Below are 56,745 nucleotides of genomic sequence, written 5' to 3' on the forward strand. Positions count from 1 at the left end.
GCGCGGCATCAACATCGAGTCGATCATGCAGAAAGAGGTCGAGGAACACGACGGCCTGGTGCCGATGATCCTGCTGACCCACCGGGTGGTGGAGCAGCGCATCAACGATGCGATCACCGCGCTGGAAGCCCTGCAGGGCGTGGTCGGCCCCGTCATGCGGATCCGCGTCGAGCACCTGAACTAATCCTTCGTCGCGGGAGCCCCGGCGGCTCCTGCCTGAGAACCCTTTTAAGGAGCCAGTCATGCGTTACATCAGCACCCGCGGCCAGGCACCGGCCCTGAATTTCGAAGACGTCCTGCTGGCCGGCCTGGCCAGCGACGGCGGCCTGTATGTGCCGGAAAACCTGCCGCGTTTCACCCAGGAAGAAATCGCTTCCTGGGCCGGCCTGCCGTACCACGAGCTGGCCTTCCGGGTCATGCGCCCGTTCGTCGCCGGCAGCATTCCGGACGCCGATTTCAAAAAGATCCTCGAAGAAACCTACGGCGTGTTCTCGCACAACGCCGTGGCGCCGCTGCGCCAGTTGAACGGCAATGAATGGGTGATGGAGCTGTTCCACGGCCCGACCCTGGCGTTCAAGGACTTCGCCCTGCAACTGCTCGGCCGCCTGCTCGACTATGTGCTGGAAAAGCGCGGCGAGCGCGTGGTGATCGTCGGTGCCACCTCCGGCGATACCGGCTCGGCGGCCATCGAAGGCTGCAAGCGTTGCGACAACGTCGACATCTTCATCCTGCACCCGCACAACCGGGTGTCCGAAGTGCAGCGCCGGCAGATGACCACCATCCTCGGCGAGAACATCCACAACATCGCCATCGAAGGCAACTTCGACGACTGCCAGGAAATGGTCAAGGCCAGCTTCGCCGACCAGGGTTTCCTCAAGGGCACGCGCCTGGTGGCGGTGAACTCGATCAACTGGGCGCGGATCATGGCCCAGATCGTCTACTACTTCCACGCGGCGCTGCAGCTGGGCGGCCCGGCGCGCTCGGTGGCGTTCTCGGTGCCGACCGGCAACTTCGGCGACATTTTCGCCGGTTACCTGGCGCGCAACATGGGCCTGCCGATCAACCAGCTGATCGTCGCCACCAACCGCAACGACATCCTGCACCGCTTCATGAGCGGCAACCAGTACGTCAAGGAAACCCTGCACGCGACCCTGTCGCCGTCGATGGACATCATGGTCTCGTCGAACTTCGAGCGCCTGCTGTTCGACCTGCACGGCCGCAATGGCGCCGCGCTGGCCGAGCTGATGGACACCTTCAAGCAAGGTGGCGGTTTCAGCGTCGAGCAGGAGCGCTGGACCGAGGCCCGCAAGCTGTTCGACTCCCTGGCCGTGGACGACGCGCAGACCTGCGAGACCATCGCCGAAGTCTTCGCCCAGACCGGCGAAGTGCTCGATCCGCACACCGCGATCGGCGTCAAGGCCGCCCGTGAGTGCCGTCGCAGCCTGGACATCCCGATGGTGGTGCTGGGCACCGCGCACCCGGTGAAGTTCCCGGATGCGGTGGAGCAGGCCGGAGTCGGCAAGGCCCTGGCGTTGCCGGCGCACCTGGCCGACCTGTTCGAGCGCGAAGAGCGTTGCACCGTCCTGGCCAACGACCTGAAGGCGGTCCAGGCCTTCGTCAGCCAGCATGGCAATCGCGGCAAGCCGCTCTGATCGACTGACCCCCGATCGACCCCAAGGCCCGTCTCCGACGGGCCTTGTCTTTTCAGGCACAGGCTGTTTTCGCGGCGCGTAGCAAGGACAGGGCGCTGCCGCCATGGAGATCACTCACAGGATGGTTATGTCGTTGCGCCCGGTTTTTCGTTCACTGCTGCCGCTGGTCTTGCTGTTCCTGGTTCCAGGCCTGGAGGCGGCGCAGAACCTGCCTTTCAAACTGGTGCCGGCGTTCGTCGAGTTGTCGCCGCTGGCCCTGGAGACGGCCGAACGCCAGTGGCTGGAGGGCCGTGGCCAGTTGAGAGTGGGTATCTCGATCGACGACTATCAGCCGATCGATATCACCCGCGATCGCAACCGCTATCAGGGCATCAGCGCCGATTACCTGAGCCTGGTCGGCGAGCGCCTGGGCGTGTCGCTGGAGGTCCTGGGGTTCTCCGAGCGGGAGCAGGCGGTGGAGGCCCTGCGCAGTGGCGCGATCGATATCCTGACCAGCGCCAACGGCTATGAACGCGGGGTCCCGGGGCTGCATTTTTCCAGCGACTACATGCCCGACCGGGCCGTCGTGGTGGTGCGCAGGGACGCAGGCGAAGTCGCCGAGGACCTGGCCGGCAAGAAGGTGGTGCTGCTGGAGGGCTACGCGGACGCGAAGATCGCCCACGAGGCCTATCCCCATGCCCAGATCATGTTGTCGCCCAATCTCTACAGCGGCCTGGAAGCCTTGAGCCAGGGAGATGCCGATGCCTTTATCGGCAATGAGCTGATCGTGCGGGCCTACAAGGCCTTGCGGCCCTACCTGGGCCTGCAGGTGCGCACGGAAAGCCGGCTGCCGCCCGTGGGCTTCGCCTTCGCCACGCGACAGACCGACCCGTTGCTGGGCCGCATGCTCGAACGGGCGTTGCGCAGCATCGACGACTCCACCCATCGGGAGATCCTGGCGCGCTGGACCACCGGCCTGGGGGCCAGCACCAGTACCGAACGGATCGAGCTGAGCGAGGAAGAGCGCGCCTGGCTGCTCGAGCATCAGCATGTGGCGGTGGCGTCGCAACAGTTCCCGCCCTACATGTTCAAGGACAAGGACGGCCAGTGGGTCGGGTTGAACATCGATCTGCTCAATCGGATTTCGAGCATGACCGGCCTGCAGTTCGTCCAGGAGGAAACGTTTTCCACGGCGCATACCCTGGACCTCTTGCTCAAGGGCCAGGCGCAGATGAGCACCACGCTATCGGCCAATGACGAGCGCTGTGGTTTCCTCGACTTCACCCATGCCTTCGGCGGTTCGGCCTGGGTGTTCGTGGTGCGCCCCGAGGACTTCCAGATCGGCAGTTTCCGGCAACTGACAGGCAAGGTGCTGGCGCTGCCGGCCAAGCATGCGCTGGAGGGCTACGTTCAACGCAATTACCCCAAGGTGCACCTGCGGTCGGTGGCCAGCTACGCCGAGGCGCGGGCCCTGGTGGCCAGCGGCGAGGCCGACGCGACCATCCAGAACGAAATCGATGTGCAGGGCTACACGGGGGACGGACTGCGCATCGGCCGCAGCGTCGAGGGCCAGTGGGCGGCCGACGAATTGTCGGTGCGCCGCGACCAGCCCCACCTGCTGAGCATCCTCAACAAGGCCCTGGAAGCCTTTCCGGTGGCCGAGCTGGGCGCCATCCGCCTGAAGTGGCTGGGGGTGACGCCGGTGCCGGTGCCGATGTGGCAGCGGATACCGGTGTGGATCTACTGGGCGACCTTCACCGCCATTCTGTTCGGCCTGCTGTCCCTGGCCTGGAGCACCCGGCTCAAGGCGCAGATCCGCCAGCGCCTGCAAGCCGAGCGTCGGCTCAACGACCAGCTGGCGTTCAAGCGGGCCCTGCTCGACGGTATTCCCAACCCGATTTTCGTCCGCGACCTGGCCGGACGCCTGATCACCTGCAACAAGAGCTACGAGCTGCACACGGGGATGCGCCTGGAGCAGGTCAAGGGGCGCAGCCTGATCGAGCTGGACGTCTTGCCGGCGGCCACGGCCCGGCAACTGCACCGCGAATTCCTGGAGCAACTGGCGTCGCAGGAGTCGGTGTTCGTCGACCGCCAGATCGAGTCCAGGAAAGGGCCGGTCTACGTCTATCAATGGACGGTGCCGTTCTACAGCGCCGAGGGCGACTTGCAGGGGCTGCTCGGGGGCTGGATCGACATCACCGAGCGCAAGCGCCTGGAGGGGGAGTTGCTGGAGGCGCGGCGCGCGGCGGACCAGGCGAACTACGCGAAAAGCGCCTTTCTCTCGACCATGAGCCACGAGATCCGCACGCCAATGAACGCCATCATCGGTTTGCTGGAACTGGAAAAGGAGCAGGCGCACCTGCGCGGCCTGCCGTTTTCCGATGCCCTGCGCGTGGCCTATCAGTCGGCGCAGGAACTGGTCGGCCTGGTCGGCGACAACCTCGACCTGGCCAAGATCGAGGCCGGGCATATGCAGCTGGTGCCGCAGACGGTTGCGCTGCGTGAGTTCTTCGACGACATCCAGCAATTGTTCGATGTCACCGCGCGCAGCAAGGGGCTGCACCTGACGCTGGCCTTCGACAGGGCGGCGCAGGGGTTCTACTGGCTCGATCCGCTGCGCCTGCGCCAGGTGCTGCACAACCTCTTGAGCAATGCCCTGAAGTTCACCCAGGCCGGCGAAGTGCGGGTGTCCGTCGAGCGCCAGGCCGATGAGCAGGGCGTCGATCGCCTGTGCATCAGCGTGGCCGATACCGGGCCGGGCATCAGCCTGGAACAGCAGGCGCACCTGTTCGATCCCTTTATCCAGGCCCAGGTACAGACGGCGACGGAGCAGGGCGGGACCGGCCTGGGGCTGAGCATCTGCAAGCAGCTGGTGGAGCTGATGGGCGGCCGCATCCTGCTGCACAGCGAACCCGGCATGGGCACCACCGTGACCCTCGAGCTGTACCCCGAGCAGGTGAGCGAGACGTTCAATCCGACGCCGCACCCGGCCGAGCGCCCGCAGAGCCGGCGCATGTCGGTGCTGGTGGTCGATGACCTGCGCGCCAACCGCATGGTGCTCAGCCAGCAACTGATGTTCCTCGGGCACAAGGTGGTGGCGCTCGACAGCGCCGAGGCGGCGTTGGCGCGCTGGCAGGGCGAGGCGTTCGACCTGGTGCTGACCGATTGCCAGATGCCGGGCATGAGCGGCTACCAGCTCAGCGAGGCGATACGCCGGATCGAAGCCCGGGAGGGACGCGCGGCCTGCCCGCTGATCGGTTGCACGGCCAACGCCTTCGAGGATGAACGGCAACGCTGCACCGAGGCCGGCATGGATGAGCTGCTGGTCAAGCCGGTCACCCTGGACCGGCTGGCGCAGGTACTGGCGCGCTTCCTGCCGCCGCCGTCCTTCGATATCCAGACCCTGCGCGCCATGACCCAGGCCGACGCGCCGATCCTGCAACGCATGCTGCGCGAGTTGTGGAACAACCTGGACCAGGAACGCACGGCCCTGGCGTCGGCGGTGCAGGCACAGGACTGGGGCCGCATCGGCACCTCCACCCACCGCCTCAAAGGGGTGTGCTGCCTGATCGACGCGCTGCCGCTGGCCCAGGTCTGCCTGGACCTGGAGGCCGTGGTGCGGTCCCAGGCGACGGCGGCGCTGGCGCCGCAATGGCTGCGCCTCCAGGACGCCATCGAGTGCTTGCGCGGCGATATCGAGCCGTACCTGGGGGATTAGGACTTGTCTGATGGGGCGCTTCGCCCCGCGCGATTAACGTACCGGCCCGCTGCGGATTCTCGCTGCGCTTGCCGTATCGGAGGTCGTTTCATGCACAGATTGAAAGTGCTCGTTCTTGAAGACAATTCGTTCCAGCTGATGGCCTTGCACCAGATGCTCAACGCCAACGGCGTGTTCAACGTGCTGAACGCCGAAAGCGTGGCCGCCGCCCGGCAATCCCTGGACAGCAAGGGGCCGGTGGATATCGCCATCTGCGATTTGTACCTGGAGCAGGCCGACGGGCTGGAACTGATCCGCTACCTGGCCGAGCAGCAGCGGGCGAAGGCGCTGATCATTCTCAGCGACGCGCAGGCGGATGTCCGCGAAGGCGCCGCGGCCATGGCCCGGCAACAGGGCCTGAAGGTGCTGGGGTGCTTGCCCAAGCCGGCCTCGGTGAACCTGGTCAATGAGCTGCTGCGCCTGTACCAGCAGTGTTTCGAGCCGGGCCCGCAGGCCTTGTCGCTGGCCCAGGTGCGCGAAACCCTGGCGCTGGATGTGTTCCAGCCGCAGCCGCCGACCGCCGAGGAAGGCCTGGCGGCGGTGCGGCGTTACGGTGTCGCGTATTTCCAGCCGGTGCTCGGCCAGGATGGCGAGGTCCTGGGCGTCGAGGCCCTGGCGCGCTGGCAGCACCCGGAGCATGGCCTGATGCTGCCCGCCGACTTCCTGCCGGTGATCGAGTCCGCCGGCCTGGAGGAGGCCTTCGCCTGGCTCATGCTGGAGCAGGCCATGCAACTGTCGGCCGGCGTGCGCCTGGTGATGGGCCGCTCGCTGGCCATCGCGGTGAACATCCCGGTGGGCCTGCTGGAGCTGGCGAACTTCCCGCGGCAGCTCGAAGCCCTGCTGCGCCGGTTCGAGGTGCCGGCCCGCCTGTTGACGCTGGAAATCGTCGAGACCACCGAATTGCCGACCGACACCGCCCACGTGGAGGCCCTGCTGCGCCTGCGCATGATCGGTTGCAAGCTGTCGATCGGCGACTTCGGTACCGGCGGCACCAGCCTGCAGCGCCTGCTGGAGTTGCCATTCACCGAGTTGAAGATTCCGCCGGCCTTCGTCTGCGGGCTGGCGGCCGACGAGCGCAAGTCGGCGGTGGTGGCGGGGGCCATGAGCATGGCCCGGCGCATGTCGCTGGGGGTGGTGCTGGCAGGTATCGAGAGCGCCGACGACTACCGGGCGGCCCAGAAGCTGGGTCAGGCGCGCCTGCAAGGCTGTTTCATCGCCGAGCCGATGAGCGCCGTCGAGGTGCGGCAGTGGATCGCCCTGCGCCTGCGCGACGCCTGCGACCCGGCGCTGGACTGAACCGTGCTCAGGCCAGCCCGTGCTCCTGCACGTAGATGTACAGCGCCGCGGCGCTGGACAGGCCGAGCTTGCGCATGGCGCTGACCTTCTGGGTGCTGACGGTCTTTTTGCTGCGGCTGAGCCGCTCGGCAATTTCCCCCACGGTCATCCCGGCCGCCAGCAGGCGGATGACTTCCAGTTCGCGGGGCGACAGTTGCTCCCCCGACAGCAGGCGATCCGGCCCGACTTCGCCCGCCAGGCTGAGCAATTGCTGGATGGCCTGGGCGATGAATACCTTGTCGCGCCGCACATGGCTGATCGCCGCGGGCAGCTCGTCGGCCAGGCTGGCCTTGCTCAGCAGGCCCATGACGCCCAGGTCGAGGATCGAGCGGAACAGCCCGGGATTGTTGAGCATGGTCACCACCACTATCGGCAACTGTGGATGGTGCCGGCGTACGTGCTCGATCAGGCGCAGCCCGTCGTTCTGCTGTTCCCCCGGCATCATGAAATCGGTGACCAGGACGTCGCAGGGGCAGCGTTGCAGCAGCTCGCCGAGTTCGGTCGGCGAGCTGGCTTCGCCGACGATCTCCAGGCTGGCGTCGCGCTCCAGGACGGCGCGCAGGCCGATGAGAAAGATCGGGTGATCGTCGGCCAGGACGATTCGCAGCTTTTGATTGGACGTCTGGTTCAAGGTTCGCTCCGGTGAGAAGGCAGCATTTCGGACAGGCCCGGCAGCCGGGCAACCGTCATCGTTGCGCCGCCGGGCTTTGCAACCGTTTGGGGAGAGGCTCCATGGCCACCTCCCCATCTGACCTGCGCAAGGCCGCGCTGCAAGAAGTTCGAGGCACGGATAGATTCACCGGCACCCTGACGTTCGTTGCTGGTTCGAGGTGATGATTCTAGTCTGATCCGGCGTGTTTTTTATCTGTCATGTTTTGCGGGCATGCTGGCTCGACTCAGGTCGGCAACCCCTGGCGGTTGCGAACTTTCTTCTCTGGGCGATGGTCACTTGGATGTCAGAACGCTACCGGCATTCGTGTATGCGAGCCTTAATTCGAGCTATTGAGTGGTGATCGAGATGGAAAGTATCAGCCTATTGTTGGGTGAAGCTTTGAGCCCGTACCAGGTAACTCTGACCCCGCGCGCGCAGGGCGACTGCCTGGTGACCCTGAAGAATGCCTTGGGCTCCATAGTGGTCGAGCGCGAGTTCAGCCAGGCCCAGTTGACTGACAAGCGCCAGTTGACCGATGTCGTCGACGGTCTGCACCGCGATGTACTGATTGCCGAAGGCCGCCTGGAACCCTGCGTTATCGCGGCCTTGCGCAACGTGGCCCGGGAGAAGGCCTTCGATACCGCGCGTTGAGCGAAATTTTTCGGGAACCTTCGCGATTGGCCACCAGTCAGACCCTTTGCAACAGGATCAAGCATTGTGCTCCGGTGCTTGTCGCTTGTTGCACGGGTCTGCTCTCAGACCCCGTTTAACCCCGAGCCAGCTCCCCACTGCTCGGGGTTTCTTTTTGGCGCGGAGTTTGTCATTGCGCTGGCGCGTCGCGGAAGAACGCCCGGGCGTCGCTGCGGTACTGCTCGCGCAGCGAGGGCTCCAGCCATTGCGCATACAGCTCCAGCAACGTGTCCGGGCGCAGTTCGAGCAGCGCCCGGTTGATGCGCTCCACAGCCTGCCGGCCCTGGACGGTATTCGAGCAGCCGACCTGGATCGACTGATACCTGGGCGTGCCCTGGATCGGATAGAACGCCAGGTCGTCCGGGTCGATCCCCTGCTGCTGCGCCTGAAAGCGAATTTCCGAGCGATAGCCGAGCAGGGCCCTGAGGCGCCCGTGGCGTTGCATCTGCAGCAGGTTGCCGATGGCGCTGTTGCCGTAGTGGGCCACCAGCGCCTGGGCGGGCGCCTGCTTGAGCAGGTTGTCGATCTGCTCGCCGTAACTGCGCTCGGCCACCACCCCGACGTTGTGCAGGGCACTGCCCAGCAGCGCGCTCAAGTCGATCTGCTCGTCGTGGATGAAGGGCGACAACAGGGGACGGTCCTGGCGCCTGACGGCCACGCCATTGCTGAGCACGCGAAAGCTGGGGGTGGAAAATGCCAGCCACTGCGCCCGTTGCGGGGTGAACACCAGCGTCGGATCGCAGACGAAAGGCAGTTCCCGCAACATTTGCATGCCCCGGGCACGGTTGACGTACACCGTCTGGTGGTCGTACTCCGGCAGGCTGGCCATCAGCACGGGCAGGGCCTGGTCGATCACTCCGCGGCCTTTTTGCGGGCCTTCGGAAATCGTCATGGGCGGCAGGTCGCGCAACACCCAGATCAACCTGTCCCTGGCCGGGCTGGCCGAGGACCACAGGCCAAGGGCCAGCAGCAGCGCCAGCAGGCGCGCGCCACGCATCACCCGCCGGCCCTCGCCAAGGCCGGCGGATGATCGATTGTTCGCAGGGGCGTGCGCGGGGAGCCGCGTCCGGGATCAGATGGCGCCGCTGTCACGCAAGGCCTCGATCTGCCGGGGGCTGTAGCCCAACGCGTCCAGTACCTGGGCATTGTGCTCGCCGAGCGTGGGCCCGACCCACTCCGCCGAACCTGGCGTCTGCGAGAGTTTCGGTACGATGCCCGGCATCTTGAACGGCTTGCCATCCGGCAGCCGGGCCTGGAGGAACATCTCCCGGGCGAGAAATTGCGGGTCGCTGAACATGTCCTCGGCGCTGAAGATCCGGCTGGCCGGGACCTCGGCCTGGTTCAACAGTTCGAGCACGCGCTCCAGCGGCAGCGAGTTGACCCAGCGGTCGATGACTCCGTACAGCTCGTCGCGGCGGCTGTCGCGGCCATCGTTGCTGGCCAGGGCCGGGTCGTTGGCCAGGTCGTCGCGCCCGATGATCTGCATGAAGCGCTTGAAGATCGCATCGCCGTTGGCGCCGATCTGTACGTGCTTGCCATCGGCGCTGGTGTGGATGGAGGAGGGCGTGATGCCGGGCATGATGTTGCCGGTGCGTTCGCGGATGAAGCCGAACACGTCGAACTCCGGGACCATGCTTTCCATCATGGCGAAGATCGCTTCGTACAACGCCACGTCCACCACCTGGCCCTGGCCGCCGTTGACCTCGCGGTGCCGCAGGGCCATCAGCGCGCCGATCACGCCCCACAGGGCGGCGATCGAATCGCCGATGGAAATGCCGGTGCGCACCGGCGGCCGGTCCTCGAACCCGGTGATGTAGCGCAGCCCGCCCATGGATTCGCCGACCGCGCCGAACCCGGGCTGGTCCTTCATCGGCCCGGTCTGGCCGAAGCCCGACAGGCGCACCATCACCAGCTTGGGGTTCAGGGCGTGCAGGGTGTCCCAACCCAGGCCGAGTTTTTCCAGGACCCCGGGGCGGAAGTTCTCGATCAGGATGTCGGCGTCGCCCAGCAGCTTCTTCAGCACCTCCAGGCCGTCCGGGTGCTTGAGGTTCAGGGTCAGGGACTTCTTGTTGCGGGCCTGGACGAACCACCACAGCGACGTGCCTTCATACAGCTTGCGCCATTTGCGCAGCGGATCGCCGCCGTCCGGCGATTCGACCTTGATCACCTCGGCACCGAATTCGGCGCAGATGCGCGAGGCGAACGGGCCGGCGATCAGGGTGCCGAGTTCGACGACTTTCAGGCCGGCAAGGGGTTTGGCGGTAAGCGGCATGGAGAATCCTTGTAGGACAAAGACGGGGCGGTAGAGCGTTTTAACATAGGCCGGCGCTCCCTCGCCAAAGGATGATGGCGGCGGATTCGTGGAATGGCCCGCGCATCGGTTAGACTTGCCGCCTTTCCACGTATCAAGAAGCCCTGTCCATGGCCCAGCCGTCTACCACCTACAAGTTTGAATTGAACCTGACTGACCTCGATCGCGGGGTCTATGAGAGCGTCAAGCAAACCATCGCCCGTCATCCGTCGGAAACCGAAGAGCGCATGACGGTGCGTCTGCTGGCCTACGCCCTCTGGTACAGCGAGCAGCTGTCGTTCGGCCGCGGCCTGTCGGAAGTGGATGAGCCGGCCCTGTGGGAAAAAAGCCTGGACGACCGGGTGCTGCACTGGATCGAAGTCGGCCAGCCGGATGCCGAGCGCCTGACCTGGTGTTCGCGCCGCACCGAGCGCACCAGCCTCCTGGCCTACGGCAGCCTGCGCGTGTGGCAGACCCGGGTGGTGGACGCGGTGAAGAACCTGAAGAACCTCAATATCGCCGGCGTGCCCCAGGATGTCCTGGAGATCCTCGCCAAGGACATGCCGCGCGTCATCAAGTGGGACGTGATGATCAGCGAAGGCACGATCTTCGTCACCGACGATCGCGGCCAGCACGAAGTCCAGCTGGAATGGCTGCTGGGCGAGCGCGGCTGATCGCCTCGCGCCCCGCGCCGTTTCACCGTATTCCCCGTATCGAAGAGAAGCTCCTGCCGCCCCATGCGTATCGAACCCCGTGAGTTGCCCGCCACCCTGCCATTCCTCGGTGACCTGCCGCCCCTGCTGACTCGCCTGTACGCCGCGCGTGGCGTGCAGTCCGAGGCCGAGCTGGACAAGAGCCTGGCGCGGCTGATCCCGTTCCAGCAGCTCAAGGGCATCGACGCCGCGGTGGACCTGCTGGTGACGGCGCTGGAGCAGGGCGAGCGCATCCTGATCGTCGGCGATTTCGATGCCGACGGCGCCACCGCCAGTACCGTGGGGGTGCTCGGCCTGCGCCTGCTGGGCGCGGCCCATGTCGACTACCTGGTGCCGAACCGTTTCGAGTACGGCTACGGCCTGACCCCGGAAATCGTCGCCGTGGCCCTGCAGCGCCAGCCCCGGCTGCTGATTACCGTGGACAACGGCATCTCCAGCGTCGAAGGCGTGGCCGCGGCCAAGGCGGCGGGGCTGAAAGTGCTGGTCACCGACCACCACTTGCCGGGCCAGGAACTGCCGGCGGCCGATGCCATCGTTAACCCGAACCAGCCCGGGTGCGAATTCCCGAGCAAGGCGCTGGCCGGGGTCGGGGTGATTTTCTATGTGCTGATGGCGCTGCGCGCCCGTCTGCGCAGCCTCGGCTGGTACGCAAGCCGGCCTCAGCCGAATATCGGCGAGCTGCTGGACCTGGTGGCGCTGGGCAGTGTCGCCGACGTGGTGCCGCTGGACGCCAACAACCGCATCCTGGTGCACCAGGGGCTGGAGCGGATTCGCGCCGGGCGTGCGCGGCCGGGTATCAGGGCGATCCTTGAAGTGGCCAAGCGCGAGGCGTCGCGCATCACCTCCACCGACCTGGGGTTCATCCTCGGCCCGCGACTGAACGCCGCCGGGCGCCTGGACGACATGAGCCTGGGCATCGAATGCCTGCTCAGCCAGGACATGGCCCTGGCCCGGGAAATGGCCAGCCAGCTGGATGAGCTGAACCAGGACCGCAAATCCATCGAGCAGGGCATGCAGCGCGAGGCCCTGGCCCAGCTCAAGGATCTGCCGGTGGAGTCGATGCCGTTCGGCCTGTGCCTGTTCGACGCCGACTGGCACCAGGGCGTGATCGGGATTCTTGCCTCGCGCCTGAAGGAGCGCTATCACCGGCCGACCATCGCCTTCGCCGACGCCGGCGAGGGCATGCTCAAGGGCTCGGCGCGTTCGGTGCCGGGCTTTCATATCCGCGATGCGCTGGATGCGGTCGCGGCCCGGCATCCGGAGCTGATCAGCAAGTTCGGCGGCCACGCCATGGCGGCCGGCCTGTCGCTGCCGGAGCAGAATTTCCCGGCCTTCGCCGAAGCCTTCGACGTCGAGGTCCGTCGCCAGCTGCGCGAGGAAGACCTGACCGGACGCCTGCTGTCGGACGGCACCCTGGCGGTGGAAGAATTCCACCTCGAACTGGCCCGGGCCCTGCGCCATGCCGGCCCCTGGGGCCAGCACTTCCCCGAGCCACTGTTCCACGGCGTGTTCCAGTTGGTGGAGCAGCGCGTGGTCGGCGAGCGCCACCTCAAGGTCGTGCTGCGCAGCGAGTGCGGCTCGGTGAAGCTCGACGGCATCGCCTTTGGCATCGACCGCGACATCTGGCCGAACCCGACCATCCGCTGGGTGGAGCTGGCCTACAAGCTCGACCTCAACGAGTTCCGCGGCCAGGAAACGGTGCAATTGATGATTGCCCATATCGAGCCCCGCTGACGGCCATGGCGCTTCTGTAGGAGCCAGGCTTGCCGGCGATACAGGCACCGCGGTGCACCAGGAACGACGCCATCGGGGAACCCTGCCTCCTCGCCCATTGTCGACTAGGCTCTAAGCACTGCTTGATTGGCCTTGTGACGTCTTGTCCTTTTCTCCCCGCGGGGGCGGGCGCTGTCCTTATCTAGTCACTCGTCGACTGGTCAAACAGAACCTGGAGCCTGACCACTGACCGAGAGGTGCCCCATGAGTCTTCTGCTTGAGCCCTATACCCTTCGTCAACTGACCTTACTCAACCGCATCGCGGTATCGCCCATGTGCCAGTACTCCAGCGTCGATGGACTGGCCAACGACTGGCACCTGGTGCACCTGGGCAGTCGTGCCGTGGGCGGTGCCGGGCTGATTTTCACCGAAGCCACGGCGGTCACCGCCGATGGGCGCATCACCGCCCAGGACCTGGGCCTGTGGAACGACGAACAGATCGCGCCCTTGCAACGCATCACCCGTTTCATCGCCGCCCAGGGCGCGGTGGCCGGTATCCAGCTGGCCCACGCCGGGCGCAAGGCCAGCACCCACCGGCCCTGGCTGGGCAAGCACGGCAGCGTCAAGCCGGCGGAGGGCGGCTGGGTGCCGGTAGGCCCTTCGCCCATCGCCTTCGACCCACAACATACGGCGCCGACCCAGCTCGACGAGGGGCAGATCGCCGAGATCGTCCAGGCCTTCGTCGACGCCGCCAAACGGGCCCTGGTCGCCGGCTTCAAGGTGGTCGAGGTGCATGCGGCCCATGGCTACCTGCTGCATCAGTTCCTCTCGCCCCTGAGCAACCAGCGTCGCGACCAGTACGGCGGCTCGTTCGAGAACCGCATCCGCCTGGTGTTGCAGGTGAGCGAGGCGGTGCGGGCGGTGTGGCCGCAGGAGTTGCCGCTGTTCGTGCGGGTCTCGGCCACCGACTGGGTGGAGGACGGCTGGAATCCGGACGAAACCGTCGAGCTGGCCCGGCGCCTGAAAACCCTGGGGGTGGACCTGATCGATGTGTCGTCCGGCGGTACCGCGGCCAATGCCGAGATCCCCACCGGCCCGGGCTACCAGACCCGTTTCGCCGAGCGGGTGCGCAAGGAATCGGGGATCGCCACCGGCACCGTGGGCATGATCACCGAGCCGGCCCAGGCCGAGCACATTCTGCGCACCTGCCAGGCGGACATCATCTTCCTCGCCCGGGAGCTGCTGCGCGATCCGTACTGGCCGCTGCATGCCGACGACGACCTGAACGGACACAAGGCCATCTGGCCGGCGCAGTACCAGCGCGCGACCCATCGCGACCAGCCGATCCACGAATCGGACCTGCGTGAGTGAGGGGAGTGGAGCAATAAAAAAACCGGCCTGGGAGGGCCGGTTTTTTGTATTCGGATTCGGGAGCTGTGTTGGCTGTGACGACGCCATCGCGGGCAAGCCTCGCTCCTACGGATTGTAGGAGCGAGCGGGCGGCGATCCGACTTGCCCGCGATGGCAATCGATCAAACGCCAACTATCCCGGTCAAGGGTACTTGCGTTTGTCCGGGGCCGGCGGGAAGTACTGGTACAGCCAGGTCTCGCTCAGGGTGCGGTCGTTGGTGCGGATGAACAGCCGCAGTTCCACCGGGTCGACGCTGTCGTTGGTCGGGTACCAGTCGAACAGCACGCGATAACCCTGGATGTCGTCCAGCTTCAGCACATGGAAATCCTTGACCTGGCCATTCGACGCGGTGACCACCGGCTCGATGCCGGTGCCCTCCGGCAGCCGCTCCAGGCCGCCACCGTTGAAGTCCACGGCGAAGCGCCGGGCCCAGACCGGCGGGTAATGCTCGCCCGGGGCCCAGCCCTCGACGAAGCCGCCCATGCCCGAACGGGTGGCGTTGACCCGCGCCAGCGGCGTGCCCACCGGCGGCAGCGCGCTCCAGTACAGCTTGTAGCCGTAGTTCAGCGAGTCTCCGGCGGCCAGCGGTTTTTTCGGCGTCCAGAAGGCCACGATGTTGTCCAGGGTCTCGCCCGTGGTCGGGATCTCCAGCAGGTCCACCGAGCCTTCGCCCCAGGCGGTGGTCGGCTCGACCCACAGGCTCGGGCGCTTGCTGTACCAGTCCACGGTGTCCTGGTAGTTGGCGAACTCGTGGTCGGTCTGCACCAGGCCGAAGCCCTTGGGGTCCTTGTCGGCGAAGGCGTTGAATTGCAGGGTCGCCGGGTTGTTCAGCGGCCGGCAGACCCATTCGCCGTTGCCGCGCCACATGGCCAGGCGGTCCGAGTCGTGGATCTGCGGGTGGATGGTGTCGCACATGCGCCGTTCATGGGTGCCGCAACTGAACATGCTGGTCATCGGCGCGATGCCCAGTTGTTCGATGGCGGTCCGGGCGTTGATATGCGCATCGACGTCCATCACCACGCGCTCGGCCTGGCAGTCGATGTCGAAGCGGTAGGCGCCGGTGGCGCTCGGCGAGTCGAGCAGGGCATAGACCACGAAGCGGGTGCTGTCCTTGTCCGGGGTCTCGAACCAGAACTGGGTGAAGTCGGGAAACTCTTCGCGCTTCTTGGCGTAGGTGTCGATAGCCAGGCCGCGGGCCGAGAGGCCGTACTGGCCGGTCTTGTCCACCGCGCGGAAATAGCTGGCGCCGAGGAAGGACACCACGTCGTGCCGGTCCAGTTCCGGGGCCTTGAACAGCTTGAAACCGGCGAAGCCCAGGTCGCCCTTGAGCTGGCGGGTGTCGACGCTGGTGTCCTGGTAGTTGAACAGCTCCGGACGGAAATGCACTTCCCGCGCCTGGCGGCTCTTGGGGTCGACGCTGTGCATGCGCACAGGCTGCTTGAAGCCCATGCCGACGTGGAAGAACTGCACGTCCAGCTGGCCGTTCAGCTCTTTCCACAGCGAGTGGTTGGCGTCGTAGCGGATCGCGTTGAAGTGCTGCGGGGTCATGGTCGCCAGGGTCGGCGGCAGTACCTGTTTGGTGTCCACGTAGGGCTTGCCGGCCAATTGCCTGGCCTGGGCCTTGAGAATCTCGAAATCGAAGGCCTGCGCTTCGCCATCGGCGGCGCCCGCCCAGGCCCGGGTGGCCAGCAGGCCGGTGGCGGACAGGCCGGTATAGGCTGCCAGCGCCATGGATGCTTTCAGAAGATGCCTGCGATGCATAAGTGAACCTTGTCAGGAGATCCCGAGCCCTTCCTGGCTGCGCACTGGATCGGAAATGGAGGTTCGGTCATGCCTTCGGCCAAACGCAACGGGGGAGTCTTTACAAATGCCCGACAGAATAAACCCTTCGTTCAACGGGCAAAAATGATTAGCTGTATCGATACGTAAACAACGCAAACCGCTGGAAATTCCCTATGTTGCATGAGCGTCTTTTACAGGAGTACGACATCCCGCACCTCAAGCGGATCGACCGCAGGGAGGTGATCCATGAGCTCTATCGCCTGCAGGACGGGCATTTGCTGTGTTATCCACAGCACGAAGTGGTGACCGGCTGGCCGCCGGGCGAAGCCGAGCAGGACGCGCGGCTCTTGCTGGCGTGCCACCGGCGTGGCGGTTGGCTGTACGGGGCCTTCGACGAAGAGCGGCTGGTGGCCGCGGCGGTGGTCGATTGCCTGGTTATCCACAACGCCGGCCTGCATCTGCGCCAGCTGAAGTTCCTGCATGTCAGCCATGACTATCGCGGCCGTGGCCTGGGCCAGCGCCTGTTCGGCCTGGCCGCCGAGCAGGCGCGGCGCCTGGGTGGCGAGGGGCTGTATGTCTCGGCCACGCCGTCGCGCCATACCGTGGATTTCTATCGCCGGCTGGGCTGCGAGCTGCTGTTGGCGCCCGATCCGGAGCTGTATCGCCTGGAGCCCGAGGACATCCATCTGTACCTCAGGCTGGCCTGATTTTCAGCCGGATTGCGGCCTGCAGGCCCGGTGCAGCCAGCGGGCCAGGCAGATCGCGACTAGCGGCAGAAGGCTGGTTTGTGCGCAGTAGAAGTAACCCCGGATGGGATTGTGAGGAAACAGGAAATAGCCGGTGAGTACGCTCAGGGCGACGATCAGCCCCAGCTTCACTTTGAGGTTCGGCACCACTGCGATCACCAGATTGACGATCACGAACAGGATTAACAGCATCTCTATCAGCAAGCCCACGGAAATCCCGCGACTGATGGGGCCATACAGGCTTCGGTAGAGCGCAATCCCGTAGCGATTGACCAGGAGAAAGGCCAGTACCGCCAGCGAGTGGGCGAGGAGGGCTGTGAGCAGGCGGATCGAGTCATCCCGAGTGAACCTAGTGGAACTCATGCGCCGCTACCCACCCATGGCATGAACCGCGGTATGGCATAGAGCACCAGCACGCAGCCCAACCACAGGCCCAGCCATCGATAGTGGGCCGGCATGCCGCAGGCGTGCCAGCCTTTGGCGGCGGCATATACCAGGGCGATCTGAATCAGCAGCAGGGACAGGATCCCTGGGGGAATCGCCACCGCCGAGACAAAGGGCGCGACGGCGGCGTGGGTCAATACCAGGCCGAGTTGCACGACGGCAAAGGGCAGCACCAGCCAGACGGCCAGGTGCAGCATCAGGCTGACGGTGCGGGATTGGCGAGGCATTGGCGCGTCCTTGCTGCCGAAGAAGTTTCAGCGCCGCGGTTGGGGAGCCGGGCGCTTTCTGGCGGCGGATGGTGCCGTAACTTGATCGGCTTGGCCAGACCCCGTTCAATCAGCGCCTTTCAAGGCAATCAAGCCAGTGAATGGCCGTTTTGGGCGCCCACAATGAGGTCCCGGAGAGCCTGCATCATCGTGGGCAAGCCTCGCTCCTACGGATTTGTGCAGTCCGTAGGCGCGAGGCTTGCCCGCGATGCGGTTCAGTGCTTGAACATCACATGACGCACGACGGTGTAGTCCTCCAGCCCGTACATGGACATGTCCTTGCCGTAGCCGGAGAGTTTCTGCCCGCCGTGGGGCATTTCGCTGACCAGCATGAAGTGGGTGTTGACCCAGGTGCAGCCGTATTGCAGGCGTGCCGAAAGGCGGTGGGCGCGGCCGACGTCGGCGGTCCAGACCGAGGAGGCCAGGCCGTAGTCCGAGTCGTTGGCCCAGTCCAGGACCTGGGCTTCGTCGCTGAAGCGGGTGACCGAGACCACGGGGCCGAACACTTCGCGCCGGACGATCTCGTCGTCCTGCTGGGCATCGGCCAGCACCGTCGGCTCGAAGAAGAAACCATTGCCCTCCACCGCCTTGCCGCCGGTGACCAGGCGGATATGGGGCTGGGCGACGGCGCGTTCGACGAACCCGGCCACGCGGTCGCGGTGCTGGGCACTGATCAGCGGCCCCAGTTCGGTGTCCGGATCGCCTTGCAGGCCGTACTTGATGCTGGCGACCGCCGCGCCGAGCTTCTCGACGAAGCGCTCGTAGATCCCGGCCTGGGCATAGATGCGGCAGGCGGCGGTGCAGTCCTGGCCGGCGTTGTAGAAGCCGAAGGTGCGGATACCCTCCACGGCGGCGTCGATGTCGGCGTCGTCGAAAATGATCACCGGGGCCTTGCCGCCCAGTTCCATGTGCATCCGTTTGACGCTGTCGGCGGTGCTGGAAATGATGTGCGAGCCGGTGGCGATGGAGCCGGTGAGCGACACCATGCGCACCTTCGGATGGCTCACCAGCGGCTGGCCGACCGTGGCGCCACGGCCGAAGACCAGGTTGAGCACCCCGGCGGGAAAGATCGCCGCCGCCAGTTCCGCCAGGCGCAGGGCGGTCAGCGGGGTCTGCTCCGACGGCTTGAGCACCACGGTATTGCCGGCGGCCAGGGCCGGGGCGATTTTCCAGGCTACCATCATCAGCGGGTAGTTCCACGGCGCGATGGAGGCGATCACGCCGACTGGATCGCGGCGGATCATCGAGGTGTGGCCCGGCAGGTATTCGCCGCCGGCCGAACCGTTGAGGCAACGGCTGGCGCCGGCGAAGAAGCGGAACACGTCGGCGATCGCCGGGATCTCGTCGTTCAGCGCTGCGCTCAGGGGCTTGCCGCAGTTGTCCGACTCCAGTCTGGCCAATTCCTCGCCATGGGCCTCGATGGCGTCGGCCAGCTTGAGCAGCAGCAGCGAGCGGTCCTTGGGCACGGTCTGCGACCAGCTTTCGAACGCGCTGTCGGCGGCGCGCACCGCGGCGTCGACCTGGGCTTCGCTGGCCTCGTTGATTTCCACCAGCACCCGGCCCAGGGCGGGGTTGAAGACCGCCTGGGCCGGGCCTTCGCCGGCGACCAGTTGGCCGTTGATCAAGAGTTTGGTCTGCATGGTCGGGTCCTCTTCGAATCTAGGGTTTTTCCATGGGAGCGAGCTGCTGTAGGAGCGAGCGGGCCCAAGCGGGTTTCATTTGCCACCGCTGCCGGCGACGCTTTCGCCGCCGCGGGTCAGGTAGTAGGCGCCGAGAATCGGCAGCATGGTCACGAGCATTACCAGCATGGCGACGACGTTGGTCACCGGCACGTCCCGCGGCCGGCTCAACTGGTTGAGCAGCCACAGGGGCAGGGTGCGTTCATGGCCGGCGGTGAAGGTGGTGACGATGATTTCGTCGAACGACAGGGCGAACGCCAGCATGCCGCCGGCCAGCAGGGCCGAGCCGAGGTTCGGCAGGACGATGTAGCGGAAGGTCTGCCAGCCGTCGGCGCCGAGGTCCATCGAGGCCTCGATCAGGCTGTGGGAGGTGCGGCGCAGGCGGGCGATCACGTTGTTGTAGACGATCACCACGCAGAAGGTGGCGTGGCCGACGACTATGGTGAACATCCCGGGCTCGATGCCCAGGGTCTTGAAGGTCGCCAGCAGGGCGATGCCGGTGATGATCCCCGGCAGGGCGATGGGCAGGATCAGCATCAGCGAAATGCCCTGCTTGCCGAAAAACTCGCGGCGGTACAGCGCGGCCGAAGCCAGGGTGCCGAGCACCAGGGCGATCAGGGTGGCGATGGCCGCTATCTGCAGCGACAGCTGGATGGCGTCCAGCACGTCGGGGCGGGCGAAGGCCACGCTGAACCACTTCAGGGTGAAGCCCTGGGGCGGAAAGCTGAAGGCCGCGTCCTCGGTGTTGAAGGCGTAGAGGAAGATGATCAGGATCGGGAAGTGCAGGAAGACCAGCCCGCCCCACGCCGCGATGCGCAGGCCCAGCGACGCTTTTTCTGCATGGCTTGCTGTATCAGAGCGCATCGAAGGCCCCCAGGCGTTTGACGATGGACAGGTAAAGGGCGATCAGCACGATCGGCACCAGGGTGAATGCGGCGGCCATCGGCATGTTGCCGATCGCGCCCTGCTGGGCGTAGACCATGCCGCCGACGAAGTAGCCGGGCGGGCCCACCAGTTGCGGCACGATGAAGTCGCCCAGGGTCAGGGAGAAGGTGAAGATCGAGCCGGCGGCGATGCCCGGCACCGACAGCGGCAGGATCACCTGCATGAAGGTCTGGCGCGGCTTGGCGCCGAGGTCCGCGGAGGCTTGCAGCAGGGACGGCGGCAGGCGCTCCAGGGAGGCCTGGATCGGCAGGATCATGAACGGCAGCCAGATGTAGACGAACACCATGAACCGCCCCAGGTGCGAGGTCGACAGGGTGCTGCCGCCGACCCCGGGAATGCCCAGCACCATTTGCAGCAGCGGCTCCAGCCCTAGGTGCTGGACGAACCACTGGGCGACGCCGCCCTTGGCCAGCAGCAGGGTCCAGGCGTAGGCCTTGACGATATAGCTGGCCCACATCGGCAGCATCACCGCGATGTAGAAAAACGCCTTGGTCTTGCCGCTGGTGTAGCGCGCCATGTAGTAGGCGATGGGGAAGGCGACCAGGGCGCTGGCGATCGACACGGCGATGGCCATGCTCAGGGTGCGCAGGATGATGTCGAAGTTCGACGGCTGGAACAGCGCGGCGAAGTTGCCCAGGGTCAGGTCCGGGGTGACCGCCATGGTGAAGTCGTCGAAGGTGTAGAAGCCTTGCCAGAGCAGGGTCAGCAGGGAACCCAGGTAAATCGCGCCGAACCAGATCAGCGGCGGCACCAGCAGCAGCGACAGGTAGAGGTTCGGCCGCCGGTACAGCAGGTTGGCAAAGCGCCGCAGCGGTGAGCCGCCGTGGCTGGTCGGAGCGATCGCCAGGCTGTTCATCTCACACCCCGCTCGCGGCGGTGTCGCTCAGCGGGATCATCGCCTCGCGAGCCCAGCGCGCGGTCAGGCGCTGGCCGGTCTGGTAGGGGACGGCGACGTCCTGCCACTGGTCGTTGGCCTGGCTGATGTTCAGGGCCTGGCCGTTGTCCAGGCGCAGCTCGTAGCGGGTGGCGCTGCCCTGGTACTGGATGTCGTGCAGCAAGCCGCTGATTTCGATCTCGTGGCCGGCCCGCGGGCCTTCGGCGAAGCGCACGTGTTCCGGGCGGATCGAGAAGGGCTGGGGGCTGCCGTTCAGCTGGGCGGCCAGCTCGCCGCGAATCACGTTGGAGGTGCCGACGAACTCGGCGACGAAAGCGGTCGCCGGCCGCATATACAGGTTGCGCGGGCTGTCGACCTGCTCGATGCGGCCCTGGTTGAACACCGCCACCCGGTCGGACATCGACAGCGCTTCGGTCTGGTCGTGAGTGACGAAGATGAAGGTGATGCCGAGCTGGCGTTGCAGCTTCTTCAACTCGCCCTGCATCTGTTCGCGCAGCTTCAGGTCCAGCGCGCCCAGCGGTTCGTCGAGCAACAGCACCCGCGGGCGATTGACCAGGGCCCGGGCCAGGGCCACGCGCTGGCGCTGGCCGCCGGACAACTGCGCCGGCTTGCGCTCGCCATAGCCTTGCAGGGCGACCATGGCCAGGGCTTCCTCGGCGCGCCCGTGGCGTTCGCGCGTGCCCACGCCCTTGACCTTCAAGCCGTAGGCGACGTTGTCGCGCACGTTCATGTGCGGGAACAGCGCGTAGTCCTGGAACACGGTGTTGACGTCGCGCTGGTAGGGCGGCAGGCCGGCGGCCTCGGCGCCGTGGATGCGGATCGAGCCGGCGCTGGGCTGCTCGAAGCCGGCGATCAGGCGCAGGCAGGTGGTCTTGCCCGAGCCGGAAGGGCCGAGCATGGAAAAGAACTCGCCGTCCTGGATATCGATGGACACCCGATCAACGGCCTTCACCTCGCCGAACTGCCGGGAAACGTTGGTGAACTGGACTGCAAGCGTCATGGTGCGGGGCTCCGGAAAAGCCAGGGCCGTCGCAGCGGCCCAGCCTGAACTTCAGATAATCAGTCATGCGCAAACCAGCTTGGCCTTTGGCAAAACCCTGGCTGGGAAAGTCGTTCGGGGCGCGTCGCGAGCGGCGATCAGCCGGGGCCGGCCAGCGCGCGGCAGCCGCAGCGTACGTCGGTACGCGAGGATGCGAGCACTGCCCGGGCGCGGTTGATCGACGCATAGCCGCTACCGGAATGACTTTTATCTACCGCCCATGATCGCGATGTAGTCCTGGGTCCAGCGGCTGTAGGGCACGAACTTGCCCCCCTCGGCCTGCGGGGTTTTCCAGAAGGCGATCTTGTCGAACTGGTCGAAGCCGTTGGTCTTGCAGCCTTCGGCGCCCAGCAGCTCGCTTGCCTTGCAGGCCGCCGGCACCGCCGGCAGCGAACCGAACCAGGCGGCGACGTCGCCCTGGACCTTGGGCTTGAGCGACCAGTCCATCCACTTGTAGGCGCAGTTGGGGTGCTTGGCCTCGCTGTGCAGCATGGTGGTGTCGGCCCAGCCCGTGGCGCCTTCCTTGGGGATGGTCGAGGCGATCGGCTGTTTCTCGTTGACCAGGCCATTGACCTGATACGGCCAGGAACTGGCGGCCACCACGCCTTCGTTCTTGAAGTCGCTCATCTGCACCGTGGTGTCGTGCCAGTAGCGGTGGATCAGCGGCTGCTGGGCGCGCAGCAGGTCGAGCACCGCCTTGTACTGGGCCTCGGTCAGCTCGTAGGGGTTCTGGATCCCCAGCTCCGGCTTGGCGCTCTTGAGGTAGAGCGCGGCGTCGGCGATGTAGATCGGCCCGTCATAGGCCTGCACGCGGCCCTTGTTGGGCTTGCCGTCCGGCAGGTCCTGGGCGTCGAACAGCACGCCCCAGCTGGTCGGCGCCTGCTTGAAGACGCTGGTGTTGTACATCAGCACGTTCGGGCCCCACTGGTAGGGGGTGCCATAGACCTGCCGGTCGACCACGTACCAGGGCGCGTCCTTGAGGCGCGGGTCGAGGCCGCTCCAGTTGGGGATCAGCGCGGTATTGATAGGCTGCACGCGCTTGCCGGCGATCAGCCGCAGGGAGGCGTCGCCGGACGCGGTGACCAGGTCGTAGCCGCCCTTGGCCATCAGGCTGACCATCTCGTCGGAGGTGGCCGCGGTCTTGACGTTGACCTTGCAGCCGGTCTCCTTCTCGAAACCGCTCACCCAGTCGTAGTTCTTGTCGCTTTCGCCACGTTCGATGTAGCCGGGCCAGGCCACGATATCCAGCTGTCCCTCGCCGGCGCCGACAGCCTTGAGCGGTTCGGCGGCCTGGATACTGGCGTTGGCCAGCAGGGCGGTGGTGATTGCACTGAGCAGTGCGGTCTTGTGCACGGACATGGGGAAACCCTCTTCTTCAAATTATGGTCGGGGCAGTCGAACGTGGTGGAGCGCGCCTTGGGGGCTTGTTATCAGCTTAGTGCCGTTATTTATTCGAGGTCATTGCCGTGGCGCGCCATGATGTGCCGCACCACGCTGTAGTCCTGCAGCGAATCGCTGGACAGGTCCTTACCGTAGCCGGAACGCTTCAGGCCGCCGTGGGGCATTTCGCTGGCCAGCATGAAATGGCTGTTAATCCAGGTGCAGCCGTATTGCAGGCGGGCCGCCACCTGCATGGCCTTGTCCAGGTTGCGGGTCCAGACCGACGAGGCCAGGCCGTATTCCGAGTCGTTGGCCCAATCCACCGCCTGGGGCAGGTCGTCGAAACGGGTGATGGTGACCACCGGTCCGAACACTTCGCGCTGGACGATTTCATCCTGTTGCCGGCAGCCGGCCAGCAGGGTCGGCTGGTAATAGAAGCCGGGGCCCGAATGCACCGCGGCGCCGGTCACCCGTTCGATATGTGGCTGGCCCAGGGCGCGTTCGACGAAGCTGGCCACGCGGTCGCGCTGGCGGGTACTGATCAGTGGGCCGATCTCGTTGTCGGCGTCGCGCTTGCCGGCAAAGCGCAGGCTGGCGACAGCGCTGCCGAGTTCGGCGACCAGCCGGTCGTGGATCCCGGCCTGGGCATAGATCCGGCAAGCGGCGGTGCAATCCTGCCCGGCGTTGTAATAGCCGTAGGTGCGCACGCCTTCGACCACGGCTTGCAGGTCGGCATCGTCGCAGACGATCACCGGCGCCTTGCCGCCTAGCTCCAGGTGCGTGCGCTTCAGGGTTTTCGAGGCGGCCTGGAGGATCTTCTGCCCGGTGACGATATCCCCGGTCAACGACACCATGCGCACCCTCGGGTGGCTCACCAGATGGCTGCCCACGCCTTCGCCACCGCCGCAGACGATGTTCAGCACGCCGCGCGGCAGCAGCTCGGCCAGGGTCGGCGCCAGGGCCAGGATCGACAGCGGGGTGTGCTCGGAAGGCTTGAATACCAGGGTGTTGCCGGCGGCGAGGGCCGGGGCGATCTTCCAGGCGGCCATCATGATCGGGTAGTTCCACGGCGCAATCGAGGCCACCACGCCGATCGGGTCGCGCCGCACCATGCTGGTGTAGCCCGGCAGGTACTCGCCGGCGAGCTGGCCGGTCTGGCAGCGCACGGCGCCGGCAAAGAAACGGAAGACGTCGACGGTGGCGCCGAGATCGTCCTGGCGCGCCAGGTGCAGCGGCTTGCCGCAGTTCAGTGATTCCAGGCGGGCCAGATGGTCGGCTTGCCGTTCCACGGCGTCGGCGATGCCCAGCAGCAGGGTGGCGCGCTGCTGCGGCGTGGTCCGCGACCAGCTGGCAAAGGCGCGATGGGCCGCGAGGATCGCGCTTTCCACCTGTTCGGTGCTGGCTTCGGCAATGTGCCCCAGCACGTCGCCGGTGGCGGGGTTGAGGATGGGCTCGACCCGTCCCTGGCCGGCAACGAGTTCGCCGTCGATCAACAACGCGGTGGGCATCGGGGGCTGCGCGCCAGTCATGTTCCGGGCTCTCTTTTCTTGTCGGGCCATGGGCTCTCCTGTGACGCAAGCCCGGCCTTCTGCATGGAGTGGCATGAGACTAGTCGCGGGGCTTGCACTGGACAAATACCAAATACTGAAAGCGGCGTTCGATTAAATAGATGGCTTGCGTCCGCCATGGGGCTGCTCGCGCGCCACGGTCAGGAACGGGTCGACCAGCGCCGGCCGGGCCGTGCCGCGGCGCCAGGCCAGGCCGACGTCGAGGGTCTGGCTCAGGTCGGCGATGGGCCGGGCCTCGATGATGTCGCCCTCCAGCGACCAGGGGCGGTAGGTCATGTCCGGCTGGATCGACACCCCGAGCCCGGCGGCCACCAGGCTGCGCACCGCTTCGGTGGAGGCGGTGCGCAGGGTGACGCGCGGCTGCAGGCCGGCGCCGGACCACAGGCGCTGGGCGTTGCGGTCCATTTCATCGACATTGAGCTGGATCAGCGGCTCGCGGGCGACATCCGCCAGGTTGATGCTGTCGTGTTCCAGCAGCGGATGCTGGGCCGGCAGCCACAGGCGGTGCGGGGAGTGGGTCAGGACTTCGGTCTGCAGGGCATGGCGGTCCTCGAGATTGGAGAGGATCAGCACCCCGACGTCGATTTCGCCGCTCACCAGCAGGTGTTCGATGTAGGGGCGCTCGTCCTCCATCACGCGGATCTCCACGTTCGGATAGGCGCGCTGGAAACGCGTGAGCAGATCCGCCAGGTAATAACCGGCCACCAGGCTGGTCACGCCGACGGTCAACTGGCCGGCGACCTGGTCGGTGCTCTGTTGCAGGCTGCGCTTGGCGTTGTCGACGGTAGCCAGGATCAGGTGCGCCTGGCGCAGGAACTGGTGGCCCTGGTGGGTCAGGGTCATGCCCTTGGCGTGGCGGTTGAACAGGCCGACGCCGATTTCCTGCTCCAGTTGCTGGATCGCCAGGGTCAGGGTCGACTGGGAGATGAACACCGCCTGGGCGGCGGCCGAGATCGAGCCGGTCTCGGCCACGGCGATGAAATGACGGATCTGGCGCAGGGTCATCATGGGTAATCACCAGGCTGGCGCTTTTATCGATGTTTTCGAGTATATATCGCTTTAATCGAATGGCTGTCCACGACCTCGATGGCCCGAGGCGAAGCAACATCTGGAAGCACACTCGGACCCAGGCGCCGGGCACTTCGATCTAGGCTGGTGGCCTTATCTGTTCCCTCGACTCACCTGTCTGGAGGTTTGTATGAATACCCGTGGATTACTCGACCAATTGCTCAAGTCCGGCCAGGAGCTGTTGCAGAACAAGGCCGGCGCGCAGCCGAACAAGGCCTCCGACGCCGACAAAGGCGCGTTGGGCGGCTTGCTCGGCGGCAATTCCGGCGGGCTGGGCAGCCTGTTGTCCGGGGCCGGTGGCGGCGCGCTGGCCGCCGGGGCCATGGGCTTGCTGCTGGGCAACAAGAAAGCCCGCAAGTTCGGTGGCAAGGCCCTGACCTACGGCGGCCTGGCGGCACTGGGGGTGATCGCCTACAAGGCCTACGGCAACTGGCAGGCGCAGCAGGCCGGTGCACCCCGGACCGAGCCGCAGACTCTCGACCGCCTGCCTGCGCAACAGGTCGAGCAGCACAGCCAGGCGATCCTCAAGGCGCTGGTGGCGGCGGCCAAGGCCGATGGCCATATCGATGAGCGCGAGCGGGCCTTGATCGAGGGCGAATTCACCCGCCTGGACAATGATCAGGAGCTGCAGCGCTGGTTGCACGCCGAGCTCAACAAGCCCCTGGACCCGGTGGATGTGGCACGGGCCGCCGGCACGCCGGAAATGGCCGCGGAAATGTACGTCGCCAGCGTGATGCTGGTGGACGAGGAAAACTTCATGGAGAAGGCTTACCTGAATGAGCTGGCGCGTCAGCTCAAGCTGGAACCGGGGTTGAAGCTCGAACTGGAAAAGCAGGTTCGCCAGGCCAGTGCCTGATGGCTGTCGGGCGCGTCGGGACGAATGCCGGGTGCGCCCTCTGCGATGGCTGAAATGGCTCCCGATTTTGCCGAAACGCCACTGGCGGCGTCAGACTCATCTGACGGAAAGTAGCCGTCCGGAGTGAACCCTGCCTTTCGCTCTGAGTGAGACGTGGTGCGCAACACGCTGATTAAGGATGGCACGCCCTCGGCTATACTCCCCACCATTTGAATGGCCCCGAGGACTGACTGTGAAGAACTGGACGTTGCGCCAACGCATTTTGGCGAGCTTTGCGGTGATTATCACCATCATGTTGCTGATGGTCATAACCTCGTACTCCCGCCTGCTGAAGATCGAAGCGGGTGAAGAGCGCATGCGTTCCGATGCCATTCCCGGGAGCTATTTCAGTTCCATGATCCGCGGCGCATGGGTCGACAGTTACCTGCACACCCAGGAACTCATCGGCATGAAGGAAGGCCAGGGGATCACCGCCGAGGACGAGGCGAACTTCAAGAGCTTCGAGCTGCGCCTGAGGCAATACCTGGCCAGCTACAAGAGCACCATCACCACCCGGCAGGACCAGAACGAATTCGATGAGTTCGAGAAGTTGCACGAGCACTTCCTCCAGGTCCAGGCCGCCGTGCTCGACCTGCATGTGCGCAACAAGGAAGACGACGCGGTGAAGCTGTTCAACGAGCAGTTGACCCCCGCCTGGGTCACCGGCCGGATGAAGCTCAACGACATCATCGACGAGAACAAGGCGGTGGCCGATTCGGCGGCGGCGCAGATCGACGACGCCGTGGCCGCGGCCAAGATCAGCATGGGCGTTTCCCTGCTGGTGGCCGTGCTGGTGGCCGGCCTGTGCGGCCTGTTGCTGATGCGCGCGATCATGTCGCCGATGAACCGTATCGTGCAGATCCTCGAGGTGATGCGCACGGGCGACCTGACCCGCCGCCTGAACCTGGAGCGCAAGGACGAGTTCGGCGCCGTGGAAACCGGCTTCAACGACATGATGAGCGAACTCAATTCCCTGGTGTCCCAGGCGCAGCGTTCCTCGGTCCAGGTCACCACTTCGGTCACCGAGATTGCCGCCACCTCCAAGCAGCAGCAGGCGACCGCCACCGAGACCGCGGCGACCACCACCGAAATCGGCGCCACCTCACGGGAGATCGCGGCCACCTCCCGCGACCTGGTGCGCACCATGACCGAAGTTTCCAGCGCCGCCGACCAGGCTTCGGTGCTCGCCGGTTCCGGCCAGCAGGGCCTGGCGCGGATGGAAGACACCATGCACTCGGTGATGGGCGCGGCCGACCTGGTCAACGCCAAGCTGGCGATCCTCAACGAGAAGGCCGGCAACATCAACCAGGTGGTGGTGACCATCGTCAAGGTCGCCGACCAGACCAACCTGCTGTCGCTCAACGCCGCGATCGAAGCCGAGAAGGCCGGTGAATACGGCCGCGGCTTCGCTGTGGTGGCCACCGAAGTGCGGCGCCTGGCGGACCAGACCGCGGTCGCCACCTACGACATCGAGCAGATGGTGCGCGAGATCCAGTCCGCGGTGTCGGCCGGGGTCATGGGCATGGACAAGTTCTCCGAAGAAGTGCGTCGCGGCATGGCCGAGGTGCAGCAGGTCGGCGAGCAGCTGTCGCAGATCATCCATCAGGTCCAGGCGCTGGCGCCGCGGGTGCTGATGGTCAACGAAGGCATGCAGGCCCAGGCCACCGGTGCCGAACAGATCAACCACGCCCTGGTGCAGCTGGGCGATGCCAGCAGCCAGACTGTCGAGTCGTTGCGCCAGGCCAGTTTCGCCATCGATGAGCTGAGCCAGGTGGCGGTGGGGCTGCGCAGCGGCGTCTCGCGTTTCAAAGTCTGATGAACGAGCTCGCAGCGAAACGCGGCGCGGGGGCAGGGCGCAAGAACGCGCTGTTCCTGGTGTTCCGCATCGGTTCCGAACGTTATGCCTTGCAAGCCGTCGAGGTAGCGGAAGTATTGCCGCGGCTGCAACTCAAGCCGATTCCCCGGGCCCCGGCCTGGGTGGCGGGGGTGTTCGCCCATCGCGGCGCCGTGGTGCCTGTGATCGATCTCTGCGCCCTGACGTTTGGCGAGCCGGCCCAGCAACGCACCAGCACCCGGCTGGTGCTGGTGCATTACCGTGCGCAGGCCGGGCAGCCCGAGCGGTTGCTGGGGCTGATCCTGGAACAGGCCACCGACACCCTGCGTTGCGATCCACAGGCCTTCAAGGCCTATGGCCTGGATAACCGCAATGCGCCCTACCTGGGCCCGGTCTATGAAGACGCCCAGGGTCTGCTGCAGTGGGTGCGGGTCGACGACCTGCTGGACGCCCAGGTGCGTGCCCTGCTGTTTCCCTCGCCGCCGCTGGATCTGGCGCTGCTTGGGGAATCGCCATGAGCAGCGACCAACGATTCTTCGATTTCCTCAAGGAACGCATCGGCCTGGACGTGGCCTCGGTAGGGGCGGCGATCATCGAGCGCGCGGTGCGCCAGCGCAGCATCGCCCAGCAGGCGCCGAGCGCCGACCATTACTGGCAGACCCTGCAGGGCTCGCGCGATGAGCAGCAGGCGCTGATCGAGGCGGTGATCGTTCCGGAAACCTGGTTTTTCCGTTACCCGGAATCCTTCGCCACCCTGGCCAGGCTCGCGCTCGCCCGCCTTGCCGAGCTCAAGGGCATGCGCGCGTTGCGCATTCTCAGCCTGCCGTGTTCCACCGGCGAGGAACCCTACTCCATTGCCATGGCGCTGCTCGATGCGGGGCTGGCACCCCATCAGTTCAAGGTCGACGGGTTCGATGTCAGCCCCCTCTCGATCGAACGGGCCAGGAGCGCGGTGTATGGCAAGAACTCCTTCCGTGGCCAGCACACCGATTTTCGCGAGCGGCATTTCACTGCCGAGGACGATCGCTACAGCCTGGGCGAGCGCGTGCGCGAACAGGTGCGGCTGCAGGTGGGCAACCTGCTGGACCCGACCCTGCTGGCCAACGAACCGCCCTACGATTTCGTTTTCTGTCGCAACCTGCTGATCTATTTCGACCAGCCGACCCAGCGCCAGGTATTCGAGGTCCTCAAGCGTCTGACTCACGTCGACGGCGTGCTGTTCATCGGCCCGGCCGAAGGCAGCCTGCTGGGGCGCCTGGGCATGCGTTCGATCGGTGTCGCCCAGTCGTTCGCCTTCAGCCGGCATAACGAGCCGGAGCCCGTGGCGCCGCCGACCCCGTCCTTCGTGCCGAGCGCCTTGCCGGTGCGCCAGCCGGTACGCAGCATTACGCCGCCCGCGCGCGCTCGGCCGTTTGCCAGCGTTCCGACGAGCCCCGCTGCCAGCCCGACCCCGGCGCCTGCCGCGCCGGCCAGCGATGCCGCGACCCTGCTGGCTAACATCGCGGCGCTGGCCAACGAGGGCAAGAGCGCCGAGGCCCGGCTGGCCTGCGAGCATTACCTGGCCAGCCATGAGCCGGTGGCCCAGGTGTTCTATTGGCTGGGGCTGCTCAGCGATGTCGCGGGCAGTGCCCTGGAGGCCCAGGGCTTCTATCGCAAGGCCCTGTACCTGGACCCGCAGCACGCCGAATCGCTGGTGCACCTGGCCGCCTTGCTGGCATCCCAGGGGGACGTCGCCGGCGCCCGTCGATTGCAGGAACGCGCGGCCCGCGGCGGCCGTGCGGCAGACAGTGAGCGTAAATCATGAGCGGCCCTGTTTCGTTGAACGTGACCCACGAAGATGCCCAGGCCATCGACGATTGCTGGAACCGTATCGGTATCCACGGCGACAAGAGTTGCCCGTTGCTGGTCGAGCATGTGCATTGCCGCAACTGCTCGGTGTATTCCGCCGCGGCCACCCGCCTGCTGGACCGCTATGCGTTGCAGCAGGAACAGCATGAACAGGCGTCCGCCAAGGCCGACGTCGATGTGGTCACCCGTTCGATCTTGATGTTCCGCCTGGGCGAGGAATGGCTGGGCATCGCCACTCGCTGCCTGGTGGAAGTGGCGCCGCAGCAGCCTGTCCATTCCCTGCCGCACCAGCGTTCGCGGGCCTTGCTCGGGGTGGCGAATGTGCGCGGCGCCCTGGTGGCCTGCCTGTCGCTCGTGGAGTTGCTGGGGCTGGACACGACCAGCGCCGCAGCCTCGGGCGCGCGAGTCATGCCGCGCATGTTGATCATCGGTGCCCAGGGTGGCCCGGTGGTGGTGCCGGTGGACGAGGTGGACGGCATCCATGCCATCGACGAGCGCACGCTGAATGCCGCGCTGCGGGCCGGCCAGCCGGCCAGCGCCAAGTACACCCGGGGCGTCCTGCAGTGGAAGGGCCGCAGCCTGCGCTGGCTGGATGAAGAGCAGCTGCTGTCTGCCGTGACCCGGAGCCTGTCATGACCCCCGATCAAATGCGCGACGCCTCGCTGCTCGAACTCTTCAGCCTGGAAGCCGAGGCCCAGACCCAGGTGCTCAGCGCCGGTCTGCTGGCGCTGGAGCGCGACCCGACCCAGGCCGACCACCTGGAAGCCTGCATGCGCGCGGCCCATTCGCTCAAGGGCGCGGCGCGGATCGTCGGGATCGACGCCGGGGTCAGTGTGGCCCACGTGATGGAAGATTGCCTGGTCGGAGCCCAGGAGGGGCGGCTGTACCTGCGCCCCGAGCATATCGACGCGCTGCTGCAAGGCACCGACTTCCTGATGCGTATCGCCACGCCGGGCAACAGCCAGGTCGGCGAGCAGGACATTGCGGCCTATGTGGCGCTGATGGAACAGTTGATCGCCTCCACGGATGCGACGTCGGACATCGTCCTGCCCAGGGTCGAGCCGAGCCTGCCGCCGATGGCCGAGCCGCCGATGGCGGTGACGGCTGTCGAGCCCGAACCGGCGCCGCCGTCGTTCGAGTTGCCGCCAGAGACGCCGCAGGAGGCGCCCGCGGCCGCGGCCAAGGGCAAGAAACTCGCCGAAGGCGGCGAGCGGGTATTGCGGGTCACGGCGGAACGCCTGAACAGCCTGCTCGACCTGTCGAGCAAGTCGCTGGTGGAAACCCAGCGCCTGAAGCCCTACCTGGCGACCCTGCAGCGTCTCAAGCGCATGCAGAGCAATGGCTTGCGCGCGCTGGAGAATCTCAATGGCCACCTCAAGGAGCAGGTGCTGGGCCTCGAGGCCCAGGAAGCCCTGGAGGACGCACGGCGCCTGCTGGCGGAATCCCAGCAATTGCTGGCCGAGAAAACCGCCGAGCTGGACGAGTTCGGCTGGCAGGCCAGCCAGCGCGCCCAGGTGCTCTACGACACGGCACTGGCCTGTCGCATGCGGCCGTTCGCCGATGTGCTGGTGGGCCAGGTGCGGATGGTCCGCGACCTGGGGCGCAGCCTGGGCAAACAGGTGCGCCTGGAGGTCGAGGGCGAGAAGACCCAGGTCGATCGCGATGTGCTGGAAAAACTCGAGGCGCCGCTGACCCATCTGCTGCGCAACGCGGTCGACCACGGTATCGAAATGCCCGAGCAGCGGCTGCTGGCGGGCAAGCCGGCCGAGGGCCTGATTCGTTTGCGCGCCTCCCACCAGGCCGGGCTGCTGGTGCTGGAGCTCAGCGACGACGGCAACGGCGTCGACCTGGAGCGGGTGCGCCAGAGCATCGTCGAACGCCAGTTGTCGCCAGCCGAGACCGCGGCCCAGTTGAGCGAGGAAGAACTGCTGTCCTTCCTGTTCCTGCCAGGTTTCAGCCTGCGCGACAAGGTCACCGAGGTGTCCGGGCGCGGGGTCGGCCTGGACGCGGTGCAGCACATGGTGCGTCAACTGCGCGGCGCGGTGCAGTTGGAGCAGGTGGCGGGGCGCGGCAGTCGTTTCCATCTCGAAGTGCCGTTGACCCTGTCGGTGGTACGCAGTCTGGTGGTGGAGGTCGGCGAGGAGGCCTACGCCTTTCCACTGGCGCACATCGAACGCATGTGCGACCTGGAGCCCGACGATATTGTGCAGCTCGAAGGACGCCAGCATTTCTGGCACGAAGGGCGCCATGTCGGCCTGGTCGCGGCCAGCCAGCTGCTGCAACGGCCGGCGGGGCAGAACAACGATTCCACACTCAAGGTCGTGGTGATCCGCGAGCGCGATACGGTCTATGGCGTGGCGGTGGAGCGCTTCATCGGCGAGCGGACCCTGGTGGTGCTGCCGCTGGACGACCGCCTGGGCAAGGTCCAGGACATCTCCGCCGGGGCCCTGCTCGACGACGGTTCCGTGGTGCTGATCGTCGACGTCGAGGACATGCTGCGTTCGGTGGACAAGCTGCTCAACACCGGCCGCCTGGAACGTATCGCCCGGCACAACCGCCACCAGGCCGAGATGACGCGCAAGCGCATCCTGGTGGTCGACGACTCGCTCACCGTGCGCGAGTTGCAACGCAAGCTTTTGCTCAACCGCGGTTATGACGTAGCGGTCGCCGTCGACGGCATGGATGGCTGGAACGCCCTGCGTTCGGAAGACTTCGACCTGCTGATTACCGATATCGACATGCCCCGAATGGATGGGATTGAATTGGTCACACTCCTGCGTCGCGACAACCGCCTGCAGTCGCTGCCGGTCATGGTGGTTTCCTACAAGGACCGCGAGGAAGACCGGCGCCGTGGACTGGATGCCGGAGCCGACTATTATCTAGCCAAAGCCAGTTTCCATGACGACGCCCTGCTGGATGCGGTGGTGGAGCTGATTGGAGGAGCGCGGGCATGAAGATCGCTATCGTCAACGACATGCCCATGGCTGTGGAGGCCCTGCGCCGCGCCCTGGCGTTCGAGCCCGCGCACGAGGTGGTGTGGGTCGCGACCAATGGTGCGGAAGCGGTCGAGTACTGCGCCCAGCTGACGCCCGACCTGATCCTGATGGACCTGATCATGCCGGTGATGGACGGCGTGGAAGCCACCCGGCGGATCATGGCCGAAACGCCCTGCGCGATCGTGATCGTCACGGTGGATCGCCAGCAGAACGTGCATCGGGTCTTCGAGGCGATGGGCCATGGCGCGCTGGATGTGGTCGATACGCCGGCCCTGGGGGCCGGCAACGCGCAGGAAGCGGCGGCGCCCCTGCTGCGCAAGATCCTCAATATCGGCTGGCTGATCGGCCAGCAGCGCGGTAGCCGCGTGCGTTCGGCGCCGGTGCCCATGCGGACCATGGCGCAGCGCCAGGGGCTGGTGGCGATCGGTTCGTCGGCCGGTGGCCCGGCGGCGCTGGAAGTGTTGCTCAAGGGGTTGCCGGCCGGTTTTCCCGCGGCCATCGTGCTGGTACAGCATGTCGACCAGGTCTTTGCCGCCGGCATGGCCGAGTGGCTCAGCAGCGCCTCCGGGCTCAAGGTGCGCCTGGCCCGTGAAGGCGAGCCACCGCAGAGCGGGACGGTGCTGCTGGCCGGGACCAATCACCATATCCGGCTGCTGAAGAACGGCACCCTGGCCTATACCGCCGAGCCGGTGAACGAGATCTATCGGCCATCGATCGATGTGTTTTTTGAAAGTGTCGCCAGTTACTGGAATGGCGACGCGGTCGGCGTACTGCTGACCGGCATGGGGCGCGACGGCGCCCAGGGCCTGAAGCTGATGCGCGACCAGGGTTACCTGACCATCGCCCAGGACCAGAATAGTAGTGCGGTGTATGGCATGCCGAAGGCGGCCGCTGCCATCGGCGCCGCCACAGAGATTCGCCCACTGGACAAGATCGCTCCACGATTGCTGGAGATATTTGCCAAATGACCGACAAACGCAGCTGTCCTGGCCAGGTAGCAACTCAGGTGACAACCCATGAATGATTTACAGCTCGACGATTTCAAGACCGATGAAAATGCTGCGATGGTGCTGCTGGTCGACGACCAGGCAATGATCGGTGAGGCTGTCCGGCGTGGGTTGGCGAATGAAGAAAACATCGACTTCCACTTTTGTGCCGACCCCCACCAGGCCATTGCCCAGGCGATCCGCATCAAGCCCACGGTGATCCTGCAGGACCTGGTGATGCCGGGGCTGGACGGGCTGACGCTGGTGCGCGAGTACCGCAACCACCCAGCGACCCAGAACATCCCGATCATCGTGCTTTCGACCAAGGAAGATCCGCTGATCAAGAGCGCGGCCTTCGCGGCCGGGGCCAACGATTACCTGGTCAAGCTGCCGGACAACATCGAGCTGGTGGCGCGCATTCGCTACCACTCGCGCTCCTACATGACCCTGTTGCAGCGTGATGCGGCCTATCGTGCGTTGCGTGTCAGCCAGCAGCAGTTGCTCGACACCAACCTGGTGCTGCAACGCCTGATGAACTCCGATGGGCTGACCGGGCTGTCCAACCGCCGGCATTTCGACGAGTACCTGGAGCTGGAATGGCGTCGGGCCATGCGCGACCAGACCCAGCTGTCGCTGCTGATGATCGATGTCGACTACTTCAAATCCTACAACGACACCTTCGGCCACCTGGAGGGCGACGAAGCCCTGCGCAAGGTGGCGCTGGCGATTCGCGATGCCAGCAGCCGACCGTCGGACCTGCCCGCGCGGTATGGCGGGGAGGAATTCGCCCTGGTCTTGCCCAATACGTCGCCCGGTGGCGCGCGGCTGGTGGCCGAGAAGCTGCGCCAGACCGTCGCCGCGCTGAAGATTCCGCACATCGCGCCGACCGAAGGGGCCAGCCTGACCATCAGCATCGGTCTGTCCACCCTGACGCCGCAGCCCAGCAGCAGCTACCGGCAATTGATCTCGGCTGCCGACAAGGGCCTGTACCTGGCCAAGCACAACGGCCGCAATCAGGTGGGGATAGAGTGAAAAAAACCGCCGCCACGGGGGCCTAAAGCCGCCAGGCGGGCTGCCGCGACAGCGTGATTACGTTATACTCGCCGGCTTTCAAAAGTTCGCCAACGAGTGCTGCCTGCCATGGAAATCAACCCGATCCTTAACACTATCAAGGACCTGTCCGAGCGCTCCGAAACTATTCGGGGGTATCTTTGACTACGATCAAAAGCATGAGCGCCTGATCGAAGTCAATCGCGAGCTTGAAGATCCGAACGTCTGGAACAAACCCGAGTACGCCCAGGAACTGGGGCGCGAGCGCTCGACCCTGGCGCAGATCGTCGAGACCCTGGACGAGCTGTCCGGTGGCCTGGCCGATTGCCGCGACCTGCTGGACATGTCCGTCGAAGAGAACGACGAAGGCGCGGTAGGCGACGTGGTCGCCGAGCTGGACCGCCTCGAAGAATCCCTGGCCAAGCTGGAATTCCGCCGCATGTTCAGCGGCGAGATGGACATGAACAACGCCTACCTGGACATCCAGGCCGGCTCCGGCGGCACCGAGGCCCAGGACTGGGCCAACATCCTGTTGCGCATGTACCTGCGCTGGGCCGACAAGCGCGGTTTCGACGCCACCATCATGGAACTGTCCGCCGGCGAAGTCGCCGGGATCAAGGGCGCGACCGTGCATATCAAGGGCGAATACGCCTTTGGCTGGCTGCGTACCGAGATCGGCGTGCACCGCCTGGTGCGCAAGAGCCCGTTCGACTCCGGCAACCGTCGTCATACCTCGTTCTCCGCGGTGTTCGTGTCCCCGGAAATCGACGACAAGGTGGAAATCGAGATCAACCCGGCGGACCTGCGGATCGACACCTATCGTTCCTCCGGTGCCGGTGGCCAGCACGTAAACACCACCGACTCGGCCGTGCGTATCACCCACGTACCGACCAACACCGTGGTCAGCTGCCAGAACGAACGTTCCCAGCACGCCAACAAGGACACCGCCATGAAAATGCTGCGGGCCAAGTTGTACGAGCTGGAAATGCAGAAACGCAACGCTGCCTCCCAGGCCCTGGAAGACAGCAAGTCGGACATCGGCTGGGGTCACCAGATCCGTTCCTATGTGCTCGATGCGTCGCGGATCAAGGATCTGCGCACCAACATCGAACGCAGCGACTGCGACAAGGTGCTCGACGGCGATATCGACGAATACCTGGTGGCCAGCCTGAAGTCCGGGCTGTAAGCCGCGACACCCGTGCCGCGGGCACGGCGCGCTTGTGCAGGCGCGACACCGGCCCGCGATCCCTCGCCCCAGGCGAGGGGCAATGAACCTTGATGGAAATCTTAAAGACATGAGCGACCTACAACTCGACCAGGCCCAGCAACAGGAAGAAAACACCCTGATCGCCCTGCGCAAGGAAAAGCTTGCTGCCGAGCGCGCCAAGGGTCAGGCCTTCCCCAACGACTTCCGCCGCGACAACTACTGCAACGACCTGCAGAAACAGTACGCGGACAAGACCAAGGAAGAGCTGGCCGAGGCGGCGATTCCGGTCAAGGTTGCCGGTCGCATCATGCTCAACCGTGGCTCGTTCATGGTGATCCAGGACATGACCGGGCGCATCCAGGTCTACGTCAACCGCAAGACCCTGTCCGAAGAGACCCTGGCCGCGGTGAAAACCTGGGACATGGGCGACATCATCGCAGCTGTTGGCACCCTGGCCCGTTCCGGCAAGGGCGACCTGTACGTCGAGATGACCGACGTGCGCCTGCTGACCAAGTCCCTGCGCCCGCTGCCGGACAAGCACCACGGCCTGACCGACACCGAGCAGCGCTACCGCCAGCGCTACGTCGACCTGATCGTCAACGAAGAGGTGCGCCAGACGTTCCGCGTGCGCTCCCAGGTCATCGCCCACATCCGCAGCTTCCTGATGAAGCGTGACTTCCTGGAAGTGGAAACGCCGATGCTGCAGACCATTCCCGGCGGCGCGGCGGCCAAGCCGTTCGAGACTCACCACAACGCCCTGGACATGGAAATGTTCCTGCGCATCGCTCCGGAGCTGTACCTCAAGCGCCTGGTGGTGGGCGGGTTCGAAAAGGTGTTCGAGATCAACCGCAACTTCCGTAACGAAGGCGTCTCGACTCGTCACAACCCTGAATTCACCATGTTGGAGTTCTACCAGGCCTACGCCGACTACGAAGACAACATGGACCTGACCGAAGAGCTGTTCCGCGAGCTGGCGCAGCTGGTGCTGGGGTCCACCGACGTGCCGTACGGTGACAAGGTGTTCCACTTCGGCGAGCCGTTCGCCCGCCTGTCGGTGTTCGACTCGATCCTCAAGTACAACCCGGACATCACCGCCGACGACCTGAACGACATCGACAAGGCCCGCGCTATCGCCAAGAAGGCCGGTGCCAAGGTGCTCGGCTTCGAAGGCCTGGGCAAGCTGCAGGTGATGATTTTCGAAGAGCTGGTCGAGCACAAGCTGGAGCAGCCGCACTTCATCACCCAGTACCCGTTCGAGGTGTCGCCGCTGGCCCGTCGCAACGACGAGAACCCGAACGTGACCGACCGTTTCGAGCTGTTCATCGGCGGCCGCGAAATCGCCAACGCCTACTCCGAGCTGAACGACGCGGAAGACCAGGCCGAGCGTTTCATGGCCCAGGTGGCCGACAAGGACGCCGGTGACGACGAAGCCATGCACTACGACGCCGACTTCGTTCGCGCCCTGGAGTACGGCATGCCGCCAACCGCCGGCGAAGGTATCGGCATCGACCGCCTGGTGATGCTGCTGACCAACTCCCCGTCGATCCGCGACGTGATCCTGTTCCCGCACATGCGGCCGCAAGCGTAAATGGATTGAATGAAAAGCCGCCGCTTACAGGCGGCTTTTTATTGTCCGTGTGGAACTGACGTACTGCTTTTTTCATTTTTTATGTGAGAGGAAGACCTGTCGTGAAGCGTGCAATGGCTCAAGAAGGGGTAGTTGGCATTGCCACTGCGGTCGCTGAAAGCGTTCAGTACCAGGGTCGCAAGGCCAGCCGACAGGGCAGTGAGCAGCGCCGCCAGGATATCCTCGACGCCGCCATGCGCATTGTCGTGCGCGACGGCGTGCGTGCGGTGCGTCATCGCGCGGTCGCCGCCGAGGCGGGCGTGCCGCTGTCGGCCACCACCTACTACTTCAAGGATATCGATGACCTGCTCACCGATACCTTCGCCCAATACGTGGAACGCAGCGCGGCCTTCATGGCCAAGCTCTGGGCCAACAACGAAGGGCTGCTGCGCGAGATGGTCGCCTATGGCGACGGCAGCCCGGCTTCCCGCTCGCAGCTGGCCGACGACATTGCCCGCCTGACCGCCGACTACGTGCAACGCCAGTTGCAGAATCGCCGCGAGCACCTGATGGCCGAGCAGGCGTTTCGCCAGGAAGCGCTGCTCAACCCACGGCTGGCGCTGCTGGTGCGTTCCCATCAGCAGATCCTGCTGCAGGGCACCTGCCAGTTTTTCCAGGTGCTGGGTTCCCGTGAGCCGCAACAGGATGCCAAAGTGTTGACGTCTATAATCGGACGGATGGAATATCAGGGCCTGCTCAACGGGCCAGAGCCTCAGGCCGAGGAAGACATGCTGGGTATCCTCACCCGGTACATGCATCTGGTGCTGGACTCGGTGTGATGCCGTCCCGCGCCTGGTGCCGGCGGCCTCGGGCCCGGGTCGACTGCTGATAGGAGTGTCGAATGAAAGCCTGGCGTATCGCGATCGCCTTGTCGTTCCTGTTGCTCGGCGGCTGCCTGGTGTCCTTCAGGGAACCCCTGCCGGCCGACCAGGCCGCGCCCGCGCAATTGCTCGGCAAGTGGACCGGCAAGAATGCCTGGGGCGAACCGCTCACCCTGCAATTGACCCGCGTCGGCCCCAACCGCTACCAGGCCGTTGTCTCTGCCAAGGGCCAGCCGCAACGGCACGATACTTACCCCTTCACCGTTTCTCGCCATGGCAGCCGCTGGTACCTCTCGGCGGCGCTGCCGCAGGCGCTCGGCGGGCATTTCGCCATCGCCGGTTTCGAGCTGACCGACAAACACGAACTGGTGCTCTACCAGCTCGATCTCGAACAGATCAACCAGGCTCGCGGGCAGAACGCCTTGCAGGGCACGCCGTTCGCAACCGGGGACGGCGACGGCGTGCTGATCGACAGCCCGCTGCCACAGGTCTTTGCCTATCTGGACGATCCCGCCAACTCCGACGTCTTCGTCGAGGCGGCACGCTTCCAGCGTTCGGGCAAGTAAACGCGGTACAGACGTTTTAACAGGAGTTTGGGGTGGACGATTACCAGCAGACGATACGCACCTTGTCCGATCGCATTGTGCTGGCGCAAACGCCGATCCGGGTACTGGATGCGGTGAAATGGGACGAGAGCATCCGCAAAGGATTCCTCAAGGCCAAGGGCAAGGAAATGCCGGCGGTGGACCGCGACTATTACGCCGGTCGGCCACTGTCCTTCGATTCCAGCGCGGTGAAGCTGGAGTTCCAGAACATCGAGCGCGACATCACCCGGCAACTGGGCCAGTTCAACCCGGTCGGGCAGATCATGCGGCGCATGTGCAAGGAGTACCGCATGGTGGTGCGGATGCTCGAGGCCCGGGGCACCGAGGATTTCGGGCTGATTTCCCAGGAACTCTACGGCGCCGCCTCCGATGCTTTCCATGCGGGCGACCCGACCCTTTCCGACCTGGGGCTGATGCTCTCGGACTACCTGAACAACATCGACGGTCGTGGCGACCTCAAGGACGAACCCAAGACCCTGAGCGCCAAGGAGGCGGTCAACCTGCTGCAGGGCCGGCTGAACAAGGTGTTCGGCGAGGCCGAGGAGACCATCCGGGTCTTCGAGTCCGACGGTATCGTCGCCGATGCCGCGGCGGGCGCCGACTACATCAAGATTCGCGCCGACGCGCTGTTCAACGATCGCGACGTGCGGGCCCTGGAGGTGCATGAAGGGCTGGTGCACGTCGGCACCACCCTCAATGGCCTGAACCAGCCGATCTGCACGTTCCTGGCCAAGGGCCCGCCCTCGTCGACCGTGACCCAGGAAGGCCTGGCGATCCTGATGGAGATCATCACCTTCGCCTCCTACCCGAGCCGCCTGCGCAAGCTGACCAACCGCACCCGCGCCATCCACATGGTGGAGGAGGGGGCGGATTTCCTGCAGGTGTTCGAGTTCTTCCGCGAGCAGGGTTTCGAAATGGCCGAAAGCTATGGCAACGCCAGCCGGGTGTTCCGCGGTTCGATACCCACGGGCCTGCCATTCACCAAGGACTTGTCCTACCTCAAGGGCTTCATCATGGTTTACAACTACATTCAGTTGGCCGTGCGCAAGGGCAAGCTCGAACAGGTGCCGTTGCTGTTCTGCGGCAAGACCACCCTGGAGGACATGCGCACCTTGCGCCAATTGGTGGACGAAGGCCTGGTGGTGCCGCCCAAGTACCTGCCGGACCAGTTCCGCGACATGAACGCGTTGTCGGCCTGGATGTGCTTCTCCAACTTCCTCAACCACTTGAGCCTGGACCGGATCGAAGCGGATTACTCCAACATCCTGTAACCCACATACTTTGTAGGAGCGAGGCTTGCCCGCGATAATGGTCGGCGCGGTAATTCAGGAAAACCGCAGCGCCTTTATCGCGGGCAAGCCTCGCTCCTACAGAAGTATCTTTTTTCCCCTATCGCGAGGCTTCAAACGGATGCGATTCCTCAGCATTGTCTGCCTGCTACTGACCCTGAGCGGTTGCAGCTCGCTGCTGTTCTACCCCGAGCGGGGCCTGCCGTTCACCCCGGACAAGGCCGGGCTCGACTACCGCGATGTCAACCTGAGCGCCGCCGATGGCACCCGCCTGCACGCCTGGTGGCTGCCGGCCAAGGCCGGGGTGCCGGTCAAGGGCACGGTGCTGCACCTGCACGGCAACGGCGGCAACCTGTCCGGCCATCTCGGCGGCAGTTGGTGGCTGCCGGAACAGGGTTATCAGGTGCTGATGGTCGACTACCGCGGTTACGGTGTGTCGCAGGGCGAGCCGAGCCTGCCGGCGGTCTACCAGGATGTCGACGCGGCCTTCCAGTGGCTGGACCGGGCGCCCGAGGTCCGGGGCAAGCCGCTGATCGTCCTCGGCCAGAGCCTGGGCGGGGCCCTGGCCATCCATTACCTGGTGGAACAGCATCCGGAGCGCCAGCGCCAGCTCAAGGCCATCGTCTTCGACGGGGTGCCCGCCAGCTATCGCGAGGTCGGGCGTTTCGCCCTGAGCACCTCATGGATGACCTGGCCGTTCCAGGTGCCGCTGTCCTGGCTGGTGCCGGATGGCGACAGCGCGATCAGGGCCATGGCGCGCCTCGATGGCGTACCGAAGCTGATCTACCACAGCATCGACGACAACCTCGTGCCGCTTTCCAACGGCATCTGCCTGTATCAAGCTGCGCCGCCGCCCAGGGTCCTGCAACTGACCCGTGGCGGGCATGTGCAGACCTTCGCCGACCCGGTCTGGCGTCAGGTCATGCTGCGATACCTTGACGACCCTGCACACTTCAACGGCTTGCGGCGCCTGGGCGAAATCCCCAATTACCCCGCACCTTCGAATCCAGACGTAGAACCTCCAGAGAGTCCGCAATGAGTGAAGAACGTAACGCCATCCCCCTGATCATCACCGGTATCTGCAGCATCATCGGCACCGTGGCGTGCCTGTGGTACTACGGCTACCTGCATTTCGCCAAGCCGGAAGACGCGTTGCTGCTCAGCGATTTCACCATGCTCAAGACCGTGCCCGGCGAAGACTACAAGGTCTCCCTGGAACCGGCGGCGCAAGTGGCGCAATGCATCGATGGCGTGCTGGTGCTGTTCGACACCGAGCAGAAAGGGCTGACGGGCGTGCTGGTCAACAACAAGAAGCGCGCCGTGCGCTGCATGGGCCAGGAAACCCCGCAACTGGAGCAGTGATCCGCCGCGCTTCCCGGGGCCGGATAAAAAAAGCCCCGCCTGTGAAGGCGGGGCTTTTTCATGGTGCGGTGCCGGGCTTAGTTGGCGCTGACGGCCGAACGAGGCGCGACGGGTTGGTTGTCGTTGGAAATGGTGACTTCCACGCGACGGTTCATGGCGCGCCCGGAAACGCTGCCGTTATCGGCAACCGGGTATTCCTTGCCATAACCCTGGGCGACGATCCGGGACGGGTCGATCCCCATCTTGATCAGGGCGACCTGTACCGAGGTGGCGCGGCGCTCGGACAGCGACTGGTTGTACGCCGCGGTGCCGGTGCTGTCGGTGTAGCCTTCGACGATCACCTTGCGGTCAGGGTTGTCGCGCAGGAACTGCGCCAGCTTGTTGATGTTCACCAGGCCGCTGGATTTCAGCTCGGCCTTGTTGGTGGCGAACAGCACGTCACCGAACGTCACCAGGGTGCCGCGGTCGGTCTGCTTGGCGTTGAGGCTCGATTGCAGTTGCTTGATCTGCGCGTCGCGAGCATCGAGCAGCGCCTTGGCGCGCTGGTCGCCGGCGTCCTTGAGCTGGTTTTCGGCGGTGCGCAGGGCAATGGTCTGCTTGGCGACTTCAATCCGCTGGTTGGTCAGGTAGGCCAGTTGGTCGACCTTTTTCTCGTCGTCCTTGTTCAGATAGGCCTTGTCGGCCTTGTCCAGCCATTCGCTGGCGTCCTTGGTTTCCAGGGCCGCCACCTTGGTGGCTTGCGGATTGGCCTGCAGGGCGGAGAAGTTGGTCCGGGCATTTTCCAGGTTGGCGTTCGGCGGGGTGGAGCACGCCGCCAGCGCCACGCTCAGGGCCAACAGGGCAGGGATCATCACTTGTTTACGCATAATGGTTTCGTCCTTTTATCGATTGCGAATACGTGGGAGTCGGCGCCAGCGGCTTATTGCACGCTACGCATGCCTTCCCGACGTAGTTCCTGAACGCCTTTCTGAGAGTCCTTCAATGCCTGCTCGGCCTTGGCGGCCTGGGCCTTGCGCTCGGCCACGCGGGCGTCCCATTCGGCTTGCTCGGCCAGGCGCCGGGCTTCGTCGTAGTTCTTGTCGTGCATGGCAAGCTCGGCTTGCTTGAGCTTGTCCTGGGCCGCCTTCATTTCCACGGCCGCGAATTCGGTACCGCCGGCGCTGACCGCGCTGTTGACCGCAGATTGCGTCACCGCGTATTGCTCGCTTGGCGGATTGCCTGCGCAGCCGGCCAGCACCAGGCTGCTACCGAGAGCCAGCGCGGCCAGTTTCAGCCCGCGCAGAGGGGTGGACGAGGATTTGGCAGTGCTGATCTTCATGGTCTTCAACTCCATTGGATAACTCCTGAAAAACATCAAAATCCATCCTGGTTCGGGCGCCGTCATGCTGAGTGGCGACGCTGCGCAGGGCAGTGAATTGAAACGACCGTTCCAGTGATGGTTACTGGGTGTGACCCGAGGCTTTTTTGAATAGTTCAGAGAAAGATGGCCCATCGCCCGGATTTTTTCTGACTAGGCGGGCAGGGCTCTAAATCGGGAACTTTTGCCTGGCGCAGCGGTATTCCCGACCCCGAAACGGGGCCGGGCACAGTGGTTTTACCGCTGGAAAATGCGGCGGCGGATCAGTGTTTCTGCTCGTCGGCCTGGGCCGCCAGATCGTGCAGATAACGCCGCGAAAGGGCGAGGAAACGCGGGGTGGGGCCGATGTCTTCGTAGAGCGGATCGCCTTCTTCGTCGGTGGCGACCACCTGTTGCCCCTGGACGTAGGGAAAGCTGGTTTCGAGCTCCTCCAGGGCGGCTCCGATCAATTCGCCGAGCAGTTCCTCGGTGCTGCGCTTGGGGTACATCTCGGCGATCGCCGCCAGGCGCGCGGCGGCTTCGACATCCAGGTGAATCGTGTAGCCGGTCTTGGTCAGGCGACCCTTGGCGTTCTCTTCCCAGTGTTGCGCAAGCTCACGGATTTTCATGGCGACCTCAATGAACACCTGCTTGTGGCAGGGCGGGTGAGTGACCGGCCTGGGCCGGCGCGAAGCCGTTGTGCGGCTTACCCTTGAGCCTAGCCCCATCGCCGCGGCTGTGAAGGCGCTTCGTCGCGCATCGGCAGGTTCCCGGCCTCGGCTGTCGGCACGGCGCGCTTGCTAAGCGTTGCGTGCTGGCGGCACTCTTGGGGTTCGCTAGGAGCCCCGAGTCCGCTGGAGAACAGGTAGATGACCGATATTGATGCGCGCTTGCGCGAAGATGTTCACCTGCTGGGTGAACTGTTGGGCAACACCATCCGTGAACAGTATGGCGAGGGTTTCCTCGACAAGATCGAACAGATCCGCAAGGGCGCCAAGGCCGACCGGCGCGGTTCGCTGGACGCCGAGCTCAGCGCCAGCCTCAACCAGCTCAGCGAGGATGAACTGCTGCCGGTGGCGCGGGCGTTCAACCAGTTCCTCAACCTGGCCAACATCGCCGAGCAATACCAGCTGATCCACCGCCGCGAAGAGTCGCAGGCGGCCCCGTTCGAGGCGCGAGTGCTGCCGGAACTGCTGGCGCGCCTGCGGGCCGAAGGCCATGGCGCAGAGGCCCTGGCCCGGCAACTGGGGCGGCTGGAGATCGAGTTGGTGCTGACCGCTCACCCCACGGAAGTCGCCCGCCGCACACTGATCCAGAAATACGACGCCATCGCCGCGCAACTGGCCGCCCAGGATCATCGCGACCTGACTTCGGCCGAGCGTGGGCAGATCCAGGCGCGCTTGCAACGGCTGATCGCCGAAGCCTGGCACACCGAGGAAATCCGCCGCACCCGACCGACCCCGGTGGACGAAGCCAAGTGGGGGTTCGCGGTGATCGAACACTCGCTGTGGCAGGCCATCCCCAACTACCTGCGCAAGGCCGACCAGGCCTTGCAGGCGGCCACCGGCATGCGCCTGCCCCTGGAAGCGGCGCCGATCCGCTTCGCCTCGTGGATGGGCGGCGACCGCGACGGCAACCCCAACGTCACCGCGGCCGTGACCCGCGAGGTGCTGTTGCTGGCGCGCTGGATGGCGGCCGATTTGTACCTGCGCGACGTCGACCAGCTGGCGGCCGATCTTTCCATGCAGCAAGCCAACGCAGCGCTGCGGGCCCTGGCCGGCGACAGCGCCGAGCCCTATCGCGCGGTGCTCAAGCAACTGCGCGAGCGCCTGCGGGCCACTCGCAACTGGGCCCAGGCCTCGTTGAGCGGCGCCGCGCCGGCGCCCGCGCAGGTCCTGCAGAACAACCGCGAACTGCTGGACCCGCTGGAGCTCTGCTATCAGTCCCTGCATGAATGCGGCATGGGCGTGATCGCCGACGGGCCGCTGCTCGATTGCCTGCGCCGGGCGGTGACCTTCGGCCTGTTCCTGGTGCGCCTGGACGTGCGCCAGGACTCCTCGCGACATACCGCGGCGATGACCGAAATCACCGACTACCTGGGCCTGGGCCGTTACGGCGACTGGAACGAGGAGGAGCGCATCGCCTTCCTGATGCGCGAACTGGGCAGCCGCCGTCCGCTGCTGCCCGGGTACTTCAAACCCTCGGCCGATACCGCCGAGGTGCTGGCGACCTGCCGGGAGATCGCCGCGGCGCCGGCGGCTTCGCTGGGGTCCTATGTGATTTCCATGGCCGGCGCGGCTTCCGATGTGCTCGCCGTGCAGTTGCTGCTCAAGGAGTCTGGCGTGCTGCGGCCGATGCGCGTGGTGCCGTTGTTCGAGACCCTGGCCGACCTCGACAACGCCGGCCCGGTGATCGAGCAACTGCTGCTCCTGCCGGGTTATCGCGCGCGCTTGCAGGGCCCGCAGGAAGTGATGATCGGTTACTCCGATTCGGCCAAGGACGCCGGCACCACCGCAGCCGCCTGGGCGCAGTACCGGGCCCAGGAGCGGCTGGTGGATATCTGCCGCGAGCAGCAGGTCGAGCTGCTGTTGTTCCACGGTCGCGGCGGCACCGTGGGGCGCGGCGGTGGTCCGGCCCACGCGGCGATTCTGTCGCAGCCGCCGGGCTCGGTGGCGGGGCGCTTCCGCACCACCGAACAGGGGGAGATGATTCGTTTCAAATTCGGCCTGCCGGACATCGCCGAACAGAACCTCAACCTCTACCTGGCCGCGGTACTGGAAGCCACCCTGTTGCCGCCGCCCTTGCCGCAGCCGGCCTGGCGCGACCTGATGGATGAGCTGGCCGCCGACGGGGTGCAGGCCTATCGCGCGGTCGTGCGGGAAAACCCCCAGTTCGTCGAGTATTTCCGCCAGTCCACGCCGGAGCAGGAACTGGGTCGCCTGCCGCTGGGCAGCCGGCCGGCCAAGCGCCGTGCCGGTGGCATCGAAAGCCTGCGGGCCATCCCGTGGATTTTCGGCTGGACCCAGACGCGCCTGATGTTGCCGGCCTGGCTGGGCTGGGAGACCGCCTTGAGCAAGGCCCTGGAGCGCGGGGAGGGCGAGTTGCTGGGGCAGATGCGCGAGCAGTGGCCATTTTTCCGCACCCGCATCGACATGCTGGAGATGGTGCTGGCCAAGGCCGACGCGGACATCGCCCGCTCCTACGACGAGCGCCTGGTCGAACCGGCGCTGCTGCCATTGGGTGCGCACTTACGCGACTTATTGTCGCAGGCGTGTTCGGTGGTGCTGGGGCTGACCGGGCAGTCGCAGTTGCTGGCACATAGCCCAGACACCCTGGAGTTCATCCGCCTGCGCAACACCTACCTGGATCCGCTGCATCTATTGCAGGCCGAACTGCTGGCCCGTTCGCGACGCCAGGACGGCACGCAGGACAGCCCGGTGGAACAGGCGCTGCTGGTGTCTGTGGCGGGCATCGCCGCCGGCCTGCGTAACACCGGCTGAACTATTTGCCGGTGTTTTCAGTGGCTTGGCCGGGTATCGCGGCGGTCGCTCCGAGCGGGGTGGCCGTCGCGGCGAGGCGACACTTTGTTATGGGGTTGCGACGGGCAATACCCCCTCGCCAGGGCATAAAGAAGGCGGGTTGCTCCGACTTTCGGCTGCTTGTGTGCGCTGTGTCGGCTGTGTATCTTGATCAGCCTTTGGCCGTTTGGGCGGCCGCTATCCCATTTCCGAGATTGGCCCCACGAGGCGAATCCGAGCGTTTCTAAATAAAAAATTGAGGAGCACATCGATGCGCGTAATTCTGCTGGGAGCTCCCGGGGCCGGTAAAGGTACTCAGGCAAAGTTCATCACCGAAAAATTCGGCATTCCGCAAATCTCCACCGGCGACATGCTGCGCGCAGCGGTCAAGGCCGGCACCGAGCTGGGCCTGAAAGCCAAGAGCGTGATGGACGCCGGTGGCCTGGTCTCCGACGACCTGATCATCAACCTGGTCAAGGAGCGCATCAGCCAGCCCGATTGCGCCAAGGGTTTCCTGTTCGACGGTTTCCCACGCACCATTCCCCAGGCCGAAGCGCTGGTCAAAGCCGGCGTCGAGCTGGACCACGTGGTCGAGATCGCCGTGGATGACGAAGAGATCGTCCAGCGTATCGCCGGTCGCCGTGTGCACGAGGCCTCCGGCCGCGTCTACCACACCGTCTACAACCCGCCGAAAATCGCCGGCAAGGACGACATCACCGGTGAGGACCTGATCCAGCGCAAGGACGACACCGAAGAAACCGTGCGTCATCGCCTGTCGGTCTACCACTCCCAGACCAAGCCGCTGGTGGCGTTCTACCAGAACCTGGCCGCCAGCCAGGGCAAGCCGCAGTACAGCCATATCGCGGGCGTCGGTTCGGTCGAGTCGATCACCGGCAAGGTGCTCGAGGCGCTGAGCTGAGAAGTCGCATCGGCTTCATCTTCAACGGCCCGCTTGCGGGCCGTTGCTGTTTATAATGCGTCACTTTTTCAACCCTCTCTGCCTATGGAAACATCGATGAGCACCTTGCTGGCCCTGGACACCGCGACTGAAGCCTGCTCCGTCGCCTTGCTGCACGACGGCAAGGTGACGAGCCATTACGAGGTGATCCCACGCCTGCACGCGCAGAAGTTGCTGCCGATGATCCAGCAGCTGCTGGCCGACGCCGGCACCAGCCTGCAGGCCGTCGACGCCATTGCCTTCGGCCGCGGGCCAGGGGCCTTTACCGGCGTGCGGATCGCCATCGGCGTGGTGCAGGGCCTGGCCTTCGCCCTGGAGCGGCCGGTGCTGCCGGTGTCGAACCTGGCGGTGCTGGCGCAACGGGCGTTGCGCGAACACGGCGCGACCCAGGTGGCGGCCGCCATCGATGCGCGAATGGATGAGGTGTATTGGGGCTGCTACCGCGAAGTGGCCGGCGAGATGCGCCTGGTAGGCGCCGAAGCGGTGCTGCCACCGCAAGCCGCCGCGTTGCCAACGGATGCCAGCGGCGACTGGTTCGGCGCGGGCACCGGTTGGGGTTATGCCGAGCGCATCGGCGTCAAGCCCGGCGCCCAGGATGCGGGCATGCTGCCTCACGCCGAAGACTTGCTGACCCTGGCGCGGTTTGCCTGGGAACGCGGCGAAGCGATTCCAGCCGATGAGGCGCAACCGGTGTATCTGCGGGACAAGGTCGCTACCCCCAAGGCGCGCTGAGCACCGGCAACAGGGCGCGGTGCCAGCATGAAAGCCGCGTTTGGCCTGCCAATCGTCAGGTTTTCCAAGGAGTTTCCCGCCGTTTTTAAACCTTTTGTGTTTTCTGTGTTCTAGTTATCACTCGGGCATTTGCTTAGTCGGTCGTGTGCCGCTAAATTGCCATCATTGATACCGGGCATGTATTTATGCGCATAGACGGCATTTCCTCTCAGTCCTACCCCATCAAGCGCAAGCCTCGCAAAGGCAATGTGCAGCTGGACGATACCCTCGAGGATATTGAAGCCGTCGAAGTCCAGGCCGAAGCCCCGGCGCAGGCCCGTACCTCTGCCGGTCGCACCGGCAATCTTCCCGCCCGTCCACAGGACATGATCTTCCAGCGCGCCATGAAGCGCAGCGTGGCCAATGCCCTGGCCAGCTACCTGACCACCGCCGGTTTCGTCGATTGGGATATGGAAGTGGTGGGTCTCGACCTGCACATCTGATGTCGTTGCCTTATTACCTCGGTTGCCCTTCCTGGAGCGAAAACGCCTGGCGCGAGTACCTGTACCCGGAAAGCGCGCGCCCGACGGATTTTCTCGGCCTGTATTGCCAGGTCTTCAATGCGGTGGAAGGCAACACCACCTTCTACGCCCGCCCCGCGCCCGCCACGGTGGAGCGCTGGGCGCAAACCATGCCCGAACATTTTCGCTTCACGGCCAAGTTTCCCGGCGATATCAGCCACGGCGGCGACCTGCGCGAGCAACTGGACGCTGCCGAGAGTTTCCTGCAGTTGCTCAGCCCCCTGGGCGAGCGGGTGTCGCCGCTGTGGTTGCAACTGCCCGCGACTTTCACCCCGCAGCGCCTGGCGGAGCTGGCGGGCTTTATCGATGCTCTGGAGCGGCCGTTGGCGGTGGAAGTCCGGCATCGGGACTTCTTCGCCAAGGGCGAAGCCGAGCGGATGCTCAATCGCCTGTTGCTCGATCGCGGGGTAGAGCGCATCTGTCTCGACCCCCGGGCCTTGTTCAGTTGTACCTCGACCGAGCCTTCGGTGCTGCATGCGCAATCGAAGAAGCCCAAAGTGCCGCCACGCCCGGCCGCGTTCACCCAGTTCCCTCAGGTGCGCTTCATCGGCCATCCGCAGCTTGAGGCCAACGATCCGTTCCTGGTGCCCTGGCTCGACAAGGTGGCCGGCTGGATCGAGGAGGGGCGCACCCCCTATGTCTTCCTGCACACCGCCGACAACCGCCTGGCCGCTGAGCTGGCGCGACGTTTTCATGCGCGCCTGATGCAGCGCCTGCCTGGATTGCCGCCCCTGCCTGAGCTATACAGAGAGCCCGCCGCGGAGCAGCTTGGCTTGCTCTGAGGTGGAATTCCCTTCCTGCCAGGAGCGCACCATGGATACGCAAACCCTTCGTGCCCAAACCTTCAAGGCCTTGCACGAGCGCGACCGGGCGTTCGTGATTCCCAACCCGTGGGACGCCGGTTCCGCCAAGATGCTGGCCGGCCTGGGCTTCGAGGCCCTGGCGACCACCAGCGCCGGGCTGGCGTTTTCCCTGGGACGCCCCGACGCCGAGGGCGCCCTGTCGCTGGACGATACGCTGGGCAACGTGCGCGCGATTGTCGGTGCCAGCAACCTGCCGGTGGCGGTGGACCTGGAAAACGGTTTTTCCGACAGTCCCGCCGGTTGCGCCGATACCTTGCGACAGGCGGCCGCCAGCGGTGCGGTGGGCGGCTCGATCGAAGACGCCACGGGCCGGGCCGACGATCCGATCTATGCCTTCAATCTGGCGGTGGAACGCATCGAAGCCGCGGTCGCAGCGGTGCGACAGTTGCCTTTCCCCTTTGTGCTGACGGCGCGGGCGGAGAACCTGCTGCACGGTCGGCAGGACCTGCCGGACACCATCCGCCGCCTGCAGGCCTACGCCGAGGCCGGCGCCGATGTGCTCTATGCGCCCGGGCTGCGTTCGGCCGAGGACATTGCCGCGGTGGTCCGGGCGGTGGCGCCCAAGCCGGTCAACGTGCTGATGTCCGGCGGCCTGAAATTGACGCTGGCGCAACTGAGCGACTTGGGCGTGAAGCGGATCAGCGTCGGTTCGGCGCTGGCCCGGGCGGCGTATGGCGCCTTCTGCCGGGCGGCCGAGGAGATTCGCGACCACGGCAGCTTCGACTTCGCCGACCAGGCTTTGCCGTTCGCCCGGATCAATCAGATGTTCAAGGGTTGAGCAGGCGGGAGTCACTGTGCGCAGGGGAAAGATCGGCTTGCTGCTTCTGCTGTTGATCGCGGCTGGCCTGTTGGCGGTCTGGCGCGGTTGGCTGCCGCTTCCCGCTGCCTGGAACCCCTGGGCGCCGCTGCAAGTAAGGGACAAGCCCAATCTGTTGACCCGCTTCAAGCTGATGCGCCTGCGCGATGACCGGGCCTTGTGCGACCAGGTGCTGAGCGACTCCGGCTTGCGGGTGATCCGGCAGCAGGACAGCCGTCCGGATGCCGACTGCCCGCTGCACAATGTGTTGCGGGTGCAGGGTGGCGAGGTGGCCTTGAGCAGCAGTTTTCTCGCCAGTTGCCCGCTGGCCGTGGCCTTTGCCCTGTATCAGCGTCACGGCCTGCAACCTGCGGCCCGCGCGGTTTACGGGCAGGAGATAAGCCGCGTCGAGCACCTGGGCAGTTTCGCCTGTCGTAATATGTACGGTCGCGAGACCGGTGCGCGCAGCCAGCATGCAACCGCCGACGCCCTGGATATTTCGGGGTTTCGCCTGGCCGACGGTCGCCGTATCAGCGTGCTCGAGGATTGGCCGGGGGAGGGGGCGAATGCGCGTTTCCTGCGTCTGGCCCGGGAGGGCGCGTGCGATGCGTTCAACGTGGTGCTGGGGCCGGACTACAACGCTGCCCATCGCAACCATTTTCATCTGGATGTGGGGCCCTGGTGGATCTGCCGTTGAGTGCCTGAGGATCAGGCGGCGATGCGCAGGTTCTGCAGGATCAGCGGACGGGCCCAGCCGGTATCGAAGTCGAACTGTTTCTGTTGCTCGATGAGTTCTTCCGGCGGGAAAGGCGGGAAGGGTTTGTCCAGCAGCTCGGTCTCGAACTCGGCGATCGGCAGGTGCAGCGGCCTTGGTTGGGGCGCCGGGCCCGGTTCGGGCATGGGCTGGCCGGCATTCAGGACGAGCGGGCGGACCCAGCCGCTTTCGAAGGCTTGCTGGCGCTGCTGGGCGACGATTTCTTCCGGCGGGAAGGGCGGGAAAGGTTTGTCCAGCAGCTCGGTCTCGAACTCGGCGATTGGCAGGAACAGCGGTTCCGGTGGGCGGATCTCGGTGTCCTGGACGTCGCAATGGCGCTGGGTAACGATTTGCGCCAGCAGGTCGCTGCCTCCCTGGGGTTCGAGCGGGCCTTGCAGATCCACCGCAGGCATCGGCGCCGGGGCATTCGTGCCATCGCCGATTTGCTCGGCCAGCGCCTGGGCAAAAAAATCCTGCCACAGATGGCTGACGCCGCTCAGTGCCTGGGAATTTTTTAGGCCGTAATCGCCGTGGGGCGATATGACGCCGATGGATAGGCTTCGAATGTCTGACATTTCTCTCGGGTCGACGCTCAGCTCTGGCAAAATGCCGGATAGTTTGGTTATCGGCAGTTTTTGCCGATCATTAATTTTTCGAGTGTGTTTTCAGATGAGTGAGCAACCAGCGGCCTGCCGCATCAAAGTCGAGGCCTTGGCCGATGCATTCCAGGCGCAGGCGGCGCACTGGGCACAGCGACTGGGGCTGCCGTTGCAGGTCGAGGAGGCTGAATTCGCCTTGCAGGTCGGCGAGCAGGGCTTGCAGTTGCAGCAGCTCGGGGCCGACGCGCCGGGGCCGGTGCGGGTGGATTTCGTCGAAGGCGGCGCGGCGCACCGACGCCTGTATGGCGGCGGTAACGGGCAGATGATCGCCAAGGCCGTGGGGATCGCCCAGGGCGTGCGTCCGCGGGTGCTGGATGCCACGGCGGGGCTGGGCAAGGACGCGTTCGTCCTGGCCAGCCTGGGTTGCGAGATGAGCCTGATCGAGCGCCAGCCCTTGATCGGCGCCTTGCTCGAGGACGGCCTGGCGCGCGCCGGCGAGGATTTCGAGGTGGCGCCGATCGTGGCGCGCATGCACCTGCTCAAGGGCAACTCGATCGAGGTCATGCGCAACTGGGAAGGCGAACCGCCCCAGGTGATCTACCTGGACCCGATGTTCCCGCATCGGGAAAAGACCGCGCTGGTGAAGAAGGAAATGCGCCTGTTCCGGCCCCTGGTCGGCGATGACCCGGATGCCCCGGCACTGCTGGAGGCGGCCCTGGCCCTGGCCAGCCACCGGGTGGTGGTCAAGCGCCCGCGCAAGGCGCCCTGCATCGAGGGGCCCAAGCCGAGCCACGCGCTGGACGGCAAGTCCAGCCGCTACGATATCTATCCGAAGAAGGCGCTCAAGGCCTGATGAGGGGAAGGCCCTCCTGGCCTTCGAGCTTGCTCGCGATAGCGCCAGACCGGCCGGCACCCAGTCTCAGGCCAGCCCCGGCCGATACGCCCGCATGAACAACCCCACCACTTCCCGCACATGCGCCTCGGCGGCTTCGGCGCTCAAGGGCTCGCCGTAGCCGTAGAGCAGGCGAAAGTTCGCCGCGCCCTTGAGCAGGCAGAAGAAGTGCTCGGCGGCATGGTGGGGCTTGTCGATGCTCAGCGCGCCGCTCTGGTCGATCCGGGTCAGCAGCCGCTCCATGCCCTGCAGCATGTGTTGCGGCCCGGCTTCGAAGAAAATCTGCGAGAGCTTCGGGTCCTGGCTGCCCTGGGTCATGATCAGGCGGTGCAGGTTCAAGGATTCTTCGCTGTTGATCAGCAGGTGAAAGCCCCGTGCGATGTTCAGCAGCACGCTTTCGATCGGCTGGCCGGCCGGCAGCTCGAAGATCAGCGTCGGCAGCTGCTCCTCGCACTTGGCCATGACCGCGGCGGAGAACAGCGTCTCCTTGTCGTTGAAGTGGCTGTACACCGTCAGCTTGGAAACACCGGCTTCGGCCGCCACCGCGTCCATGCTGGTGTTGGCGTAGCCATTGCTGAGGAACAGGTTTTTCGCGGCTTCGAGGATGGCCTGGCGTTTTGCCAGATCCTTGGGCCGACCCGGGCCGTTCGAGGTAGAAATATTGTCGGACATTCTTCGCTTTAATACTGGACTGGTGAGTTTGCTATTAATAACATACCCGCCAGTATAAATATTCGAAGCACCCTTAGCGAAAGGTCCCTCACCATGTTCCGCTATGCCTTGCCCCTCGCCCTGCCAGTCAGTCTGGCCATCCTGCTGTCCGCCTGCGGTCATGAAGAAGCCGCGCAAACCACCGTCCGCCCGGCCATGGTGGTACAGCCGGAGCCCGCGGCCCAGGCGATGGACAGCTATCCCGGCGAAGTCCGCGCGCGCTACGAGCCGGACCTGGCGTTCCGGATCGGCGGCAAGGTCAGCCGACGGCTGGTCGAGGAGGGGCAACGGGTGAAGGCCGACCAGCCCTTGGCCGAACTCGATCCGCAGGACGTGCGCCTGCAACTGGAAGCCACCCGGGCGCAGGTGGCGGCGGCCGAGGCCAACCTGAACCTGGTGCGGGCCGAGCGCGACCGCTACAAGACCCTGATGGACCGGCAGATGGTCAGCCGTTCCCAGTACGACAACGCGGAAAACCTGTACCGCTCGGGCGAGGCCCGGCTCAAGCAGATCAAGGCCGAATTCGACGTGGCCAGCAACCAGGCCGGCTATGCCGTGCTGCGAGCGCCCAAGGATGGCGTCATCGCTCGGCGCACGGTCGAGGTCGGCCAGGTGGTCGCCGCCGGCCAGACGGTCTTCACCCTGGCCACCGATGGCGAGCGTGAAGTGCTGATCAGCCTGCCGGAGCAGGGTTTCGGCCGTTTCCGCATTGGCCAGCCGGTGTCGGTGGAACTGTGGAGCCAGCCCGACCAGCGCTTTGCCGGGCAGATCCGCGAGTTGTCGCCGGCCGCCGATCCGCGTTCCCGGACCTTCGCCGCCCGTATCGCCTTCACCGCCGGCAAGGTGCCGGCCGAGCTGGGGCAAAGCGCCCGGGTCTTTATCCAGGCCGCGGCCAGCGTGCCGCTCTCGGTTCCGCTGTCGGCGGTGACCGCGGAAAACGGTGCCGCCTATGTCTGGCGGGTGGATGCCGGCAATACCCTGAAAAAGACCCCGGTGCGCCTCGGTGCCTTCGGCGAGAAGAGCGTGCCGGTGCTCGAGGGCCTTGGCGTCAGCGACTGGGTAGTGGCGGCCGGCGTGCATGTGCTCCATGAGGGGCAGCAGGTGCGTCCGGTGGATCGCTCCAACCGCGTGGTCAATCTGGCGGCCAAGGAGTAATCCCCGATGGGTTTCAATCTTTCCGCATGGGCATTGCGCAACCGCCAGATCGTGTTGTTCCTGATGCTGTTGCTGGCGGTGGTCGGGGCGTTGTCCTACACCAAGCTGGGGCAGAGCGAGGACCCGCCTTTCACCTTCAAGGCCATGGTGATCCGCACCAACTGGCCGGGCGCCACGGCGCAGGAGGTGTCCCGGCAGGTGACCGAGCGCATCGAAAAGAAGCTGATGGAAACCGGCGAGTACGAGCGGATCGTCTCGTTCTCCCGCCCGGGCGAGTCCCAGGTGACCTTCATGGCCCGCGACTCGATGCATTCGGCGCAGATCCCCGAGCTCTGGTACCAGGTGCGCAAGAAGATCAGCGACATCCGCCAAACGCTGCCGCCGGGAATCCAGGGGCCCTTCTTCAACGATGAGTTCGGCACCACCTTCGGCAATATCTACGCGTTGACCGGCGAGGGGTTCGATTACGCGGTGCTCAAGGACTACGCCGACCGGATCCAGATCCAGCTGCAACGGGTCAAGGACGTGGGCAAGGTCGAGCTGCTGGGCCTGCAGGACGAGAAGGTCTGGATCGAGCTGTCGAACGTCAAGCTGGCGACTCTCGGCCTGCCGCTGGCGGCGGTGCAGCAGGCGCTGGAGGAACAGAACGCGGTGTCCACCGCCGGTTTCTTCGAGACCGGCAGCGAGCGCTTGCAATTGCGCGTGTCCGGCAACTTCCAGAGCGTCGAGCAGATCAGCAATTTCCCGATCCGCGTGGCCGACCGCACCTTCCGCATCGGTGACGTGGCCGATGTGCGCCGCGGTTTCAACGATCCACCGGCGCCGCGCATGCGCTTCATGGGCCAGGACGCGATCGGCCTGGCGGTGGCCATGAAGGACGGCGGCGACATCCTGGTGCTGGGCAAGGCGCTGGAGCTGGAGTTCGCCCGGCTGCAGAACACCCTGCCGGCGGGCATGGAGCTGCGCAAGGTGTCCGATCAGCCGGCCGCGGTGAAAACCGGCGTCGGCGAGTTCGTCCGGGTGCTGGTGGAGGCCCTGGCAATCGTGTTGCTGGTGAGCTTCTTTTCCCTGGGCGTGCGCACCGGCATGGTGGTGGCCCTGGCGATTCCGTTGGTGCTGGCGATGACCTTCGCCACCATGTATTACCTGGGGATCGGCCTGCACAAGATTTCCCTGGGGGCGCTGGTGCTGGCCCTGGGTTTGCTGGTGGACGATGCGATCATCGCGGTGGAGATGATGGCGATCAAGATGGAGCAGGGCTACGACCGGCTCAAGGCCGCCAGCTATGCCTGGACCAGCACCGCGTTCCCGATGCTCACCGGCACCCTGATCACCGCGGCGGGTTTC

At 65.4% G+C, this 56,745-nt stretch carries 52 protein-coding genes (2 of these 52 cut by a window edge); 34 read left to right on the top strand and 18 right to left on the bottom strand.

The genetic code is table 11. From position 1 onward, the window contains the following. The 4 genes from TO66_RS05560 to TO66_RS05575 form a co-directional block, all read left to right on the top strand. A protein-coding gene (locus TO66_RS05560) for a homoserine dehydrogenase (RefSeq protein WP_044461385.1) crosses the window boundary here: on the top strand, positions 1–184 show its 3' portion. The gene continues 1,121 nt to the left of window position 1, outside the view; the window shows 184 of its 1,305 coding nt (coding positions 1,122–1,305); its start codon lies beyond the left edge, outside the window; its stop codon occupies positions 182–184. 58 nt (positions 185–242) lie between these two features. Continuing rightward, on the top strand, positions 243–1,652 hold the full coding sequence (gene thrC, locus TO66_RS05565) for a threonine synthase (RefSeq protein WP_044461386.1): 1,410 nt from the start codon (positions 243–245) through the stop codon (positions 1,650–1,652). A 127-nt stretch (positions 1,653–1,779) separates the two neighbouring features. Continuing rightward, entirely contained in the window at positions 1,780–5,349 is a 3,570-nt protein-coding gene (locus tag TO66_RS05570; protein ID WP_044461387.1) for an ATP-binding protein, read from the top strand. 90 nt (positions 5,350–5,439) lie between these two features. Continuing rightward, on the top strand, positions 5,440–6,684 hold the full coding sequence (locus tag TO66_RS05575) for an EAL domain-containing protein (protein WP_044461388.1): 1,245 nt from the start codon (positions 5,440–5,442) through the stop codon (positions 6,682–6,684). Positions 6,685–6,691: 7 nt separating this feature from the next. Here TO66_RS05575 and TO66_RS05580 read toward each other — a convergent pair whose 3' ends face one another. Then, positions 6,692–7,354 (bottom strand): response regulator transcription factor, encoded by a 663-nt coding sequence (locus TO66_RS05580; RefSeq protein ID WP_044461389.1) that lies wholly within the window; start codon positions 7,352–7,354, stop codon positions 6,692–6,694. 387 nt (positions 7,355–7,741) lie between these two features. Here TO66_RS05580 and TO66_RS05585 point away from each other — a divergent pair, with 387 nt between their 5' ends. Further along, positions 7,742–8,026 (top strand): DUF3509 domain-containing protein, encoded by a 285-nt coding sequence (locus tag TO66_RS05585; RefSeq protein ID WP_044461390.1) that lies wholly within the window; start codon positions 7,742–7,744, stop codon positions 8,024–8,026. 169 nt (positions 8,027–8,195) lie between these two features. Here TO66_RS05585 and TO66_RS05590 read toward each other — a convergent pair whose 3' ends face one another. Beyond that, a complete protein-coding gene (locus tag TO66_RS05590; protein WP_044461391.1) occupies positions 8,196–9,062 on the bottom strand; it encodes a TIGR02285 family protein in 867 nt (288 codons plus the stop codon). A 75-nt stretch (positions 9,063–9,137) separates the two neighbouring features. Continuing rightward, positions 9,138–10,337 carry a CaiB/BaiF CoA-transferase family protein gene (locus TO66_RS05595; RefSeq protein WP_044461392.1) on the bottom strand — a complete coding sequence of 400 codons (1,200 nt, stop codon included), beginning with the start codon at positions 10,335–10,337 and terminating at the stop codon, positions 9,138–9,140. A gap of 149 nt (positions 10,338–10,486) precedes the next feature. Between TO66_RS05595 and TO66_RS05600 the strand changes: the two genes are divergently transcribed. From TO66_RS05600 to TO66_RS05610, 3 genes are all read left to right on the top strand, one after another. Beyond that, entirely contained in the window at positions 10,487–11,029 is a 543-nt protein-coding gene (locus TO66_RS05600) for a YaeQ family protein (RefSeq protein ID WP_044461393.1), read from the top strand. Between the two features lie 63 nt (positions 11,030–11,092). Beyond that, positions 11,093–12,802: a single-stranded-DNA-specific exonuclease RecJ gene (recJ, locus tag TO66_RS05605; RefSeq protein ID WP_044461394.1), complete on the top strand. Its 1,710-nt coding sequence runs from the start codon at positions 11,093–11,095 to the stop codon at positions 12,800–12,802. 243 nt (positions 12,803–13,045) lie between these two features. After that, a complete protein-coding gene (locus TO66_RS05610) occupies positions 13,046–14,152 on the top strand; it encodes an NADH:flavin oxidoreductase/NADH oxidase (RefSeq protein ID WP_044461395.1) in 1,107 nt (368 codons plus the stop codon). A 181-nt stretch (positions 14,153–14,333) separates the two neighbouring features. Here TO66_RS05610 and TO66_RS05615 read toward each other — a convergent pair whose 3' ends face one another. After that, a complete protein-coding gene (locus tag TO66_RS05615) occupies positions 14,334–15,953 on the bottom strand; it encodes a glucan biosynthesis protein D (protein WP_044461396.1) in 1,620 nt (539 codons plus the stop codon). Positions 15,954–16,147: 194 nt separating this feature from the next. On the opposite strand from TO66_RS05615, the gene TO66_RS05620 reads away from it, so the two are divergent. Then, a complete protein-coding gene (locus TO66_RS05620; RefSeq protein ID WP_044461397.1) occupies positions 16,148–16,681 on the top strand; it encodes a GNAT family N-acetyltransferase in 534 nt (177 codons plus the stop codon). Positions 16,682–16,684: 3 nt separating this feature from the next. On the opposite strand, the gene TO66_RS05625 is transcribed toward TO66_RS05620, so the two are convergent. The 9 genes from TO66_RS05625 to TO66_RS05665 all read right to left on the bottom strand — a co-directional run bounded on the left by TO66_RS05625 (position 16,685) and on the right by TO66_RS05665 (position 25,944). Further along, positions 16,685–17,083: a hypothetical protein gene (locus TO66_RS05625; protein ID WP_044461398.1), complete on the bottom strand. Its 399-nt coding sequence runs from the start codon at positions 17,081–17,083 to the stop codon at positions 16,685–16,687. Further along, complete coding sequence (locus tag TO66_RS05630) at positions 17,080–17,391, bottom strand: hypothetical protein (RefSeq protein WP_044461399.1); 312 nt, start codon at positions 17,389–17,391, stop codon at positions 17,080–17,082. Before TO66_RS05630 ends, TO66_RS05625 begins: the two co-directional genes overlap by 4 nt. Positions 17,392–17,645: 254 nt before the next feature. After that, a complete protein-coding gene (locus TO66_RS05635; protein WP_044461400.1) occupies positions 17,646–19,070 on the bottom strand; it encodes a gamma-aminobutyraldehyde dehydrogenase in 1,425 nt (474 codons plus the stop codon). 75 nt (positions 19,071–19,145) lie between these two features. Beyond that, entirely contained in the window at positions 19,146–19,973 is an 828-nt protein-coding gene (locus tag TO66_RS05640) for an ABC transporter permease (protein ID WP_044461401.1), read from the bottom strand. Next, complete coding sequence (locus tag TO66_RS05645) at positions 19,963–20,910, bottom strand: ABC transporter permease (RefSeq protein ID WP_044461402.1); 948 nt, start codon at positions 20,908–20,910, stop codon at positions 19,963–19,965. The genes TO66_RS05640 and TO66_RS05645 overlap by 11 nt, the downstream gene beginning before the upstream one ends. Position 20,911: 1 nt before the next feature. Further along, positions 20,912–21,949, bottom strand: coding sequence for an ABC transporter ATP-binding protein (locus tag TO66_RS05650; protein WP_044461403.1), 1,038 nt, complete (start codon positions 21,947–21,949; stop codon positions 20,912–20,914). A 246-nt stretch (positions 21,950–22,195) separates the two neighbouring features. Further along, entirely contained in the window at positions 22,196–23,347 is a 1,152-nt protein-coding gene (gene ydcS / locus TO66_RS05655; protein ID WP_044461404.1) for a putative ABC transporter substrate-binding protein YdcS, read from the bottom strand. A gap of 89 nt (positions 23,348–23,436) precedes the next feature. Next, entirely contained in the window at positions 23,437–24,927 is a 1,491-nt protein-coding gene (locus tag TO66_RS05660; protein WP_044461405.1) for a gamma-aminobutyraldehyde dehydrogenase, read from the bottom strand. Between the two features lie 102 nt (positions 24,928–25,029). Then, positions 25,030–25,944 carry a LysR family transcriptional regulator gene (locus TO66_RS05665; RefSeq protein ID WP_044461406.1) on the bottom strand — a complete coding sequence of 305 codons (915 nt, stop codon included), beginning with the start codon at positions 25,942–25,944 and terminating at the stop codon, positions 25,030–25,032. A gap of 190 nt (positions 25,945–26,134) precedes the next feature. Here TO66_RS05665 and TO66_RS05670 point away from each other — a divergent pair, with 190 nt between their 5' ends. The 15 genes from TO66_RS05670 (at position 26,135) to TO66_RS05740 (ending at position 42,524) form a co-directional block, all read left to right on the top strand. Beyond that, complete coding sequence (locus TO66_RS05670) at positions 26,135–26,860, top strand: tellurite resistance TerB family protein (RefSeq protein WP_044461407.1); 726 nt, start codon at positions 26,135–26,137, stop codon at positions 26,858–26,860. Between the two features lie 232 nt (positions 26,861–27,092). Then, positions 27,093–28,715 carry a methyl-accepting chemotaxis protein gene (locus TO66_RS05675; protein ID WP_044461408.1) on the top strand — a complete coding sequence of 541 codons (1,623 nt, stop codon included), beginning with the start codon at positions 27,093–27,095 and terminating at the stop codon, positions 28,713–28,715. Then, positions 28,715–29,251, top strand: a complete 537-nt coding sequence (locus TO66_RS05680; RefSeq protein WP_044461409.1) for a chemotaxis protein CheW — start codon at positions 28,715–28,717, stop codon at positions 29,249–29,251. The genes TO66_RS05675 and TO66_RS05680 overlap by 1 nt, the downstream gene beginning before the upstream one ends. After that, positions 29,248–30,537: a protein-glutamate O-methyltransferase CheR gene (locus TO66_RS05685; protein WP_044461410.1), complete on the top strand. Its 1,290-nt coding sequence runs from the start codon at positions 29,248–29,250 to the stop codon at positions 30,535–30,537. The genes TO66_RS05680 and TO66_RS05685 overlap by 4 nt, the downstream gene beginning before the upstream one ends. Next, positions 30,534–31,217, top strand: a complete 684-nt coding sequence (locus TO66_RS05690) for a chemotaxis protein CheW (RefSeq protein ID WP_044461411.1) — start codon at positions 30,534–30,536, stop codon at positions 31,215–31,217. Before TO66_RS05685 ends, TO66_RS05690 begins: the two co-directional genes overlap by 4 nt. Beyond that, positions 31,214–33,535, top strand: a complete 2,322-nt coding sequence (locus TO66_RS05695) for a hybrid sensor histidine kinase/response regulator (protein WP_044461412.1) — start codon at positions 31,214–31,216, stop codon at positions 33,533–33,535. Before TO66_RS05690 ends, TO66_RS05695 begins: the two co-directional genes overlap by 4 nt. Beyond that, complete coding sequence (locus TO66_RS05700) at positions 33,532–34,545, top strand: chemotaxis response regulator protein-glutamate methylesterase (RefSeq protein WP_044461413.1); 1,014 nt, start codon at positions 33,532–33,534, stop codon at positions 34,543–34,545. The genes TO66_RS05695 and TO66_RS05700 overlap by 4 nt, the downstream gene beginning before the upstream one ends. 48 nt (positions 34,546–34,593) lie before the next feature. Further along, complete coding sequence (locus TO66_RS05705) at positions 34,594–35,595, top strand: PleD family two-component system response regulator (RefSeq protein ID WP_044461414.1); 1,002 nt, start codon at positions 34,594–34,596, stop codon at positions 35,593–35,595. A gap of 108 nt (positions 35,596–35,703) precedes the next feature. Further along, a protein-coding gene (gene prfB / locus TO66_RS05710; RefSeq protein WP_156162040.1) for a peptide chain release factor 2 occupies positions 35,704–36,799 on the top strand; the annotation gives its coding sequence in 2 pieces (ribosomal slippage) (positions 35,704–35,775 and positions 35,777–36,799; 1,095 coding nt in all). Positions 36,800–36,908: 109 nt separating this feature from the next. After that, complete coding sequence (gene lysS, locus TO66_RS05715; protein ID WP_044461416.1) at positions 36,909–38,408, top strand: lysine--tRNA ligase; 1,500 nt, start codon at positions 36,909–36,911, stop codon at positions 38,406–38,408. Positions 38,409–38,509: 101 nt separating this feature from the next. After that, positions 38,510–39,226 (top strand): TetR/AcrR family transcriptional regulator, encoded by a 717-nt coding sequence (locus TO66_RS05720; protein ID WP_171820075.1) that lies wholly within the window; start codon positions 38,510–38,512, stop codon positions 39,224–39,226. Between the two features lie 62 nt (positions 39,227–39,288). Continuing rightward, positions 39,289–39,834 (top strand): hypothetical protein, encoded by a 546-nt coding sequence (locus TO66_RS05725; protein WP_044461418.1) that lies wholly within the window; start codon positions 39,289–39,291, stop codon positions 39,832–39,834. Between the two features lie 32 nt (positions 39,835–39,866). Further along, entirely contained in the window at positions 39,867–41,144 is a 1,278-nt protein-coding gene (locus TO66_RS05730; RefSeq protein WP_044461419.1) for a flavohemoglobin expression-modulating QEGLA motif protein, read from the top strand. A gap of 139 nt (positions 41,145–41,283) precedes the next feature. Then, a complete protein-coding gene (locus TO66_RS05735) occupies positions 41,284–42,201 on the top strand; it encodes an alpha/beta hydrolase (RefSeq protein ID WP_044461420.1) in 918 nt (305 codons plus the stop codon). Further along, complete coding sequence (locus TO66_RS05740; RefSeq protein ID WP_044461421.1) at positions 42,198–42,524, top strand: hypothetical protein; 327 nt, start codon at positions 42,198–42,200, stop codon at positions 42,522–42,524. Before TO66_RS05735 ends, TO66_RS05740 begins: the two co-directional genes overlap by 4 nt. 77 nt (positions 42,525–42,601) lie before the next feature. On the opposite strand, the gene TO66_RS05745 is transcribed toward TO66_RS05740, so the two are convergent. The 3 genes from TO66_RS05745 to TO66_RS05755 all read right to left on the bottom strand — a co-directional run bounded on the left by TO66_RS05745 (position 42,602) and on the right by TO66_RS05755 (position 44,489). After that, complete coding sequence (locus tag TO66_RS05745; protein WP_044461422.1) at positions 42,602–43,390, bottom strand: OmpA family protein; 789 nt, start codon at positions 43,388–43,390, stop codon at positions 42,602–42,604. A gap of 53 nt (positions 43,391–43,443) precedes the next feature. Next, positions 43,444–43,857 carry a DUF4398 domain-containing protein gene (locus tag TO66_RS05750; RefSeq protein ID WP_044461423.1) on the bottom strand — a complete coding sequence of 138 codons (414 nt, stop codon included), beginning with the start codon at positions 43,855–43,857 and terminating at the stop codon, positions 43,444–43,446. Between the two features lie 287 nt (positions 43,858–44,144). Next, the gene (locus TO66_RS05755) at positions 44,145–44,489 is read right to left on the bottom strand and encodes a hypothetical protein (protein WP_044461424.1); all 345 of its coding nucleotides are present in this window, start codon (positions 44,487–44,489) and stop codon (positions 44,145–44,147) included. Positions 44,490–44,729: 240 nt separating this feature from the next. Here TO66_RS05755 and ppc point away from each other — a divergent pair, with 240 nt between their 5' ends. The 7 genes from ppc (at position 44,730) to TO66_RS05790 (ending at position 51,984) form a co-directional block, all read left to right on the top strand. Then, positions 44,730–47,360 carry a phosphoenolpyruvate carboxylase gene (ppc, locus tag TO66_RS05760; protein ID WP_044461425.1) on the top strand — a complete coding sequence of 877 codons (2,631 nt, stop codon included), beginning with the start codon at positions 44,730–44,732 and terminating at the stop codon, positions 47,358–47,360. Positions 47,361–47,649: 289 nt separating this feature from the next. Continuing rightward, positions 47,650–48,297 (top strand): adenylate kinase, encoded by a 648-nt coding sequence (gene adk / locus TO66_RS05765; RefSeq protein WP_044461426.1) that lies wholly within the window; start codon positions 47,650–47,652, stop codon positions 48,295–48,297. A gap of 96 nt (positions 48,298–48,393) precedes the next feature. After that, positions 48,394–49,068 (top strand): tRNA (adenosine(37)-N6)-threonylcarbamoyltransferase complex dimerization subunit type 1 TsaB, encoded by a 675-nt coding sequence (gene tsaB / locus TO66_RS05770; protein WP_044461427.1) that lies wholly within the window; start codon positions 48,394–48,396, stop codon positions 49,066–49,068. 185 nt (positions 49,069–49,253) lie between these two features. Then, positions 49,254–49,550 (top strand): hypothetical protein, encoded by a 297-nt coding sequence (locus TO66_RS05775; RefSeq protein WP_044461428.1) that lies wholly within the window; start codon positions 49,254–49,256, stop codon positions 49,548–49,550. Beyond that, positions 49,550–50,410 carry a DUF72 domain-containing protein gene (locus tag TO66_RS05780; RefSeq protein WP_044461429.1) on the top strand — a complete coding sequence of 287 codons (861 nt, stop codon included), beginning with the start codon at positions 49,550–49,552 and terminating at the stop codon, positions 50,408–50,410. Before TO66_RS05775 ends, TO66_RS05780 begins: the two co-directional genes overlap by 1 nt. A 31-nt stretch (positions 50,411–50,441) precedes the next feature. Then, entirely contained in the window at positions 50,442–51,269 is an 828-nt protein-coding gene (locus tag TO66_RS05785) for an oxaloacetate decarboxylase (RefSeq protein ID WP_044461430.1), read from the top strand. A 31-nt stretch (positions 51,270–51,300) separates the two neighbouring features. After that, positions 51,301–51,984 (top strand): extensin family protein, encoded by a 684-nt coding sequence (locus TO66_RS05790; RefSeq protein ID WP_409077185.1) that lies wholly within the window; start codon positions 51,301–51,303, stop codon positions 51,982–51,984. A gap of 11 nt (positions 51,985–51,995) precedes the next feature. Here TO66_RS05790 and TO66_RS05795 read toward each other — a convergent pair whose 3' ends face one another. Continuing rightward, the gene (locus TO66_RS05795; protein WP_044461432.1) at positions 51,996–52,616 is read right to left on the bottom strand and encodes a hypothetical protein; all 621 of its coding nucleotides are present in this window, start codon (positions 52,614–52,616) and stop codon (positions 51,996–51,998) included. A 94-nt stretch (positions 52,617–52,710) separates the two neighbouring features. On the opposite strand from TO66_RS05795, the gene TO66_RS05800 reads away from it, so the two are divergent. Continuing rightward, positions 52,711–53,493, top strand: coding sequence for a class I SAM-dependent methyltransferase (locus TO66_RS05800; protein WP_044461433.1), 783 nt, complete (start codon positions 52,711–52,713; stop codon positions 53,491–53,493). Between the two features lie 66 nt (positions 53,494–53,559). On the opposite strand, the gene TO66_RS05805 is transcribed toward TO66_RS05800, so the two are convergent. Then, on the bottom strand, positions 53,560–54,204 hold the full coding sequence (locus TO66_RS05805) for a TetR/AcrR family transcriptional regulator (RefSeq protein ID WP_044461434.1): 645 nt from the start codon (positions 54,202–54,204) through the stop codon (positions 53,560–53,562). 93 nt (positions 54,205–54,297) lie between these two features. Between TO66_RS05805 and TO66_RS05810 the strand changes: the two genes are divergently transcribed. Both TO66_RS05810 and TO66_RS05815 read left to right on the top strand, forming a co-directional pair. After that, positions 54,298–55,398: an efflux RND transporter periplasmic adaptor subunit gene (locus TO66_RS05810; protein WP_044461435.1), complete on the top strand. Its 1,101-nt coding sequence runs from the start codon at positions 54,298–54,300 to the stop codon at positions 55,396–55,398. A 6-nt stretch (positions 55,399–55,404) separates the two neighbouring features. Further along, on the top strand, positions 55,405–56,745 hold the 5' portion of the coding sequence (locus TO66_RS05815) for an efflux RND transporter permease subunit (protein WP_044461436.1). Its footprint extends 1,725 nt past the window's final position; the window shows 1,341 of its 3,066 coding nt (coding positions 1–1,341); its start codon is at positions 55,405–55,407; its stop codon lies off the right edge, out of view.

Source organism: Pseudomonas sp. MRSN 12121, assembly GCF_000931465.1.
Classification (GTDB): domain Bacteria; phylum Pseudomonadota; class Gammaproteobacteria; order Pseudomonadales; family Pseudomonadaceae; genus Aquipseudomonas.

Excerpts from the sequence above, each read along its gene's own strand:
- TO66_RS05630 (WP_044461399.1), bottom strand. The coding sequence starts at position 17,391 with ATGCCTCGCCAATCCCGCACCGTCAGCCTGATGCTGCACCTGGCCGTC.
- TO66_RS05625 (WP_044461398.1), bottom strand. The coding sequence starts at position 17,083 with ATGAGTTCCACTAGGTTCACTCGGGATGACTCGATCCGCCTGCTCACA.
- TO66_RS05640 (WP_044461401.1), bottom strand. The coding sequence starts at position 19,973 with ATGCGCTCTGATACAGCAAGCCATGCAGAAAAAGCGTCGCTGGGCCTG.
- TO66_RS05690 (WP_044461411.1), top strand. The coding sequence starts at position 30,534 with ATGAGCGGCCCTGTTTCGTTGAACGTGACCCACGAAGATGCCCAGGCC.
- adk (WP_044461426.1), top strand. The coding sequence starts at position 47,650 with ATGCGCGTAATTCTGCTGGGAGCTCCCGGGGCCGGTAAAGGTACTCAG.
- TO66_RS05805 (WP_044461434.1), bottom strand. The coding sequence starts at position 54,204 with ATGTCCGACAATATTTCTACCTCGAACGGCCCGGGTCGGCCCAAGGAT.
- TO66_RS05600 (WP_044461393.1), top strand. The coding sequence starts at position 10,487 with ATGGCCCAGCCGTCTACCACCTACAAGTTTGAATTGAACCTGACTGAC.
- TO66_RS05575 (WP_044461388.1), top strand. The coding sequence starts at position 5,440 with ATGCACAGATTGAAAGTGCTCGTTCTTGAAGACAATTCGTTCCAGCTG.
- TO66_RS05585 (WP_044461390.1), top strand. The coding sequence starts at position 7,742 with ATGGAAAGTATCAGCCTATTGTTGGGTGAAGCTTTGAGCCCGTACCAG.
- TO66_RS05775 (WP_044461428.1), top strand. The coding sequence starts at position 49,254 with ATGCGCATAGACGGCATTTCCTCTCAGTCCTACCCCATCAAGCGCAAG.
- tsaB (WP_044461427.1), top strand. The coding sequence starts at position 48,394 with ATGAGCACCTTGCTGGCCCTGGACACCGCGACTGAAGCCTGCTCCGTC.
- TO66_RS05665 (WP_044461406.1), bottom strand. The coding sequence starts at position 25,944 with ATGATGACCCTGCGCCAGATCCGTCATTTCATCGCCGTGGCCGAGACC.
- TO66_RS05695 (WP_044461412.1), top strand. The coding sequence starts at position 31,214 with ATGACCCCCGATCAAATGCGCGACGCCTCGCTGCTCGAACTCTTCAGC.
- TO66_RS05650 (WP_044461403.1), bottom strand. The coding sequence starts at position 21,949 with ATGACGCTTGCAGTCCAGTTCACCAACGTTTCCCGGCAGTTCGGCGAG.
- TO66_RS05610 (WP_044461395.1), top strand. The coding sequence starts at position 13,046 with ATGAGTCTTCTGCTTGAGCCCTATACCCTTCGTCAACTGACCTTACTC.
- TO66_RS05755 (WP_044461424.1), bottom strand. The coding sequence starts at position 44,489 with ATGAAAATCCGTGAGCTTGCGCAACACTGGGAAGAGAACGCCAAGGGT.
- TO66_RS05660 (WP_044461405.1), bottom strand. The coding sequence starts at position 24,927 with ATGGCCCGACAAGAAAAGAGAGCCCGGAACATGACTGGCGCGCAGCCC.
- lysS (WP_044461416.1), top strand. The coding sequence starts at position 36,909 with ATGAGCGACCTACAACTCGACCAGGCCCAGCAACAGGAAGAAAACACC.
- TO66_RS05595 (WP_044461392.1), bottom strand. The coding sequence starts at position 10,337 with ATGCCGCTTACCGCCAAACCCCTTGCCGGCCTGAAAGTCGTCGAACTC.
- TO66_RS05615 (WP_044461396.1), bottom strand. The coding sequence starts at position 15,953 with ATGCATCGCAGGCATCTTCTGAAAGCATCCATGGCGCTGGCAGCCTAT.
- TO66_RS05570 (WP_044461387.1), top strand. The coding sequence starts at position 1,780 with ATGTCGTTGCGCCCGGTTTTTCGTTCACTGCTGCCGCTGGTCTTGCTG.
- TO66_RS05590 (WP_044461391.1), bottom strand. The coding sequence starts at position 9,062 with ATGCGTGGCGCGCGCCTGCTGGCGCTGCTGCTGGCCCTTGGCCTGTGG.
- TO66_RS05620 (WP_044461397.1), top strand. The coding sequence starts at position 16,148 with ATGTTGCATGAGCGTCTTTTACAGGAGTACGACATCCCGCACCTCAAG.
- TO66_RS05725 (WP_044461418.1), top strand. The coding sequence starts at position 39,289 with ATGAAAGCCTGGCGTATCGCGATCGCCTTGTCGTTCCTGTTGCTCGGC.
- TO66_RS05670 (WP_044461407.1), top strand. The coding sequence starts at position 26,135 with ATGAATACCCGTGGATTACTCGACCAATTGCTCAAGTCCGGCCAGGAG.
- TO66_RS05645 (WP_044461402.1), bottom strand. The coding sequence starts at position 20,910 with ATGAACAGCCTGGCGATCGCTCCGACCAGCCACGGCGGCTCACCGCTG.
- TO66_RS05785 (WP_044461430.1), top strand. The coding sequence starts at position 50,442 with ATGGATACGCAAACCCTTCGTGCCCAAACCTTCAAGGCCTTGCACGAG.
- TO66_RS05685 (WP_044461410.1), top strand. The coding sequence starts at position 29,248 with ATGAGCAGCGACCAACGATTCTTCGATTTCCTCAAGGAACGCATCGGC.
- ppc (WP_044461425.1), top strand. The coding sequence starts at position 44,730 with ATGACCGATATTGATGCGCGCTTGCGCGAAGATGTTCACCTGCTGGGT.
- ydcS (WP_044461404.1), bottom strand. The coding sequence starts at position 23,347 with ATGTCCGTGCACAAGACCGCACTGCTCAGTGCAATCACCACCGCCCTG.
- TO66_RS05800 (WP_044461433.1), top strand. The coding sequence starts at position 52,711 with ATGAGTGAGCAACCAGCGGCCTGCCGCATCAAAGTCGAGGCCTTGGCC.
- TO66_RS05780 (WP_044461429.1), top strand. The coding sequence starts at position 49,550 with ATGTCGTTGCCTTATTACCTCGGTTGCCCTTCCTGGAGCGAAAACGCC.
- TO66_RS05635 (WP_044461400.1), bottom strand. The coding sequence starts at position 19,070 with ATGCAGACCAAACTCTTGATCAACGGCCAACTGGTCGCCGGCGAAGGC.
- TO66_RS05740 (WP_044461421.1), top strand. The coding sequence starts at position 42,198 with ATGAGTGAAGAACGTAACGCCATCCCCCTGATCATCACCGGTATCTGC.
- thrC (WP_044461386.1), top strand. The coding sequence starts at position 243 with ATGCGTTACATCAGCACCCGCGGCCAGGCACCGGCCCTGAATTTCGAA.
- TO66_RS05700 (WP_044461413.1), top strand. The coding sequence starts at position 33,532 with ATGAAGATCGCTATCGTCAACGACATGCCCATGGCTGTGGAGGCCCTG.
- TO66_RS05810 (WP_044461435.1), top strand. The coding sequence starts at position 54,298 with ATGTTCCGCTATGCCTTGCCCCTCGCCCTGCCAGTCAGTCTGGCCATC.
- TO66_RS05745 (WP_044461422.1), bottom strand. The coding sequence starts at position 43,390 with ATGCGTAAACAAGTGATGATCCCTGCCCTGTTGGCCCTGAGCGTGGCG.
- recJ (WP_044461394.1), top strand. The coding sequence starts at position 11,093 with ATGCGTATCGAACCCCGTGAGTTGCCCGCCACCCTGCCATTCCTCGGT.
- TO66_RS05735 (WP_044461420.1), top strand. The coding sequence starts at position 41,284 with ATGCGATTCCTCAGCATTGTCTGCCTGCTACTGACCCTGAGCGGTTGC.
- TO66_RS05705 (WP_044461414.1), top strand. The coding sequence starts at position 34,594 with ATGAATGATTTACAGCTCGACGATTTCAAGACCGATGAAAATGCTGCG.
- TO66_RS05750 (WP_044461423.1), bottom strand. The coding sequence starts at position 43,857 with ATGGAGTTGAAGACCATGAAGATCAGCACTGCCAAATCCTCGTCCACC.
- TO66_RS05680 (WP_044461409.1), top strand. The coding sequence starts at position 28,715 with ATGAACGAGCTCGCAGCGAAACGCGGCGCGGGGGCAGGGCGCAAGAAC.
- TO66_RS05795 (WP_044461432.1), bottom strand. The coding sequence starts at position 52,616 with ATGTCAGACATTCGAAGCCTATCCATCGGCGTCATATCGCCCCACGGC.